The organism is Massilia sp. CT11-137, assembly GCF_047302885.1.
GTDB classification, from domain to species: Bacteria; Pseudomonadota; Gammaproteobacteria; order Burkholderiales; family Burkholderiaceae_D; genus Telluria; species Telluria orientalis.
The window spans coordinates 3,310,164-3,367,482 of the sequence record NZ_JBKYMP010000002.1; the positions used below are offsets into that span (position 1 = coordinate 3,310,164).

Sequence of the window (57,319 nt, forward strand, 5' to 3'; positions counted from 1 at the left end):
GCGCCGGGGCGGCACCACCGGCTTCGATGCCGGCACCCACGGGCCGGCCGGGCTGTCCGCCATTGCGACGCCGATGGCGCTGTCCTTGTCGCAGCCCGCTTCGGGGCTGTGCGCGTCGGCCACGTCGGTCACGGTGAAGTACAGGTAGTAGTGACCGTTGAGGAAGGCCGGCTCCGGCGCCCACAGGCCGGACGTGGGCGCCGCCAGCCCGGCCGGACGGTCGGCGAACGCGTCGCCCACGTAGTTCCACGCGACCAGGTCCGTCGACCGGTAGATGGCGATCATGTGGAAATGCCAGTCGCCCTTCTCGCCGTCCAGCGGACGCTCCTTCTTGCTGACGGGATCGCTCGTGCAATACAGATACCACGTGGGCGTCTTCGCGCGCGGGTCGCGCAGCACGGCCGGGTCGGCGCAGTTCTGGGCGGGTTCGCCGTTCGCCAGGTGGACGGGGAGCGGATTGCGATAGGTGGCGGCGGGCGCCGCCCATGCGGCCGCGGCCAGTGCACATGCCAGTGCGCCGACGTACCGTAGCGACCCCGTGCGTAGCGATCCCATCGTCCCTCCCTGATTTTTGCCGCAGAGCTTACCCCAAGCGGCCCGGGCGGGATGCACGGTTGGCACGCCAATCGTTGTTCATGTGCCCAGCCTGTTGCCGGATGATGAACAACGCCGTCGCATCCTGCCAACTGGAAGGGCCCGGGCCGGGCATTGCGTGACACGCTCTGGTATCATGAGGCTTGTTTCCGCTTCGAGATCCACACGTTGACGCACCACATGAGGATGCCCACCGGCCTGCTGTTTGCGGCTCTGCTGAGCGCCGGCACGGCGGTCGCGAAGGACGCGACCCTGCGCCCCTGGCCCGCGGGCCAGCCGACGCCGGCCCTGCAGGTGACGGGCCTGGATGGACAACCGTGGGACGTGGCGAGCCTGCGCGGGAAGGTCGTCGTCGTGAATTTCTGGGCCAGCTGGTGCGGCCCGTGCGTGGACGAGCTGCCGGTCTTGAAAGGCCTGGCGGGCCGCGGCGGCGTTACGGTCGTGGGCGTGAACTACAAGGAACCGCGCGATACGATCGAACGTTTCACGCAGGACCACCCGCTCGGCTATCCCGTCCTGCGCGACCGCACGGGCGATGCGTTCAAGCGCTGGACGCCGGGCGTGATGCCGACGACGATCCTCGTGGACCGCACGGGCCGCGCGCGCTGGCGCACGGTCGGCGAGATCCCGCCGGACGACACGAAGCTGCGCGCCGCCATCGACGCGCTGCTGACGGAATCGCAACACCGAACGAACCACCAAAAATAGGGAAAAGCCATGCAAGACACCAAACCGTCCACCGCCCGCCGTGCGCTCCTCAGAGCGGCCGGCGGCCTCGCGCTCGCCACCACCCTGCCCCGCGCCGTGCTGGCGGCGGACGCGCAGGAACGCCACTTCGACCCGCGTCCGGGCGACTGGAAGAGCTACGAGGTGGTGACGAAGGTGGCCCTGCAGCGCGCCGCCGGTCCGTCGACCGTGTGGATCCCGCTGCCGGCCATCGACACGGAATGGCAGCGCAGCCTGTCGAACAACTGGTCCGGCAACGCGACCAAGGCCCACGTCGAAAGCGACCCGCACTACGGCGCGCGCTTCCTCGTCGCCGAATTCGACGGGAGCGTCGCGCCGATGCTGGAAGTCGTGTCGCGCATCCAGACCCGCGACCGCGCCGAGAACTGGAAGACCCGCACCCCGGGTACGGAAGCCGCCGAAGACCTGCGCGTGTGGCTGCAGCCGACCGACCTGATGCCGCTCGACGGCATCGTGAAAAAGACGTCGCTGACGATTACGAGGGGCGCGCGCACGGATGGGGAAAAGGTCCAGCGCATCTACGACTGGATCGTGCTGAACACGTTCCGCGAGCCGAAAGTGAAAGGCTGCGGCACGGGCGACATCAAGACGATGCTGGAGACGGGCAACTTCGGCGGCAAGTGCGCCGACCTCAACGGCCTGTTCGTGGGCCTGTGCCGGGCTTCCGGCGTGCCGGCGCGCGACGTCTACGGCATCCGCATCGCGCCGAGCGCCTTCGGCTACCGGGAACTGGGCGGCAAGCCGGCATCGCTGCAGGGCGCCCAGCACTGCCGCGCCGAGGTCTACCTGAAGCAGCACGGCTGGGTCGCGATGGACCCGGCGGACGTGGCCAAGGTCATGCGCCAGGAAACCGCGAACTGGATCAAGGACCCGGACAACCCCGTCGTCGCGCCCGTCAAGCGCGCGCTGTTCGGCGGCTGGGAAGGCAACTGGATGGGCTATAACTTTGCCCACGACGTGCGCCTGCCGGGCTCCGTCGCCGGCAAGGTCGGCTTCCTGATGTACCCGCAGGCGCAGAGCGGCGGCGAAGCGTACGACTCGCTCGCGCCGGACACGTTCAAGTACACCATCACGTCGCGCGCCATCTGACCGACATGTCCACGCTCGCCCGCCAACCCGTCGACGGTACCGAACGCAGGGCCGGCCGCCTGCTCGCCATCGGCATGCTCGCGGCGCTGCTCGCCTCCACGTGCTGCGTGCTGCCGCTCGCGCTCGTGCTCATCGGCGTGACGGGCGCGTGGATGGTCAACCTTCAGGCGCTGAAGCCCGTGACGCCGTATGCCATCGCCCTGACCGTGGGTGCGCTGGCGTGGGCCGGCTGGCTCGTGTTCCGTCCGGCGCGCGCGTGCGACCTGGAGAGCGGCGACTGCGCCACCACACGGCCGCTGATGCGCCGCGTATTCATCGCCTGCGCGCTGTTCGTCGCGCTGTTGCTGGGCTTTCCGCTGATCGCCCCGCTGTTTTACTGAGGATAGCCATCATGAACTTCACCCGATCCCTCGCCATCGCCGCCCTCTTCATCGCGGCGCCGGCCTTCGCCAAGCAGCAGACCGTGTCGCTGAACGTGCCGACCATGGACTGCGCCACCTGCCCCATCACCATCAAGACGGCGCTGTCGAAGGTGCCCGGCGTGTCGAAGGTGAAGGTCAGCTACGAGAAGCGCGAAGCCGTCATCGTCTACGACGACGCCCAGGCCACCGTCGCCGACCTGAAAAAGGCGACGGAAGACGTGGGCTATCCGGCGCTGCTCAAGACCTCGAAGTGATACCACGGGGCTCCGTGAGGAAGACGACGAACACGGCCCCGATCAATCCCATCCCCACGGCGCACGCGGCCTGCCAGCCGCCGTGCGCATAACTCCACGCCCCCAGCGCCGAACCGGTCGCGCCGCCCAGGAAGAACGTCGCCATGTACAGGCCGTTCACGCGCCCGCGCACTTCCGCGCCCAGCGCATAGATCGCGCGCTGCCCGAGCACGAGGTTGCCCGACACGGCGAAGTCCAGCGCGATGGCGGCCGCCACGAGGATCCCGACGCCGAACCGGCCGCCGTCCGCCAGGCCCAGCGTCGGCACGAACGCCAGCAGGCCGAGCAGCATGCAAAACACCGTCGCGGGGCGCGTCCAGCCGCGGTCCGCCACGCGGCCCGAGAGCGGCGCCGCGATGGTGCCCGCGACGCCGGCCAGCGCGAACCACGCGATGTCGCGCTGGTTCATGCCGTAGGCCGGGCTCGCGAGCAGCAGCGGCACCACGGTCCAGAACACGCTGAACGCGCCGAACATGCCGGCCTGGTAGATGGCGCGGCGGCGCAGCACGGGCAGCTCGCGCACGAGTCCCGCCATCGAGGCGAGCAAAGCGCCATAGCCGAGCGTCGCATGCGGACGGCGCGCCGGCAGCAGCACGCGCAGCACGATCCCGAGCACCACCATCAGCACGGCCGACAGCACGTACACACCCTGCCACGACCACGCGTGCGTGACGAAGCTGGCGACGGGACGGGCCAGCATGATCCCGAACATCAGGCCGCTGACGATATTGCCGACGACTCGACCGCGCACGTGTTCGGCCGCCATATGCGACGCGTACGGCACCAGCACCTGCACGGATACGGCGCTGAAGCCGATCACCAGCGAGCACGCGAGGAACGCGGGCACGGGGTGGCCGAGCGCCGGCGCGAGGGGCGCCGCGACGAGCGCCGCCACCAGCAGGGCCACGAGGGCCAGCACGAGCTTGCGGTTTTCGAGCAGGTCGCCGAGCGGCACGACGAGCAGCAGGCCGGCGCAATAGCCGAGCTGTGTCAGCGTGACGAGCAGGCCCGCCGCGCCGGCCGGCAGGCCGATCTCCGCGCGGATCGGGCCGACGAGCGGCTGGACGTAATACAGATTCGCGACGATCAGGCCGCAGGCGGCGGCGATCAGCAGCATCAGCCACGTGGGCATGTCGGGATGGTTTGCGCTGACCTGGCCGGCACGATCATGCCGCGGACGGTCGAGCACCTCGGTGGGCAAAGGCGATGGGGACAACATGCGCTCCGGGTAAAGCGGCAAGTGTAACGCCTGCCTGCGATCCTTGCCGGACGCGTCCTAGATTGGCGCGCGCTCCCACAGGACGTCGAGCGCCCCGTCCACGTGGCCCACGGCGATGCGCGGATAGCGTTTCAGGCGCGCGCCCGCGAAGCCGTCGGCGAGCGCGGCGCGCACGAGGCGCCGCACGAGCAGCACCCCGTCGTCGCCATCGGCGACGTCACCCGGCAGCGCGAGACGCGGGCGCGACGGCAGCCACACCTCGTCCAGCGCCCAGTCGGCGGCGGCCGGGTCGCAATCCGCGGCGCCGATCAATTCCACGGCGTGGTCGCCGGGCGTGATCGGGTGGACGTTGAAGCACAGCGCGCGCACGCCCGCGCGCCAGCTGCCGGCCGGCTCGCCGATCGCGCCCAGCAGCCAACGCCGAAAGGAGTCCTCGAAGCGCGCATCCTCGCAATAGGCATCGGGCGCAGGCTGTGGCATGCCGGCGCCGCCCGCGGCGTCAAGGTTGATCCAGCCAGTCATATTCCCAGCTCCACGGCATGTCGTCGGGCCCGAGCGCCTGCCGGCCCAGTTCCGGGAACAGGCGCTCCGCCCGCACGTCGTTCGACAGCATCACCACGCAGCGCTGGCCCGTCTCCAGGCACAGCACGAAGTCCGCCGTCGATTCGTCGTGGCCGCCGTCGAACCAGCCGGGGCCCGAGCGGTCCTCGAACGTGACGACACCGAGGCCCGCCGCCAGCTTCTGCGTCCACGCGGTCTCGGCGCCGTCGAACGCGGGGTAGCGACGGCGCGATGCAATCGGCAGCCAGCCCGTCGAGAACGCGGCGCGCGTGTCGGGCCGCAATCCGTCGCCGCGCATGATGCCGGCCCACAGCCTGGCCTGGTCGGCGATCGTCGTCTCCATCGAGCCCGCGGCGCGCACGCGGTAGCGGCGCTCGTGCGGCTGCAGGGTGCCGTCGAAGGCGTAGCCGTCCGCCGCGTTTTCCGAATACTCCGCGCGCCAGTACATGCTCGTGCGGCGCATGCCGAAGCGGTCGAACACGCGCCGGCGCATTTCCTGCGCCACGTCCAGGCCGAGGCCTTGCTCGACGATCAGCTGCAGGATCGCATAGCCTTCGCTCGAATACGCATAGCGCTCGCCCGGATCGGTGTGGATGCGCAGCCGGCCGCCCGGCTCCATCCAGCGGTAGTCGGCGAGCCCGCCGCCGTGCGCGAGCAGCATGCGCGGCGTGATCGTCTGCCAGCGCGCGTCGCCGGCGAGGTCGGAAAAATCGTAGGGCCGCACGCGGTACGTGGGCAACGGATGCGGCAGCAGCTTCGTGACGGGCGCGTCGAGGTCGATCCGTCCCTCGTCGGCCAGTTGCAGCAGCATGTACGCGAAGGCCGCCTTCGTGAGGGTGCCGCCCGCCATGATGGTGTCCGGCGTCAGCGGCTGGCCGAGGGACGCGTTGCGCGTGCCCATCGCCTTCACGTTCACGACCTGCCCGTTCTCGATCGTCGCGAAGGCCAGGCCCTGCACCTGCTCGCGCCGCATCGCGCGCTGGATTTCCGGATCGGACAGCGATTGCATGGGGCGTAGCGGACGCGCGCAGCCCGCCACCAACATCGCCGCCATACCCACCGTCAACCACGTCCCGAACCGCATGCGCTCTCCCCAGACCCGCCGGATGCCGCACCGCGCGGCATCCAAGCCCGACATGATGCCATGAGAGCGCTAACTCCGTCATGACGATTCGTCAACGCGCACGCTTGTAGACGCGCACGTAGTCGACCAGCATCTGCTGGGGGAACGCGGTCGTCGCATCCGGATTGCCGGGCCAGGCCCCGCCGACGGCCAGGTTCAGGATCACGAAGAACGGGTGTTCGAACACCCAGTCGCCCGTGATGGTGTCCGGCCGCGCCGTGTGGTACAGGATGCCGTCGCGGTACCAGCGGATCTCGCGCGGTTCCCATTCGACGGCGTAGACGTGGTAGTCGTCCGCATAGGTGCCCTTGTCGAGCCGCTGCGGCTTGCCGATGGCCTTGTCGCCGCTGTAGCCGGGGCCGTGCAGCGTGCCGTGGACGAGATCCGGCTCGCGGCCGATGTTTTCCATGATGTCGATCTCGCCGCAGCGGGGCCAGCCGGCCTGGCCGATGTCGGCCCCGAGCATCCAGAACGCGGGCCAGATGCCCTGCCCGCGCGGTATCTTGATGCGCGCCTCGTAGCGGCCGTACGTGCGCTCGACCTTTCCCGCCGTCTTGATGCGCGCGGAGGTGTAGTGGCGTCCGCCGCGGTCTTCCTTGCGGGCTTCGATGACGAGATTGCCGCCATCGACACGCACGTTGTCGGGCCGGTCCGTATAGAACTGCAGCTCATGGTTGCCCCAGCCGTTGCCGCCCGTCTCCGGGACCCATTTGGTCCGGTCGAGCGTGCGACCGTCGAATTCGTCGTGCCAGTCCAGCACCCAGCCGGGCGGCTGCGTGAGCGTTGTTTGCGCACGGGCCGCAGTCCCCAGCGACAGGAAAACGGCAAGCACGGCGGCAGCGCGAAACATGGGCATGCGACCTCCTCGTGGAAACGTTCCCAGACAGTTTCCAATATAGCACCGCGAATTTTTCGATGTCAAACGCGCCCTGTATTTTCAGTGTGCCGTTTCGGCCACGCACTACTAAATATTCCGTTGACAATTATTTTTTCTGAACATAAGATTCGACCAGCATATGGAAACGTTTCCAGACATTGGAAACGATGTTGAAGCGGTGAAGAGAGATAAAAACAGAGGAGACCCAATGCATTACCCCAAGGCAAACCAAAAACTGATGAGCCTGGCCGTGGCGAGCGCCTGCGCCGCCCTGATCCCCGCCTACGCCCAGACGACCGCGACCGAAGACAGCCGCGGCGGCGACATCCCGACCACGTCGATCCAGCAGGTCACCGTCACGGGCCTGCGCCAGTCGCTGGCCTCGTCGCTGAACCTGAAGCGCCAGTCGGACGGGATCGTCGACGGCATCGTGGCCGAGGATATCGGCAAATTCCCCGACACGAACCTGGCCGAATCGCTGCAGCGCATCTCGGGGGTGTCGATCGACCGCGTGAACGGCGAAGGCCAGAAGATCACCGTGCGCGGCGTGGGTCCCGACTTCAACATGGTGCTGCTGAACGGCCGCCAGATGCCGACGTCGAACCTGGGCGACCTGAATGGCCGCTCGTTCGATTTCTCGAACCTGGCGTCGGAAGCGATCTCGCAGCTGCAGGTCTACAAGACGAGCCGCGCCGAGACGCCGACCGGCGGCATCGGCGCCACCGTCAACGTGATCACGGCGCGTCCGCTCGACAAACTGGGCACGTATTCGAGCATCGGCATCAAGGCCGTGCACGACACGTCGAACAACAACCTGCCGGGCGACGTCAAGGCCAGCACCTCCACCACGCCGGAATTCTCGGGCATCTATTCGACGACGTCGAAGGATGGCCACTGGGGCCTCGGCGTCTCGGCCAGCTACCAGGAACGCAACCTGGGCTTCAACCAGGCGTCCGTGTCGAGCGGCTGGAAGGGTCCGTTCCGCGGCGACGAGAACAACTGGGGCACGATCCCGCAGCCGGGTACCGCCGGCTCGGAAAACATCACGAACCGTCCGAAGCCCGGCGACATCTACCAGGTGCCGCAGAACCTGAACTACAGCATGACGGGCGTGAAGCGCCAGCGCACCAACGGCCAGTTGACCCTGCAGTGGCAGCCGGTCAAGGAGCTGACGACGACCCTCGACTACACGTACTCGGAAAACAAGCTGCAGACGAAGCGCAACGACGTCTCCGCCTGGTTCAACTTCGGCGCGTCGGCATCGTCGTGGACCAATGGCCCGATCGCCGCGCCGCTCCTCTACACGGAATTCATCCCGGCCGGGAACAGCGACATCGCGATGGGCGGCGCCGACTTCGCGACGAAAACGCAGAACAAGTCGATCGGCTTCAATACCCAGTGGCGCGCCAGCAAGGATCTCAAACTCGAGTTCGACGCGCACCGTTCGACCGCGGAATCGAAGGCGGACAGCCCGTTCGGCTCGAACAATACGCTGGGCACCGCGAGCTTCTCGCGCGGCGACACGACGGCCGACTTCTCGCAGGAGTTCCCCGTCCTGTCGATCAAGGGCGCCAACTTCACGGGCGCGCCGCAGCAGGTCACCGGCTCCGTCTTCCAGAACGGCTACATGAAGGGCGAGGTCGACCAGCTCCAGTTCAAGGGCCGCCTGCGCATGCTGGAAGCGTCGAACCTGAACTTCGGCATCGGCACCATCGAGGTCAAGAACCGCTCCGCGTTCTCCACGCAGCAGCGCGACTCGTGGACCGGCGCGACGAAGCCGTCGGACTACCCGAGCAGCCTGTGGCACGCCGACACGATCCGCCAGTACTTCGACCAGCTGGCCGGCAGCCAGAACCCGAACCTGTTCAACACCTTCTACACCTTCAACTTCGCGCAGGTGCGCGACGTGGTGTCGAAGGCATCCGGCCTGCCCGCGCTGTACCTGCCGAAGAACACGTACGACACGGACCAGCGCACCGGCGAAAAATCGAAGAGCCTGTACCTGCAGTTCAATACGGACTGGGATACGGCGCTGCCGATGCACACCGCGATCGGCGTGCGCTACGAGAAGACGGACGTCGTCTCCACCGCGCTCGTGCCGGCGGCCACCGCCATCACGATGGTCTCCGCCAACGAATTCCCGGTCACGTTCGGCGCCCCGACGTTCACGACCTTGACCGGCAAGTACCACCACCTGCTGCCGTCGGTCGACTGGGACATGGACCTGCGCGACGACATGAAGGTGCGCGCGAGCTATGGCGAGACCATCGGCCGTCCGCGCTACGACCAGATCGCCGGCGGCCAGATCCTGAATACGCTGGCGCGCGTGGACGGCGGCACGGGCTCGCAGGGCAATCCGGCGCTGAAGCCGGTCAAGTCGAAGAACTTCGACCTGTCGTGGGAGTGGTATTACGGGAAGGACAGCTTCTTCTCCGTGAACGCGTTCTATAAAGACCTCGAGAACTACGCCGGCCAGTCGAAGATCGACGCCACGCCGTTCAACCTGCACACGCCGGTGGGCGGCGCGCTGTGGAACGAAGCGTCGGCCGCCGGCTGCGGCACGGACCCGGCCTGCATCCGCAACTACATCTTCAAGAATCACCCGACCGCCGCGGGCGTGACGGTGACGGGCGTGGACAGCAGCGGCAACCCGACCGGCAACATCGTCGGCCAACCGGGCGATCCGGTGGCGCACTTCCAGATCACGACGTTCTCGAACCAGAAGAAGGCGAGCCTGAACGGCCTGGAACTCAATCTCCAGCACATGTTCGGCAACACCGGCTTCGGCATCTCGGCGAACTACACGTACGTGCACTCCGGACTGCGGTACGATAACGGCAGCGTGGGCGAACAATTCGCGCTGGTCGGCCTGTCGAACTCCGCCAACCTGGTCGGCATCTACGAGAACGACAAGTGGAACGTGCGCGCGGCCTACAACTGGCGCGGCGAGTTCCTGTCGTCGACGTTCGACGGCGCGGGCCCGAACCCGAACTACGTGGAGCCGTACGGCCAGCTCGACCTGTCGGTCGGCTACAACGTCACGCCGAAGCTGGTCGTGCAGTTCGAAGCCATCAACCTGACGAACGAGACGAGCCGCGTGCACGGCCGGACCACGCAGCAGGCCCTGTACGTGACGCAGACCGGACCGCGTTACATGCTGGGGGCACGCTACAAGTTCTAAGTTATCCGTCGTTCCCGCGCAGGCGGGAACGACGGGAATGTCGCGTACGGTCAGTCTGCCGTAATCGGTTTCAGCGTATAAATAGTTGTTCCAAAAGCAGCATTTTCAGGTAGACTCATGCGGCCCACCGGAAAAAGGAAGCTGTGATGAGTAAACCCATCGAACACGTCGTGGTGGTCGGCGGCGGCTCCGCGGGCTGGCTGACGGCCGGCGTCCTCGCGGCCGAACACCCGCGCCTGACCGTCACGCTCGTCGAATCGCCGGGCGTGCCGCCCATCGGCGTCGGCGAAGGCACGTGGCCGTCCATGCGCGAGACGCTGCAGCGCATCGGCGTCTCCGAAGCCGCGTTCTTCCGCGAATGCGACGCCGCGTTCAAGCAGGGCTCGCGCTTCGACCGCTGGGTCGACGGCAGCGACGGCGACGTCTATTTCCACCCCTTTTCCCTGCCCCAGGGCTACGGCGAGGCGAACCTCGTCGCGGCCTGGCAACGGTCGCATCGCGACGTGCCGTTCGCCGACCTGGTGAGTTACCAGCCGCATTTGTGCAAGCAGGGCCGCGCGCCCAAGCAGCCGCAGACGCCGGAATTCGCCGGCGTCGCCAACTACGGCTACCACCTGGATGCCGGCAAATTCGGCGTCTTCCTGCAGAAGCACTGCGTCGACAGGCTGCGCGTGCGCCACGTGCTGGCCCACGTCGTCGACATCCTGTCCACGGACGACGGCGACATCGCCGCGCTGCGCACGCGCGAGGCGGGCCTGATCGAGGGCGATCTGTTCGTCGACTGCACGGGCATGGCCTCGCTGCTGCTGGGCCGCCACTACGGCGTGCCGCTCGTGTCGCAGCGCGACGTGCTGTTCAACGACCGTGCCCTCGCCGTGCAGGTGCCTTATCCAACGGATGACACGCCCATCGCGTCGCAGACGACGTCCACCGCCCAGCCGCACGGCTGGACCTGGGACATCGGCCTGCCCGCGCGGCGCGGCGTCGGCTACGTGTATTCCAGCGCCCACGTCGACGACAACGCGGCGGAGGCGACGCTGCGCACCTATCTGGCGTCCACGGGCATCGTCGGGGCGGTCCCGCAACCGCGGAACATCGCGTTCGACCCCGGCTACCGCGCCCGCTTCTGGGAACGCAACGTGGTCGCGATCGGCCTGTCCGCCGGGTTCATCGAGCCGCTGGAAGCGTCCGCGCTCGCGCTCGTGGAACTGTCCGCGGCCTGGCTGGCGGACGACATGCCCGCCACGCGTGCACAGATGGATACGATCGCCGCCCGCTTCAACGAAGCCTTCACGTACCGCTGGGAGCGCATCATCGACTTCCTGAAGCTGCACTACGTGCTGTCGAAGCGCACGGATACCGCCTACTGGCTCGATCACCGCGCGCCCGGCACGCAGTCGCCGCGCCTGCGCGAGCTGCTCGCGCTGTGGCGCACGCGCGCGCCGTCGCGGCGCGACTTCCCGCGCATCGAAGAAATCTTCCCGTCCGCGAGCTGGCAGTACGTCCTGTACGGGATGGGCTTCCGGCCCGAATTGACCGAGCGCGCCTCCGACCTGCCGGAGGCTGCCTCCCAGTACTTCCGCGAGGCCGCGCGGCTCACCGCCCGGATGCTGCCGCAGCTGCCCGCGAACCGCGAGATGCTCCACCACATCCGCCAGTACGGCATGCCGCCAGGCTAGCGGAGACACCACCAAAATACCAATAACGAGAGAGACTACCACCGATGGCCAACCATGCACCCCTGAACAACGTCGACCACAAGAACCTGCGCGTGGTCACCACCCGCGGCGCGGCGTACGGCGACGCCGTGATGTCGGCGCTGACCTTCCCCGCCGAATTCCGCGACCTGCAGGCCTGCTACCCGATCGTGTTCGCGCAGGACGGCAACGGCGGCTACGACGCGCTCGCCCTGCTCGGCTTCGAACAGGGCGAAAACCTGTTCCTCGGCCCGAACGGCTGGGACGCGCCGACGATCCCGCTGACGATCGAACGCCAGCCGTTCGTGATCGGCCGCAGCGGCGAGGAACTGTCCGTCCACGTCGACCTGGACAGCCCGCGCGTGCGCGACGGCGGCATCGAGGGCGAGGCGCTGTTCCTCACCTATGGCGGCACGAGCGAATACCTGGAACGCATCAGCTCCGTGCTGCGCACGATCCACGAAGGCCTCGCCGCATCGCGCGCGTTCGTCGCCGCGCTCGTCGAGCTGGAACTGATCGAATCGTTCGTGCTGGACGTGGAACTGGACGATGGCTCGCAGAACCGCCTGGCCGGCTTCTACACGATCAACGAAGACCGCCTCGCGAAGCTGACGGGCGAGCAGCTCGCGCGCCTGCACGACAACGGCTATCTGCAGGCCATCTACATGGCGGTGGCGTCGCTGGCGCAGTTCCGCGGCCTGATCCAACGGAAGAACCGCGCCAATGACCTCCGTTAAGCACGTCCGGGAAGTCTCGTTCGGCGACAACAAGCTGCCGGACGAGATGCTGCGCGCAACGCGGCCCTACATCGTACGCGGCCTCGCGGCCGACTGGCCCCTCGTGCAAAGGGGACGCGCATCCGCCGAAAGCGCAGACGCCTACCTGCGCCGGTTTTATCGTGACGCGACCGTCAACGCCATGCTTGGCCCGCCGCAGATCGGCGGCCGCTTCTTCTACAACGACACGATCACGGGCTTCAACTTCCACAACGTGCGCGGGCGGCTCGACCAGGTGCTGGACGAACTGGCCGAACACCGCAAGCGGCCGGATCCCGGCGCGATCTACGTGGGCTCGACGTCGATCGACGGCGCCCTGCCCGGCCTGCGCGCCGAGAACGACCTGGACCTCGGCGACCGCAATCCGCTGGCCAGCATCTGGATCGGCAACCGCACCGTCGTCGCCACGCACTACGACCTGCCCGACAATATGGCGGTCGTCGCGGTCGGCGAGCGGCGCTTCACGCTGTTCCCGCCGGACCAGCTGAAGAACCTGTACGTCGGCCCGCTCGACTTCAATCCGGCCGGCCAGGCGATCAGCCTCGTCGACGTGCGCAACCCGGACTTCGGGCGCTTCCCGCGCTACGCCGAGGCGCTGCAGCATGCGGAAGTGGCCGAGATGGGCCCCGGCGACGCGCTGTTCATCCCATCGATGTGGTGGCACCACGTGGAAGCGCTGTCCGCGTTCAACGTGCTCGTGAACTACTGGTGGCGCCAGTCCCCGGACTACATGGACACGCCGACGAACGCGTTGATGCTGGCGATCCTGACGATGCGCGACCTGCCGCCCGAGCAGCGGCGCGCGTGGCAGGAAATCTTCCGCCATTACATCTTCGAGCCGGACCCCGCAAACCTCGCGCACATTCCCGAGAATGCGCGCTATGCGCTGTCGCCGCTCGACGAGGACGGCGCCCGCGTGCTGCGCGGCCAGCTGCTGCGCCGCATAAACAGATAAGACTAAAGAAGACAACGCGTACAAGCCAGGAGTAGAGACATGGAGAACAACAACCAACAAGAGCGCGGCCGCCCGATCCGGCGCGTCGTCATCGCCGGCGGCGGCACCGCCGGCTGGATGGCCGCGGCGGCGCTGGCGCGCACCCTCGGCAAGGTCGTCGACATCAAGCTCGTCGAGTCGGACGAGATCGGGACCGTCGGCGTGGGCGAGGCGACGATCCCGAGCCTCGTGCACTTCCACCGCCTGCTCGACATCGGCGAACAGGAATTCATGGCCGCCACGCAGGCCACGTTCAAGCTGGGCATCAGCTTCGAAAGCTGGCGCGCGCGCGGCGAAGACTATATCCACTCGTTCGGTATGACGGGCACGGACCACTGGACGGCCGGCTTCCAGCACTTCTGGCTGAAGGGCCGCGACCGCGGCCTCGCCGGCGACTACGGCGACTACTGCCTGGAACTGGTCGCGTCGCAGGAAAAGCGCTTCGGCCACCTGCCGAACCAGGGCATCAACTATGCCTACCACCTGGACGCGACGCGCTACGCCCGCTACCTGCGCCGCTTTTCCGAACACTTCGGCGCCGAGCGCATCGAAGCGAAGATCGCCAGCGTCGACACCGACCCGGCCACAGGCCACATCACCGCGCTCGTGCTGGATTCGGGCACACGCGTCGAGGGCGACCTGTTCATCGACTGCACGGGCTTCCGCTCGCTGCTGCTGGGCCAGACGATGGGCGCCGAGTACGAAGACTGGTCGCAATGGCTGTTCAACGACTGCGCGATCGCCGTACAGACGGAATCCACCGGCCCGGCCGTGCCGCTGACGCGCTCGATGGCGCACGACTGGGGTTGGCAATGGCGCATCCCGCTGCAGCACCGCACGGGCAACGGCGTCGTGTTCTCCAGCCGCTACACGGACGAAGCCACGGCACGCGCCACGCTGCTCGGCAACATCGAGGGGAAGGTCCTCACGGAGCCGCGCGTGATCCGCTTCACGCCGGGCCAGCGCAAGAAGGTCTGGGTCGGCAACTGCATCGGCCTTGGCCTCGCGAGCGGCTTCCTGGAACCGATCGAATCGACGAGCATCCACCTGATCCAGCGCGGCATCGTGCGCCTGCTGCAGACGTTCCCGACTTACGGCATCCAGCAGGCGGACGTCGACGAATTCAACCTGCAGACCGAGGAAGACATCCGCACGATCCGCGACTTCATCATCCTGCACTACAAGGTCACGAACCGGCGCGACACGCCGTACTGGCACGACGCGGCATTGATGCCGGTGCCGGACAGCCTGCAGCACCGCATCGACCTGTTCCGCGACGGCGCCCGCGTCTTCCGCGAAGGGAACGAACTCTTTGCGGAAAACTCGTGGGTGCAGGTGATGCTGGGCCAGGGCCTCACGCCCGAACGCTGGCATCCGAGCGCGGACCTGATGGGCGACGACGAGCTGCGCGGCTTCCTGGACGGCATCAGGAACGGCGTGCGCCGCACGGCGTCGCAACTGCCGCCGCACCAGCAATACGTGGAGCGCTACTGCCCGGCGGGCAAGCCGTGACGGCGGCGGCCGGCGGCTTCGCCGACACCAGGCGGCACTACCCCGTCCTCGACGGCCTGCGCGGCGTCGCGGCGCTGACGGTCGTCGCGTTCCACCTGTGCGAGGCGCATGCCGTCAACCGCTTCGCGCAGGTGATCAACCACGGCTACCTGGCCGTCGACTTCTTCTTCCTGCTGTCCGGCTTCGTGATCGGCTATGCCTACGACGACCGCTGGCGGCGCATGTCGCTGGGCGAGTTCTTCCAGCGCCGGCTGATCCGCCTGCATCCGATGATCGTCGTCGCGATGGTGATCGGCGCGCTGATGTTCTATTTCCAGGCCGGGCCGCTGTTCCCGATGATCGCGGACACGCCCCTGTGGCGCGTGCTGCTGATCATGGTGATCGGCATGACCCTGCTGCCGGTGCCACCCAGCATGGACCTGCGCGGCTGGGCCGAGATGCATCCCCTGAACGGCCCGGCATGGTCGCTGTTCTTCGAATACGTGGCGAACGTGCTGTACGCGCTGGTGTTGCGGCGGCTGCCGAACCGGATCCTCGGCGTGCTCGCGCTGCTGGCCGGCGCGGTGCTCGTCCATTACCTGCTGACGGGGCCGAACGGCGACGTGATCGGCGGCTGGTCGCTGGACCCCGTCCAGTTCCAGCTCGGGTTCACGCGCCTGGCCTACCCGTTCTGCGCAGGGCTGCTGCTGTCGCGCGTCGTGCGTCCGGGCCGCGTCGCGTACGCGTTCCCGGTCAGCGCCGCGATCCTGTTCGCCACGATGGCGTTGCCGCGCATCGGCGGCCCGGACACACTGTGGATGAACGGGCTGTACGAAGCGGTGTGCATCGTCGCCGTGTTCCCGTTCGTCATCTGGCTCGGCGCCAGTGCGCAGGGAAGCGCCCGTACGGCCCGCGTGTGCGCCGCGCTGGGCGGGCTGTCGTATCCGCTCTACATCGTCCACTATCCGTTCGTCTACACGTACACCGCGTGGACCAACGCGAACCACGTGTCGTTGCGGGACGGCGTGCCCGTCGCCGCGGCCACCTTCGCCGTCTGCGTCGCGCTGGCGTGGCTGCTGCTGAAGTACTACGACGAACCCGTGCGCGCCTGGCTCACGCGGCGCTGGATGGAGCGCAAGCCGGCGGTCGCCGCGCCGGCCGCGAACGGCTGATCAGCCCTGGCCGAGGTGCTCGTACAGGATCAGCGATCCGATCGCGATCAGTACGAGCCCGCCCACGAATTCGGCGCGCTTGCCCACCAGCTTGCCGAGGCCGCGTCCCACCATCACGCCGATCGTCACCATGATGAACGTCGACAGGCCGATCGCGCCGGCCGTCGTGACGATGTTCGCGTCGATGAATGCGAGGCCCACGCCGACGGCCATCGCGTCGATGCTCGTCGCGAAGCCTGCCACGGCCAGCAGCCAGAACGAGTGGCTCGTCGGCTTGTCGTCCCCGGCTTCGTCCGCGCCCGACAGGCCTTCGCGCATCATGCGCAGGCCCAGCACGCCCAGCAGGGTGAACGCGATCCAGTGGTCCCACGCCTGGACGTACGGCGCGGCCCAATGGCCCAGCGCCCAGCCGATGACGGGCGTGAGGCCTTCGATCACGCCGAAGATGGCGCCTGTGCGCAGGGCTTCGCGGAGATGGGGACGTTGCAGCGCGGCGCCCTTGCCGACGGCGACGGCGAATGCGTCGGTGGACATGGCGAGAGCGAGTGCTGCGGTGGCGAGGAGATTCATTGTGGTTCCAGTCGGGCAAACGCGAAGGCATGCCGACGCGGCCCGATGAACGCGCAGGCATACCAAAGGTCTTGCCAACCGAAACGGCTGCCCGTACCACGTCAGCCGGGGCTGTCGAGTATGTTGATACGGGAACTTCCGAAGGGCGGAAGCAGGCTACTCCCCAATGGGATGCCGGCATTTTACTGCAAAAGATGCCGGCATGGCCAGTCTCAGCCGGTGGTGGCCCCCTGGCGATGCAGGTTCGCATACTTCACGCCGAAGAACAGGATGAAGCCATAGCAGGCCGCCGGCACGAAGAACGACGGCTGCACGCCGATGCGGTCGGCCAGCCAGCCTTGCAGGAACGGTACGATGGCGCCGCCCACGATCGCCATGCACAGGATGCCGGAGCCCTGGCCCGTGTGGCGTCCCAGGCCGTGCAGCGCCATGCTGAAGATTGTCGGGAACATGATCGAATTGCACAACCCGACGGCGAGGATCGCCCACATCGCGGCGTGGCCCCGGCCGAAGATCGCGGCCAGCACGAGCGCGATGGCCAGCAGCGCGTTGAACGCGAGCGCCTTGCCGGGACTGACGACGCGCATCACGGCAAAGCCGATGAAGCGCCCGATCAGCGCCCCGCCCCAGTACACGCTGACGTAGCTCGCCGCCTGCGCCGCCGGCAGCCCCGCCACCTGCTGCTCGCCGAGGAAGTTGACGAGGAAGCTGCCGATGCTGACTTCACCGCCGACGTACAGGAAGATGGCGACGGCGCCCAGCACGAGGTGGCGATGATGCAGCGCGGAGCCGACGGCACCCGCTGCGGGCACCTCGGCATCCGCATGGTCGATGCGCGGCAGCCGGGCCAGCGCGAACAGCCCGGCGAGGAGCGCGAGCGCCACGGCGAGCGCGAGATACGGTCCCTGCACGGCCGCCGCCTGGTCGGCCGCGACGGTGCTTGCGCCGGCGAGGATCAGCATGCCGCCCAGCGCCGGGCCCACCGTCGTGCCCAGCGAGTTGAACGCCTGCGTGAGCGTCAGCCGGCTCGATGCCGTCGCGGCCGGGCCGAGCACCGTCACGTACGGGTTCGCGGCCACCTGCAGGATCGTGATGCCGGCCGCCAGCACGAAGAACGCGAACAGGAACAGGCCATAACCGCCCTGCGCGGCCGGATAGAACAGCGCGCAGCCCCCGGCCGCGATCAACAGGCCCGTGACGGCGCCTTTCTGGTAGCCGATGCGGCGGATCAGCGCGCCGGCCGGCAGCGACACGATGAAATAGGCGCCGAAGAAGCAGAACTGCACGAGCATCGCCTGCAGGTAGTTCAGCGTGTAGATCGCCTTCAGGTGCGGGATCAGCACGTCGTTGAGCGACGTGAGCAGGCCCCACATGAAGAACAGGATCGTGACGATGACGAGCGGGCCGGTGTTGGTCGCGCCCGCGGACGATGCCGCGCTCACGGGCACGGACGGGTTGGGGGAAGCTGCCATGGAATCTCCTTTGTTTTGGTTATGGTGTTGCGGCGTCGAGCAGCGCGGCCGCGCCCGCGCCGCGCAGTGCGGGATACGGTTCGGTGACGAGCCGCGTCGGGATGCGCGCCAGGTTAGCCCGCAACCGGCCCTTGCCCTCGAAGCGGGCGCGCCGTGACGTCGGGCGCGGCCAGCAGGCGCAAGCCACTCATCGCAGGTCCTCGCATTTGACGGTGCCGGTGTCCGCGGTGACGTCGACGTTGCCGAAGGCGGCCGTGAAAGCGCCGTCGCTGGCCACGCGGAACGGCGTGTCGACTCTCGCCAGGTCCACGCCGCGCGCGCGGAAGCAGGCCAGCGGGATCGCGACCTCCTGCCGCCCCTTGCCGGCCAGGCCCGTGAACAGCCTGGTCGCATCCAGCGGCGTGCCGCAGGCGGTGTCGCCGCAGGCCATTGCGATCGTCACCTTGCCGGCGGGCGCCTGCCGCACGATCGTGTCGAAGCGCAGCACGCCCTTGTCCGCCAGCGCGGCGGGCAGCGCGATCGGCTTGCCGCCGTGCGCTTCGAACACCGCCGGCGCCGTCCACGAGACGAGCTTCGCATCCTGCTGCGTCTTGATCTGGGCGATGGCGACCGAGATGCCCGGCAGGCTGGTGCCCGCATTGAGGTCGGCGCCCAACGGCTGCACGGCCGTGCCGCTGGCGATCCGCAGCGGGAAGCTCGCGCGGTCCGCCTGGCCGTACACGGGGTACGTGTCGGACGCGCTGCAGCCGCCGGCCGGATACGTCGCATCCAGCGTGCCGATGTGCGAACGCTCGCCGCGTTTGAGGCCGTAGCCGTACGCGAACAGCGGCGCATAGCCGGCGTCTCCCACGTTCAGCGGCGTCTGGCACACGGACTTCGGCCACGAGAACGACAGCTTGCCGCGGAATTCATGGGGCTTCGCGCCCTTGCCCGCGACGAGCAGGTCCGAGACGCCCTTGCCTTCCGTGCCGGGCAGCCAGGCCGCGATGAACGTGTCCGACAGGTTCAGCAAGTCGTTCACCCACAGCGGGCGGCCGGACAGGAACACGGTCACCACGGGCTTGCCCTTGCCGTGTACCTTCTGCAGCACGGCCAGGTCTTCCGGATAGCGGCTCGAATGGCGCAGCGTGCCCGAGGGGACGATGTCGCCGTCGCCTTCCGCATACGGCGCCTCGCCGATCACGGCGATGACGGCGTCGAACCTGGCCGGGTCCACGCCGGCGGCGTCCGCGCTGTACGTGACGTTGCTGCCCGCCGCCTTCAGCCCCGCGAGGATCGTCTCGCCCTTCGGGAAATCGGCATTCGTGTTCGCCGTGCCCTGCCACGTCAGCGCCCAGCCGCCGGTCTGGTTGGCCATGCTGTCGGCGGCCTTGCCGACGACGAGGATGCGCTTGTTCGTGGCCAGCGGCAGCGCCGGTCCTTCGTTCTTCAGCAGCACGAGCGATTCGCGCACGGCGCGGCGGCCCAGGTCCTTCGCGAGCAGCGCGTCGTCCTTGCCGGCCCAGGCGGATTGCGACGGGCGCTTGCCGAACACGCCGGCGCGCAGCTTCACGCGCACGATGCGGCCGACGGCGTCGTCGATGCGCGCCATCGGGATGCGGCCCGCCTCGACGTCCCCGATCGTATTCGAAATAAAAGCCTTCCAGTCGTTCGGCACCATGACCATGTCGATGCCCGCGTTGATGGCCTGGGCGCAGCTGTCGTTGCGGCAGCCCGGCACTTCGCCGTGGCCGTTCCAGTCCGTGACGACGAAGCCGTCGAAGCCCATCCTGTCTTTCAGGATATCGGTAAGCATATAGTGGCTGCCGTGCACCTTGCCGTAGTCCTTGCCGGCCGCGACGTCGTTCCACGAATTGAACGAGGCCATGACGGTCTGCGCGCCCGCCTCGATGCCGGCGTAGTAACCCTGCGCGTGGATATTCATCATGTCGCGCTCGCCGACTTTCGCGACACCCATGTTGATGCCGAACTCCGTGCCGCCGTCGGCCATGTAGTGCTTGATGCTGGCGATGACGTTGGCGTCGTCCTTCAGCGCGCCCTGCAGGCCCGCCACGTACGGGCCGGACAGGCGTCGCACCAGTTGCGGGTCTTCCGAAAAGCTTTCGTAGGTGCGCCCCCAGCGGTCGTCGCGCACGACGGCGACGGTTGGGCCGAACACCCATGCGATGCCGGTCGCGCGCACGGCCTTGCCCGTGGCGGCGCCAATGGCTTGCACCAGTTCCGGGTCACGCGCGGCGCCGAGGCCGATATTGTGGGGGAACATGGTGGCGCCGTAGACGTTGTTGTGACCATGGACGGCGTCCGTGCCCCAGATCATCGGGACCTTGACGGCCATGTCGGTCGCCATCGACGCGTCGTAAAAGGCATCCGCGAGCTTCAGCCACTCGGCCGCGCTCGCGTGCTTGTCGTTGTGCGGCCAGCTGCCGCCGCCGTTCAGCACGGAGCCGAGGTAGTACATGCGCACGTCGTCCGGCGTCACGGCCTTCAGTTCGGCCTGCGTCATCTGGCCGATCTTTTGCGCGAGCGTCATGCGGCCGACGATCTCGCGCACGCGCGCCTCGAGGGCGGCGTCCGGGGCAATGGCGCTCTTCAGGTGCGGCCAGGCCGTGATCTGTGGCGCGGCCGTCGCGCAGAACGCGGCGGCGGCCAGCGCGGACGCGACGGCGAGCCGGATGTGGCTGGGGCGATGGGTGGTCATGCGGGGTCTCCAGGGGTCATTCGTTATCGTGTGTGGCCGATTGGAAACGATTCCAATCGACCCCGCAGATATTGACGGCAAACGCCCGCGCTGTCAATCATCCGCTCGCGTTCACGCCCCGCGCAGGAACCGGCGATACCATTTCGCGCTGTCCTTCAGCCGGCGTTCCTGCGTCGCGTAATCCACATGCACGAGGCCGAAACGGCGCAGATAGCCCTCCGCCCACTCGAAATTGTCCAGCAGGCTCCACGCGAAATAGCCTTTCACGGGCACGCCATCGGCCACGGCCTGGCGCAGCGCGGCCAGGTGGCGCATCAGGTAGCGCCGGCGCTCGACGTCGCGCACGGCGCCGTCTCCCGCCACCACGTCGTCGTAGCACGAGCCGTTTTCCGTCACGTACAGCGGGCCGGGACGGTAGTCGCGGTCGACCCGGGCCAGCAGTTCGGACAGTCCCTGCGGCGCCACGGGCCAGCCCATCGCCGTGATCTCCCCTTGCGCCGGCAGGATACGGGCGCCGAGCGGGCCGTGGTCCGGATCGTGCGCCACCGTCTCCGGGAAGTAGTAGTTCACGCCGAGGAAGTCGGTCGGCACGGCGATGTCGTCCAGGTCGCCCGGGAGCACGACGGGCGCCGCCTTGCCCACTTGCGCGAGCGTCGCTTGCGGGTAGCCGCGGCCGTACAGCGGGTCGAGGAACCAGCGGTAGCGCAGGCCGTCGTGGCGTTCCATCGCCGCGACGTCCTCCGGCGCGGCGCTTGCGGGCCGCAGCGGGTGCAGGCTGAGCGAGATGCCGACCTGCGCGCCCGGCACGTTCGCGCGGATCGCGGGCACCGCCCTGCCGTGCGACAGCAGCACGTGGTGCGCGACCTGCAGCGCCGTGCCGAGGTCGGTCAGGCCCGGCGCATGCCAGCCTTCGTAATTGCCGATGATGGCCGTGCACCAGGGCTCGTTGTGCGTGATCCAGTGGCCCACACGGTCGCCGAGGCGGCGCGTCACCGCGTCGGCCAGGTCGACGAACGCGCCGACCGTGTCGCGCGACGCCCAGCCGCCCCGGTCCTGCAGCCATTGCGGCAGGTCCCAGTGGTACAGCGTGGCCCACGGCTGCAGGCCCCGTTCCAGCATGCCGTCGACGAGGCGGTCGTAGAAATCGAGGCCCTTCGCATTCGGCTTCTCACTCACCCCGTCGCAGATGCGCGGCCAGGCGATCGAGAAGCGGTACGCGTTCAGGCCGAGGTCGCGGCCGATGTCGAGATCAACCGGCCAGCGGTGGTAATGGTCGCACGCGACCTCGCCCGAGGAACCGTCGCGGATCTTGCCCGGCGTCGCGGCGAAGCGGTCCCAGATGGATTCGACCCGGCCGTCGACGCTGCCGGCGCCCTCGATCTGGTACGACGACGTGGCGCAGCCCCACAGGAAATCGGAGCCGAAGTCGGCGCGCTGCGGCGCCTGCGGTTCGGGGCCGTCGGCGCCCGGGAAGAAATCGTAGGTGGTCATCGTAGTCTTTGTCGTTGTGATTGGAAAGCTTTCCAGTGACGCCGCGAAAAAAGGCGCGCATGCGGCGGCGCGCCGGATCGGGAAGTCGGGTCAGGCCGCCTTTCGCTTCGCGCCCGGGGCCTTGGCCAGCGAGGCGCGCAACGTCACGCTGACGGGGAATTCGCGCGTGACGGGACGGCGCATGTCGTAGCACAGGTTCAGCAAGGCGTTGATGCCGTTCTGCGTCATCTCGCGCCACGGCATGTGCACGGACGTGAGGCGTGGCGCCGAGAAGGCGGCGCTCGGCGTGTCGTCGTACCCCAGCACGGACAGGTCGTGCGGCACACGGATGCCCGCTTCCTGGAAGTAGGACAGCGCGCCCACGGCCATCTCGTCGTTCGCGCAGAACAGCGCCGTGCACGGGTAGCCGGAATCGAGCAGCTGCTTGGCCGCGGCCCAACCGCCGGCCGGCGAAAAGTCGCTCTCCAGGCGCCAGATCTTCGCGGGGTCGATGCCGTTGTCGCGCAGCTCGCTCATGAAGCCGTCGATGCGGGCGCGGTTGTCCTCGAGCTGGCGCGGGCCTTCGACGACGGCGATCTTGCGGTGCTTGTGGTCCAGCAGCGCGCGCGCCGCGAGGCGGCCGCCCAGCGTGTGGTCGACGGTGAAGCACTGGTCGGGCATGGAATCGAAGCTGTGGTTCAGCGCAACGAGCTGGCCGGACTTCGCGCCCAGCGCGGCCAGGTCTTCTTCCAGCAGCGCACTGGTCATCACGACGAGGCCGTCGCAGCCCCGTTCGACGAGGAATTCGACGCCCTCGATGGCCTGGCGGCGCTCGTCGCCGAGCCCGACGCCGAACGCGAGCACCATGTGCACGCCGGCCGCGCGCAGTTCCGTGTCGATGATCTGCAGGATCGGCGTGTAGAACGTCCCGCTCAGCACGGGGATGTACACGCCGACCATGCGGCTCGTGCCGGACAGCAGCGCGCGCGCCGCGTGCGAGGGCCGGAAACCCAGCTCGTCGATTGCCTTCTTCACGCGTGCCAGCGTCGCGGGCGACACGGAGCCCTTTCCGCTCACCACGCGCGACGCGGTGCCCAGGCCCACGCCGGCCAGCTTCGCTACGTCCTTGATAGTTGCCACAAACTCTTCCTCAATGCTGTCATTCGTCCGAAGGATACTGCATTTGCCGGGCTCAGAGGCGATTCCCGCTCGCGGGGTCGAACAGCGACACCCGCGCCGGATCGATCGAAAAGGCCACGCGCTCGCCCGGCGCATAGCTGCGCGCGTCGTGCACGAGCGACGCCAGCGTCGCCTTCCCGCGGCGCAGCCACACGACCTGGTGGTTGCCCATCGGTTCCACCAGCGTCACTTCGCCGACGCAATCGCCGTCCGGCCGGATCGCCACGTGTTCGGGGCGGATGCCCAGCACCGCGGATCGTCCGGCGGGACGCGCCGCGTCATCCTGCAGATAGCGCATGCCGTCCGCCTCGAAACGTCCGTGCGCATCCAGCGTGCCTTCCACGAACGCCATCGCCGGCGCGCCGAGGAAGCCCGCGACGAAGCGGTTCGCGGGGCGCTCGTACACGTCCAGCGGCGTACCGATCTGCTGGATCTCTCCACCCTGCATGACGACGATGCGGGTCGCGAGCGTCATCGCTTCCACCTGGTCGTGCGTCACGTAGATCATCGTCGAGCCGAGCGTCTGGTGCAGCAGTTTCAGTTCGCGCCGCAGTTCCGCGCGCAGCTTCGCGTCCAGGTTCGACAGCGGTTCGTCGAACAGGAACACCTGCGCCTCGCGCACGAGCGCGCGCCCGATCGCGACACGTTGCCGCTGCCCGCCCGACAGCTGCGCGGGCTTGCGGCGCAGCAGCGCATCGAGTTGCAGCATGGCGGCGGCGCGGTCCACGCGGCGCCGGATCTCGGCCTTCGGCGTGCCGGCGATGCGCAGGCCGAACGACATATTGTCCTCGACGGTCATCGTCGGGTACAGCGCATACGACTGGAACACCATGCCGATGCCGCGTTCGCTCGGATCGGCGTCCGTCATGTCGCGCCCGCCGATCTCGATCGCGCCGGAAGCGCTGTCGACGAGGCCCGCGATACTGTGCAGCAGCGTCGACTTGCCGCAGCCTGAGGGCCCCAGCAGCACGAGGAATTCGCCGGGTTCCACGCACAGGTCGAGGTCGCGGATGATGGGCTTGCCGCCCAGGACGATGTTCAGTTTGCGCAGCGAGACGTTCGCCATTCCCTATCCTTTCACGGCGCCGGCGGCGATGCCGCGCACGAACCAGCGGCCCGAGAAAAAGTACAGCGCGAGCGGCACGAGCGCCGTGAGGATCGTCGCCGCCATGTTCACGTTGTACTGCCGCACGCCGGTCGTCGTGTTGATCACGTTGTTCAGCTGGACCATCATCGGCATGTTGTCGCGCCCCGCGAACACCAGGCCGAGGATGTAGTCGTTCCACACGCCCGTCACCTGCATGATCGCCGCGACGACGACGACCGGCAGCGACATCGGCAGCATCACCTGCAGGAAGATGCGCCAGAACCCGCCGCCATCGATGCGCGCGGCCTGGAACAGCTCGTGCGGCACGTTGCAGTAGTAATTCCGGAACAACAAGGTCATCACGGGCATGCCGAAGACCAGGTGCACGAGCACGATCGCCGGCAGCGAGCCGAAGATGCCTGCCAGCGCCAGCACGCGCACGAGCGGATAGATCATCACCTGCACGGGCACGAACGCGCCCGCCATCAGGATGCCGAACAGGAGGTTCGCGCCGCGCGGCCGCCAGAACGACAGCGCGTAGCCGTTCACGGCGCCCAGCAAGATTGGCAGGATTGTCGACGGCACGGTGATGGCGACGGAATTCCAGAACCCGGTGCGCACGCCGTCGCAAGCGGCGCCCGTGCACACGCCGCTCCACGCGAGGCGCCACGGCTCCAGCGTGAGCGCGTGCGGCAGCGCGAAGATGCCGCCCTGGCGGATCTCGTCCATCGACTTCAGCGACGTCACGATCATCACGTACAGCGGCAGCAGGAAGAACAGCGCGGCGCCCAGCAGGAACACATACAGGCCGATGCGGGCCGGTGTCCAGCGGCGGCGCGCGCGCCGGACCACCTTCCGTGGCGCGGCGACGGGTGTCGTCGCCGGCAGCGGCGGGACGATCGATTCCATTTTCATGCGGCCTCCTTGCGGCTGCGGGCATAGGCATAGGGCGCGAGCAGCGCGAGCACCGGCACGAGCAGCACGATCGCGCCGGCCGACGCGAGGCCCACGTTCGAGCGCAGGAACAGGTGGTCCATGATGAATTTCGCAGGCACTTCGCTGGCGATGCCGGGGCCGCCCTGCGTCATCGCGACGACGGCATCGTACAGCTTCGCCACCGCGGTCGCCAGCAACAGCAGGACGGTGGCGATGGTGGGCCACAGCATCGGCAGGATGATCTGGGCGTAGACGCGCCACGCGGGGATGCCGTCCAGGCGTGCCGCCTTCCAGATTTCCGGGTCGACGCCGCGCAGGCCCGCCAGCATCAGCGCCATCACGAGGCCGGACATCTGCCACACGGTGGCGATGACGACGGTATGGATGGCGAAGTCCTGCGACACGATCCAGTCGAAGCGGAGGTCGTGGAACCCGAGCGCGCGCAGGCTGCCGTCGATGCCGTCGCCCGGCGTCAGCAGCCATTGCCACACGAGGCCCGTCGCCACGAACGACATGGCGTACGGGTACAGGAAGATCGTGCGGAACACGCCCTCGCCCCTCATTTTCCACATCGCGTTCTGGTCGATGACTACCGCGAGCAAAAAGCCGATGACCAAGCAGGCCAGCACGAACAGCACGCCGTACGCGGCCAGGTTGTGCAGCGAGAGCATCCAACGCTCGTTGTCGAACAGCCGGTGGTATTGGGCGAGGCCGATGAAGTGCCCGGACGGGAACGTGCGCGAGCCGGTCAGCGAAATATAAAACGTCCACAGGCCGGCGCCGAGATAGCCGAGTGCGGCCACGAGGGCCATCGGCAGCAGCGCGGTGTACGGCGTGACGCGCGTGAGTCGTAAGGTCGCCATGTCAGTAGCGCAGCGCCGACGCGATGCTGTTCTGGGCCCGTTCGACGGGCATGTTGGTATTCCAGTAGGCGGTCAGCACATCCTGCAGCGCGCCATTCTGGTCCGGCGTCAGGTACACCTCGGCGACGCCGACGGGCCGCTTCGGATCGCGCAGGATCGCCATGCCCTTGCGCGCGCACGCGTCGAACTGGCTGTCGTCCGCATCCAGGCGCACGGGCACCGAACCTTTCAGCTTGTTGAACGCGAGCTGCACGTCCGGCTTGTCGACCACGCTCGCGAGCAGCTTCTGCGCGCGCAGCGCGCCGGCGTCGTCCGTTTTCGGGAACACGAACACGTCGCCCTGGATCAGGTAGGGGCTGTCCGCGCCCAGGCCCGGCAGGCAGCCGAACTGGCGGCCCGGCGCCTGGCCGGCGGCGATGAATTCTCCCTTCGCCCAGTCGCCCATGATCTGCATGCCCGCCTTGCCGCCGATGACGAGCGCCGTCGCGTCGTTCCAGTTCCGGCCCGGCGACGCCGGATCGACGTAAGCCTGCAGGCGCTTGTAGGCGACGAGCACCTTGCGGAATTCGGCGGAACGGATCGCCGCCTGGTCACGGTCCCGGATCACCTTCAGGTACAGGTCGCGCCCGCCCATGTTCGACAGGACCATCGAGAACAGCAGGATGTCCTGCCACGCCTGGCCGCCATGCGCGAGCGGGATCACGCCGGCGGCCTTCAGCTTGTCGAGTGCGGCGAACAGCTCGTCCATCGTCGCGGGCTCGCGCGCGATGCCGGCCTTTGCGAATGCGGCCCTGGAGTACCAGATCCACGTCTGCATGTGGATGTTCATCGGCACGGCGTACCAATGGCCGCGCACCTTGATCACGTCGACGATGGGCGCGGGCAGCACCTGGTCCCAGCGGTCGCGCCGGGCGAGGTCGTCGACGGGATTCAGCAGGTCTTCCTCGATGATGTCGAGGAACTGCTTCGACGTGTTGAACTGGGCGGCGGTCGGCGGATTGCCGCCGATGATGCGGTTGATGGTGACCGCGCGCGACTGGTCGCCGCCCGCGATCGCGGTGTCGACCCACGTGCCCCCGGCGTCGCGGTAGGCCTGTTCGACCTGCTTCACGGCTGCCGATTCGCCGCCGGACGTCCACCAGTGGATCACCTCGGCCCGTGGACCGGCATGCGCCGCAACCGTAGTCGCGCACAGCCAGGCGCACAACATCGCCCTGCGGGTTCCGTACATGCTGTCTCCGTTATGGCATCCTGGCGAGGCCGGCGCCTTTTTTATACGTTTGCGGCATGCCATGGAAACGTTCCCATGGGCATGGTCCGACTATAACATCCCAAAAAAATCAGTGTCAAACAAAACAACGCGCTAGCCTGCCGCCTGCGCGCACACGGCCCGGACGTGGCGCCGCAGCCACGCGTGGACGGGGTCCGCATGCTGGCGCTGGTGCCAGCACTGTTCCACGTCCACGGCCGGCAGCGCGAACGGAAGTGCAAACGTCTGCAACGGCATCGTCGCCATCGCCCATTGCACGAACGGCGCCGGCATCACGGCGACGAAGTCGGACGCCAGTGCCATCGCCAGCGCGGCCTGGAAGCCCGGCGCGACGAGGGCGACGGTGCGGCGCAGGCCGCGCTCGGCGAGGGCCGCGTCGACGGCCGCGCACGAGCGCCGGCCGGGCGACGTGGCGATGTGCTGCCACGCGACGAATCCCTCCGGCGTGATTCTGGCGCGGCGGCGCCCGGCGCACAAGGGGTGGCCGCGCCGGACGACGCCCACGAACGGCGCCGTGAACAGCCGCTCCGTGAGGATGCCCGGCTCCGGCCCCTTCACGACGAGGATGTCGAGGTCGACCTCGCCGCTGCGCAGCGCGTCCGGATCCCGGCTCGCACGCGGCAGGAACTGCAGCGCGGTGCCCGGCGCCTCGGCGCGCATCGCCGCCGCCAGCCTTGCGGCCCACGCGCCGGCGAACCCGTCGTTGGCGCGGATCGTGAACGTCCGCTCCAGGGTCGCAAAATCCACGCGCGGCGGCTGCAGCACGCCGCGCACCTGGTCGATGGCGTGGGCGACCGCCTCGCGCAGCGCCAGCGCACGCGACGTCGGCACGAGGCCGCGCCCGGCCGGCACGAACAGCGGGTCGCCGAACGCGTCGCGCAGGCGCGCGAGGCGGCGGCTCATCGCCGGCGCGCTCACGTGCAGGCGTTGTGCCGCGCCCGCCACGCTGCCCGCCTGCAGCAGGGCGTCGAGGTCGACGAGGAGATTGAGGTCGAGGGTCTGGAGAGTCATCGCGAATGCTGCATACGGTGCACGGGTTGCCTGCAAGGATATCACTTTACGCACGCCCGCGGTCCGCCGATGATGGCGGCATGAACACACTCTTTCCCCTGCTGGCCGTGTGCATCTGGACCGGCAACACGCTGGTCACCAAATCCGCGGCCACCGCCATCGCACCGGCCGCCATCGCCTTCTATCGCTGGGTGCTCGCCGGCGCGATCCTCACGCCGTTCGTCGCGCGCGCCGTGTGGCGCAAGCGCGCCGTCGTGGCGCGGCACTGGCCGAAACTCGCGCTGCTGGGCGCCCTCGGCATGGCGACGTACCAGGGCCTGGCGTACGAGGCGGCGCGGACGACGACCGCGATCAACATGGGCGTGATCGTCGCCACGATGCCGCTGATGTCCGCGCTGCTGGCCGCGCTGGCCGTGCGCGAGCGTCCGACGCGGGCAACGATCGGCGGCGCCCTGCTGTCGCTGGCCGGCGTGATCGTCCTCGCGGCGCAGGGCGCGCCGGGCCGACTGCTCCACGGCGGACTGCATCCCGGCGATGCGTTGATGGTCGTCGCCGTCGCGTCGAACGCCGTGTATGGCGTCCTGCTCAAGCGCTGGGCGCTGCCGCTGTCGACGTGGGAACAGCTCTATGTGCAGATCGGCTTCGGCGTGCTCTGCCTCGCGCCGTTCTGGTGGTGTGCGCCCGCTGCGCCGGTCACGGCCGCCAACCTGCCGCTGGTCCTGTATGCCGGCACCGCCGCGTCGATCGGGGCGCCGTTCTCCTGGATGAACGGCATCAAGCGGATCGGGCCCGCACGCGCCGCCGTCTTCATGAATCTGCTGCCGCTGCTGGTCGCGCTGGGCGCGTGGGGGCTGCTGGGCGAACGGCTGCACGGCTACCACGCGGCTGGCGGCGCGCTCGTGCTGGCGGGGCTGCTGTGGAGCCAGCGCCGCCCACGCCTTCACTAAGATGGCTGCACTATGACGGCTGCACTAAGACGCCTGCACCAAGGCTTCCCTCAGCATGTCGAACAGTGTGCGCGCCGCCGGCGCCATCGCGTGGTTGCGCTTGGCGATCAGGCCCAGCGTCCGGTGGATCGCCGGGTTCACGAGCGGGATGCCGACGATCGTGTCCGGCCGCCCCGGCAGCACGGACAGGCCGGGCACCGCGGCCACGCCCATCCCCGCCTCGACGAGGGCCAGCACGCCGGACACGTGGTTCACCTCGCACAGGATCACCGGGTGCTTTTCGACGCCGGCCAGCGCCGCGTCGATGACGGTCCGGTTGCCGCTCGATTTCGCGACCGAGATGTAGCGCTCGTCGACCGTCTCCTTCCAGCCGAGTTCCTTGCGGCCCGCGAGCGGATGGTCGCGGCGCATCGCCAGCACGTAGCTCTCCACGTAGATCGGCTCGAACTCGATCTCCGGATTTTCCGCGCCGGTGAAGTTGATGCCGAAATCCGCCTCTCCCGCCAGCACGAGGTTCAGCACGTCCTGCGCGCTCTCGTCGTGCACGCGCACGCGGATGCGCGGGAAGCGCTCGCTGAAGCGCGTCAGCACGTCCGGCAGGAAGTGCCACACGGCGGACGGCACGCACGCGAGCGTGACGGAACCGGTGCGGTGGGCCGCCAGGTCGGCGACGCCGAGCACCGCGTCTTCCAGGCCGTCCAGCGCCGTGCGCACGTTGACGAGGAAAGTCTGGCCGACGTTCGTCAGGTGCACGCGGCGCGTGGTCCGTTCGAACAGCTTCACACCGAGGCTGTCCTCGAGCTTGTCGATGCGCCGGCTCAGCGCCGACTGGGACAGGAACAGGTCGGCCGCCGCCTGCCGGAAGCTGGCCCGCTCGGCGACGGCAACGAATGCCTGCAAGTCGTGAAGATCGTAATTGATGCGCATGGCGCAAGAATACGCTGGAAATTTGCAATTATCAAATCATTCGTTTTGTCGGATGATCTAGCGACTCACCCATCAGCCTCGCCAAGAAGGCATCACAAGGAGACAACGTGCGCCATTCCTGCGCCCTCACCGTATTGCTTGCCGCCACCGGCAGCTGCTTCGCCCAGACGGGCGTCAATCTCTACGGCATCGTCGACGTCGGCCTGCGCGCCGTCGACGGCCTCCCCGGCAGCACGACATCCGTCGCGAGCGGCGTGAACCAGACCAGCCGCTGGGGCATCCGCGGCCAGGAAGACCTGGGCGGCGGCTGGAAGGCCGTGTTCCGGCTCGAAGGCGGCATGAACGCCGACACCGGCACGCAGGCCAAGAGCGACCGCCTGTTCGACCGCCAGGCCTGGGCCGGCCTCGATTCCCCCTACGGCCAGCTCGCCGTCGGACGCCAGGCCAACCTGATCTCCGACGCCCTGCTCCCCGTCGACCCGCTCGGCAAGCGCGACGCGTCGTTCAACCCGAACATCAACGTGGCGGGCCTCTCGAACACGGCGTTCGGCACGCATGCCTTCGGACGCCAGTATGGTCCGAGCGGCTACGCGGACAACTTCTACCGCCTGGACAACACGGTCAAGTACACGGCGACCGTGGGGCCGTGGCAGGCGCGCGCCGCGTATTCGGCCGGCGAAGTGGCCGGCGACGCGGGCGCGTCGGGCAGCCATGGCGTCGCGCTCGCGTACCAGCGCCCGGACTGGGTCGTCTCCGGCGCGGCGATGCAGTTCCGCAGCCGCGACGGCCTGCCGCTCGATGCGTGGAGCCTCGGCGCCGCCGTGCGGTTCGGCGCCTGGCAGCTGAAGGCCAACGCGGCGCGCAACGACGCGGACACCGGACCGGCCAAACGCGTCGCCCAGCGCGTGCTGTCCGCCGGCGTGAGCCGCCCGCTGGCCCGCGACCTGCTCGTCACGACGGCCTGGTACGGCGTGCGGCGCGAGGCCACCGGCTACGTCGACGACGGCTTCGACCGCGGCTTCCTGTTCGTCGAAAAGACACTCGCGCCGCGCACCACGGCCTACGTGGAAGCCGACTACACGGCCTGGCGCGGCGATGCCGCGTCCAGGGACCGCCACGGCACGGGCGTCACGCTCGGCCTCATGCAGAAATTCTGACAAGGAGACCCTTATGCACATCAAGACCACCCTCGCCGCCCTCGCCTTCGCCACCGCCGGCGTCGCCCACGCCACCGACGTGCACGTCGTCAGCTCGGGCGGTTTCGCCCAGGCCTACAAGGACTTGTCCGGGCCGTACGAGCGCGCGAGCGGCGACAAGCTCGTGTCCGAGTGGGGCCCGTCGATGGGCGCGACGAAGAACGCGATTCCCGCGCGCCTCGCCCGCGGCGAACATGTCGACGTCGTCATCATGGTCGGCGACGCACTGGACAAGCTGATGACCGAAGGGAAGCTCGAACCGGGCAGCAAGGTCGTCCTCGCCGATTCCCCGATCGCGTGCGCCGTGCGCCATGGCGTGCCCAAGCCCGACATCGGCACCGTCGACGGCCTGCGCCGGGCTTTCCTGCAGGCGTCGAAGGTGGCGTATTCGGACAGCGCGAGCGGCGAATACATCAAACGCGAACTGCTGGACAAACTGGGCATCCAGCAGCAGATGCAGGGCAAGGCCGCGCAGATCCCGGCCACGCCGGTGGGCGAGATCATCGCGCACGGCGAGGCGGATTTCGGCTGCCAGCAAAGGAGCGAGCTGAAACCCGTGCAGGGCATCGACATCGTCGGCGTGCTGCCGGCCGAAGTCCAGCTGAAGACGCAGTTCGCCGGCGCCATCGTGCGCGGCGCTGCCCATGCGGACGCGGGCCGCGCCCTGCTCCGCTTCCTCGCGGCGCCCGCGAACGCGCCCGCCATCGAGGCCACCGGGCTCGAACCCGCCGCGGCCCCGCACTGAACCCACTCCGGAGACACATCATGACCAGTCAATCGACCGTCGCGGCGCGCGCCGCGACAGCAGCACCCGCGCGCGGGCCATCGAAGCTCGGCGCCGTCATCCGCGTCACGAGCGGCAATTTCATCGAGATGTACGATTTCTTCCTGTTCGGCTTCTACGCGAACCAGATCGCGGCCGCGTTCTTCCCGGCGACCAGCGAGTACGCCGCGCTGATGATGACGTTCGCCACGTTCGGCGCCGGCTTCTTCATGCGCCCGCTGGGCGCCATCTTCCTGGGCAGCTACGTCGACCGCATCGGCCGCCGCAAGGGTCTCGTGCTCACGCTCGGCATCATGGCATCGGGCACCGCGCTGATCGCGTTCGTGCCCGGCTACGCGACCATCGGCCTCATGGCGCCGCTGCTCGTGCTGGCCGGCCGCCTGCTGCAGGGCTTTTCGGCGGGCGTGGAACTGGGCGGCGTGTCGGTCTACCTGTCCGAGATGGCGACGCCGGGCAACAAGGGCTATTACGTGAGCTGGCAGTCGGCCAGCCAGCAGGTGGCCGTCGTGTTTTCCGCCGCACTGGGCTATGGCCTGAACCACGCGATGCCGAAGGACGTCATCGCCGACTGGGGCTGGCGCATCCCGTTCTTCATCGGCTGCTCGATCATCCCCGTCGTGTTCTACATCCGCCGCTCGCTGCAGGAGACGCAGGCGTATCTCGCGCAGAAATCGCACCCGACGTTTGCGCAGGTGATGCGCACGCTGACGCTGAACTGGCCCATCGTGACGGCCGGCGCCATGCTGGTCGTGATGACGACCGTCGCGTTCTACCTGATCACCGTGTACACGCCCACGTTCGGCAAGAGCGTGCTGAAACTCTCCACCGAGGAAAGCCTGCTCGTGACGCTGTGCGTCGGCGTGTCGAACTTCATCTGGCTGCCCGTGATGGGCGCCCTGTCGGACCGCATCGGCCGCTGGCCCGTGATGGCCGTCTGTTCGGCGCTGGCCGCCGTCACGGCGTATCCCGCGCTGTCGTGGCTGATCGCGCATCCCAGCTTCGGCAACATGGTGATGATCGAGCTGTGGCTGTCGTTCCTGTATGGCAGCTATAACGGCGCCACCATCGTCGCCCTCACGGAAATCATCCCGCTGCAGGTACGCACGACCGGCTTCTCGCTGGCGTACAGCCTCGCGACCGCGCTGTTCGGCGGCATGACGCCGCTGTTCTCGACGTGGCTGATCGACGCCACGGGCGACAAGGCCGCCCCCGGCTGGTGGATGGCGGGTGCCGCCGCGATCAGCCTGTTCGCGACCTTCCTCGTCTACCGCGGCATCGTGAAGGAGCGCGTGGCCGTCAATTGAAGCGGCCCGTCAGGCCGCCGACGCTGTAGCGCCCTGCACCCAGCAGGGCGATGGCGACGGCGGCGCCGAGATACATCCCCTGCAGTTCGAGCGCCCAGCCGCCCGTGTCGTTCAGGGTGAAGAACTGGCTCGTGTGGACCAGCAGCAGCGCGACGATCATGTTCACGGCCACGACGAGCGCCGCGGCGCGCGTGAACACGCCGAACAGGATCAGCAGCGGCGCGATCACTTCGCCGATGTACACGAGGTAGCCCAGGGCGCCCGGCAGGCCCGCCTTGACCAGCATGCCACTGATGAAGCCGACGCCGCCGATCAGCTTCGACACGCCGTGAAACAGGATCGACACGGCCAGCACGGCACGCAGGACCAGCCTGCCGCCATCGTCCATCCGGTTTTCCATATCCCCTCCTAGTGTGAACACGACTGTATACTTCCATGGTACGCCACCTGAAGAGAACCAGCCGTTGATTCCTGATCCCGACAAGAATGCCCGCGTGCGCGGCGTGACGTCGATCGCCGCCATGCGCGACGCCATCCGTGACGCATCACGCAAACTCCCACCCCTGACCGCCGTCCCCCGTTTCAGGACGCTCGATCGCGCCGCCTTCCTCGCGCAGGCCGAACGCGGCCTGCCGTTCATGATCACGGGCCTCGTCGGCCGCTGGCCTTTGTGCGCCTTCACGCCGGCGGCATTGCGCGCAAGGTTCGGCGACGTGCCCGTGCGCGCCCGCGTGGGCGACTACATCGGCACGGCGTTCGCGCCGGACCGCGCGATGCGGGACCTGGCGATGGGCGAGTACCTGGATCTCGTCGCGGACTGGAGGGACGGCTTACCGCCGTATGTCGGCAACCTGGAAATCAATGCATTGAATGCGATGTGCCACTGGCCCGGCTACTTCGGCAAGATGGGTCCGCCCCGCTTCTGGCTCGGCCCCGCCGGCACGGTGACGCCGCTGCATTGCGACTACGACGACAATATCTTCGCGCAGATCTGGGGCACGAAAAGGATCTTCCTCGTTCCGCCCCACCACGACGAGTTCCTGTACGTGCGCGAGGCGAATCCGGTGCTGTTCGGGTCCCCGTTCGATCCGGAGCGGCCCGATTTCGATGCGTATCCGCTCGCGCGCCGGGCGGCGCCGGTCGAATGCATCGTCGAGCCCGGGGAGATGCTGTACGTGCCCGCCGGCTGGTATCACCAGGTGCGGGCATTGACGTTCGCCTTGTCCGTCAACCGCTGGGCCAGGGCGATGCCGCTCGCGCTGAAGGACGAGCCTTCGCTGCGGCGGGCAACGCCCTGAGCGGCGCTTACGCCTTGTGCTTGCGGCGGCGCGCGGCGCCCAGCAGGCCCAGGCCGCCGCAGATCAGCGCCAGGCTGGCCGGTTCCGGCAGGTCCGTCGACGGCGCGGTGTACGTGTAGGTGACCTTCGCGACGCCCGATGCGGCCGTGCTGAATTGCGTGATGAGGTTGCCCGAACCGTTGCCGCTCGACGCGCCGACGGCGTTCAGGCCCAGGTTGATCGTGCCGCCGCCCAGCGCCGAGAACAGGGCGAAATCGCTCGCGCTGCTGCTGACGAAGAAGTTCGCGCCCGACGCCGATACGGAACCGGTCGAGCCGCCCGACGTGCCGTCGAAGTTGATGCTGCCGTCGAACGCGCTGAAATCGAAGGTCTGGCTGAACACCGGGTTCGTCACGACCAGCGTGCTGTTGTCCGGACGGGTCAGGCCCAGCAGCGAACCCAGCGACAGGGTCACGGTGGAGGCCGTCGCATCCAGGCTTTCCGCATTGCCGTTGCCCTGCACGACGCCGGACAGGTCGAAGCGGATCGAGGTCAGGTTACCGAGGCTGGTGTCGAATTTCGAAAACGACAAGGTGTTCGACCAGTTGGTCGTGGCCAGGGCGACACTGTCGGAATAGCTCAGCGTGCTCGCTTGCGCGGATGCGAACGGGAGGAATGCGGCGGTTGCCGCCAGGGCTGCAAGTGTCTTTTTCATGTGTGCTGGTTCAAATTAAATGTTTGGTTATTAACGGGTGATACGGATTTCCATTATAACCATAATAATGAACAAATTTCACACGTGCATGTTTTCTTTTACACAATTTAAGTGTCAAGATTGCAATCTATAGCCGACGGCGGTTTCGGTCAACAGGTGCCGGGGCTGCGCCGGATCGTCTTCCAGCTTCTGGCGCAGATGTCCCATGTAGATGCGCACGTAATGTCCATTGTCCGCGTTCGACGGCCCCCACACCTCGCGCAGGAGCTGGGGCGCCGTGACGACGCGGCCCAGGTTCGCGATCAGCACGGACAGGAGCTTGTACTCGGTCGGCGTCAGGTGCACGGGCTGGCCGTCGCGCTGGACCGTGCGCTTGTTCAGGTCCACCTCGACCCGGCCGAACACGATGCGTGCGGAGGCGTCGCCGCCCGCCTTGTGCTGGCGGCGCAGCGCGGCGCGCACGCGTGCGAGCAGTTCGCCGATGCCGAAGGGCTTCGTCAGGTAGTCGTCCGCGCCGGCATCCAGCGCCGCGATCTTGTCCGCCTCGTCGATGCGCGCGGACAGCACGATGATCGGCACGGGGCTCCAGGTGCGCACGTCGCGGATCAGTTGCATGCCGTCGCCGTCGGGCAGGCCCAGGTCGAGGACGATGAGGTCGGGCGTGCGGCTGCCGGCGTCGATCCGGCCGCGCTTCAGCGTCTCGGACTGGTGCACTTGCCAGCCCTCGCCTTCGAGGGCCATGCGGACGAAGCGGCGGATCTGCGGTTCGTCCTCGACGATGAGGGCGACGGGTGCGGCGGATTCAATGCTCATGCTGGTCGGTGAAATGGTGATGGTGTTCGGGGTCCGGCAGCGGCGGCGGCTCGCCCAGGGGCAGGCGCAATTCGAAGCACGCGCCGGCGTCCGGCAAGTTGAACGCGCGCATGCGGCCGCCGTGGGCCTCCACGATGGCGCGGCAGATCGCCAGGCCCAGGCCGACGCCGGCAATCGACGATTCCTGCCTGCCGCGCACGAATTTCTCGAACAGCGCGTCCGCGCGGCCCGCCGGCAGGCCCGGGCCGTCGTCGCACACGGCGACGACCAGCATGCCCTCTTCCGCGCGCGCCGCGATCGTCACATGGGCGTCCGGCGGCGTGTACTTGCCGGCGTTTTCCAGCAGGTTGCACAGCACGCGCTCGAGCAGCGCCGCGTCGAAGCGCACGAGCGGCAGGCCGCGCGGGATCCGCGTGTCGACCGCTCGTCCGCCCAACTGCCAGCGGCAGGCCCGCAGCGCGCTGCCGATCGTCTCCTCGACCAGTTGCCACTCCAGGTTGAGCTTCACGCCGCCGCTCTGGATGCGCGCCATGTCGAGCAGGTTGGCGACGAGGGTACTCATGCGCCGGGCCTCGTCGCGCAACGCGGTCGCCAGCTCCATCTGCGCGGCGGCCAGCGTCGGACGCGACAAGGTCAGCGATTCGGACAGGCCGACGAGGCTCGTGAGCGGCGTACGCAGATCGTGCGACAGCGCCGCCAGCAGCGAGTTGCGCAGGCGCTCGCCCTCCATGCGCACGACGGCGTCCTGGGCCACGTCCACGTAGTGCACGCGCTCGAGCGCGATGGCGGCCAGGGCTGCGAAGGCGTCCAGCAGTTCGCGCCGTTCCGGCACGAGCAGCGCGGCGACGTCCCGCACGCGCACCGCGAGCACGCCGCGCGAGCGCATCGGCGCCAGCAGCGGCAGGTACAGGTAAGGATTGCTGGGCAGCGTGGCCGTCCCGGCGCCGGCCGGCGCGGCATGGTCGAACGCCCACTGCGCCGCGGCCATGTCCAGCACGCTGAGTAGCGGCGCGCGTTCCGCGCTGGCGGGGGCCGCGACCGGCCAGCGCAGGCGGCCCGTATCGTCCGGCAACAGGATCGCGGCGCGGGCATCGAAGGTGCGCGCGAGGAAGCGGCGGGTGATCTCGAAGACTTGCTCCGTCTGCAGCGCGACGGACAGCGCCCGCGCGAATTCGTACAGCGCGCGGGTGCGGGCTTCGCGCCCGGTCGCGCTTTCCGCCTGCTCGCGCAGGTCGGACGTCAGCCGCGCCGTGATCCAGCCGACGGCCAGCATCACGGCCAGCGCGACGGCGTACTTGAATTCGCTGACGTCGTACTGGCGGCGCGGCGCGGCGGCGACGAGCGCGCAAAAGCCGACCAGGGTCGCGAGGATCGCGGGGCCGCGGCCGAGGCGGATCGCGACGAGCACCACCGTCAGCAGGAACAGCATGGCGACGTTGGCCACGTCCAGCAACGGCAGCAGCGGCAGCGCGACGATGGCCGTGCCCAGGCTGGCCGCGATCGCAGCGAGATAGCGGCGCGGCGCCGGCTTGCCCGCGGCGTGGGCGCCGTGCAGCGGCTCCGCGCGAGGCGGAGCGGGAGCGGGCGCCGCGACTTCGACGAGATCGAGTTCCGGCGCCGCCTGTGCGAGCCGGCGCAGGAAAGGTGCGCGCCACGCGGCGGCCGCAGGCCCGCGCGCCGTCACGGCCGTCGCGCAGCCGTGACGGCGCGCGTAGCTGGCGGCGACGGCGGCCGCGTCCGGTCCGTCCAGCACGGCGGTGACGGCGCCCCGGGCCTGCGCCTGGCGCAGGAGTTCGAGCGTGCGCAGGCGCGCCGCCTCGCCCTGCCTGCGCGTCCCGGCGTTCTCGACGAGGATGGCGTGCCACGGCGCACCGTCCGCCGCGGCGAGACGTGCGGCCGCGGCGACGGTACGCTCGTCGCCGCTGTCGGCGCGCAGCACGGCCAGCACGCCGCGCGCGGCGGCCGTGGAGGATGATGTCGTCGATCCGGAACTCTGCATGCGTGGATGGTAAGCGATCGCACGTAAAAGCGGCATAAAAATGCACGGCGTTTACTGACCGCGGCAGGACGAGCGTCTGCGCCAATTTTCGAGGCGCCGGGCTGTCGCGGCAACCGGGTCCACTCCCCCCGGGCTTCATGCCGGTCGTGGCGCCCACAGCCAAGATCGCTGGCGCCGCCACCCTGCACAGCCTGCACTTGTTGGATAAAGGGGGCCATCTCGTTCACGGCCCCGTGTTCCGGGGCCGTGATTGCCGTCACGCCAGGCATGGCGTGCGGCACGGCGTTACGGGTCAGAACACGTAGTTCGCCGACATCCGGAAGCTGCGGCCCGGATCATACCAGGCCCGCCCCATGTCGCCAGGGGTCTGCTGGTACACCTGCCGCGTCACGGTACGCGTCAGGTTGCTGACGTTGAAGCTGGCCGTAATGTGGTCGCTGAAGCGGTAGTTGATGCCGCCGTCCCACTGACCCACAGGCATCTGCCAGACCGGAAGCCCGTAGCCCGCATCATGCGGCGCGTTGCCGTTGGCGTCGACGCGCTGCGGATCCGCGCTGGTACCATTGCTGCCGCTGGTGCCATAGACACCGGTCGCCTGCAGGGTACGGTCACGCCAGGAATACGCCAGGCGCGCCGACAGCGGGCCGTGGTCGTACATGAACATGAAGTTGAAGGCGCGCTTCGACAGGTACGGCACCGGCAGATCCTTGTACGGGATACCGTTCGTGTCGCAACCATACAGCGCCGCGGCACCGACCAGCGAGCCGGACGGGCAGAAATTCGCCGGGTTCGGGTGATACAGTTGCTGCTTGCTGTCGATGTACGTGAAGTTCGAGGACACGCCGAAACCCTTCACCCAGTCAGGCAGTTTCTCGCTCAAGCTGCCCAGGTGATCGAAGTAGGTGCTGCCCGCCAGCTCGATACCCTTCACCCAGGCCTTGGCCGCATTGGCCGGTCCGGTGACCGTGAACTCCTGGTCCGTGCCGGCCAGATCCTTGAAGGTCCTGGTATAGGATTCCTGCATGACGATGTCCTTGACCTGCTTGTAGAAGAACGCGGAGGTCAGGGATTGTCCCGGATGCGGATACCATTCCAGCGTCACGTCGAAATTGTTCGCCTTCAGCGGCTTCAGTTTCACGTTGCCGGAGTTACTGCCGGTATATTCGATGTTGGTGATCGCCTTGTTGTTGTTGGGGTCGGTGACGACCTTCTGGCTCAGGGTAATGTACTCCTGCAGCTGATCGAAGCCAGGACGGTAAATGCCGCGGGACAGCGCGATCCGCGACTGCAGCTTGTCCGTCAGGCGCGCCTTCAGGTTCAGGCTCGGAATCACGTCGACATGGCTGGACGTGAGATCGAGCGGCGTATTGATCTCTCCGAAGCGGGGAATGTTCGGATTGTCGTTCACGCTGTATTTCGGCTGGAAGACCGTGTAGCCATGCGCCACCGTCTTGGTCCTGACCACGCGTACGCCCGCCACACCCTCCACCGGATATTTCCAGTCGTCGAAGCCGAAGCGCAGGTTGCCGTACACGCTCTGGGTGCCTTCGTTGTGCTTGCTGACGTGCTGCGGATCGTTGTCGTAGCCCGCCGGCTTCCAATCCTTGGCGTACGTCGTGCAATCGGTGTTGCCGCCCTTGTACTTGTTGGCATCCTCGCAGTTATATTTCAGAGCGAGCAACAAGTTCTGGTACGCGGCCGGATCCTTGACCATCGCCACGGTGGGCACCACGAACGTCGGCGGTGCGGAAATCCTGCCATTGAAGAAGTTGGCGAACGCGTAGCCCTCGACGCTGCCCAGGGCCGCGTATTTCGGGTCGCTCAAGTAACCGAAGTTAGGGCGCTGCCAGTCCCAGCTCTGCAACGTCGGCAGTTGCCCCGGTACCGTGGTCTGCGCCACGCCCCATTCCTCGCTATACGATTTCCAACCCGTTCCGGCATTCTTGTCTTTGCGCGAAGAACGTTCCGTCACCCGTACGCCAAAGCGGACGTCGCGCAGCACCGGGTGGTCGAAACTGTATTTGGCATCCGCTTTCCACGCATACAGGTCCGCCTTGGCCCTGTTGACCTCAGGCTGCGAAATGCCCCAGAAGTAGTTCTTGGGATCGGCCAGGAATGCGGTCGTCTTGTCGTCGAACTGGAACACGGGCGTCTTGCCGGAGACGTCGACGGTTTCGCTCGGCAAATAGCTGCCGAGGTTCAGCATGCCGTAACTGGCGGAGTTGGTGGCATGCACCCACTGCAGGTCGTTCTGGAACGACCAGCTCTCATTGAGCCGCCACTTGAGGTTCCAGGCCAGCTCGCGCGTGCGTCCATGCACATTGCTGAAATTGCGCGTAGTGCCCATCGCGATGCCGCCGTCCACGAACTGGTTCAAGCCCAGGCCGAACGGATAGTTGATCGTGCCCGACTGGAACACGCCTCTGCCGTCGAATTTGGCGTCGGTATAGACGGCCTTGTAGGGATCGGCAGGCCCCATGAAGGTGTTGATGTTATTGTTCAGCTGATGGAAACCGGAATCGAAATACGTCAGCGACGTTTCCACGTTGGCGTTCTTCCACTGTAACGCCCCATAGAAGCCCACGCGCTTCGTATCCTCCTCGTTGCGGCCCCAGCTCACGCCGCCCGGCACCCATACCGTCTGGTCCTTGACGATATCGTTCCGCGGGAAGTAGTTGTTCTGGTTGATGCTGTCGTAGTTGCCTTTGGATCGGGTGGTGGACAAATCCACCAGCGCGCCAAATTCACCCATCGAGGTTTTCCAGCGGTTGGAGTACAGGCCGGAGAAGCTCGGCGTCTTGGACTTGCCCATTTCGGCGTAATTGCCCGACGCGCTCAGCGCACCATACTGGCCAGGGGCATCGAACGGCAACCGCGTGCGCAGGTTGATCTGGCCGCTGACGCCGCCTTCGATCAGGTCGGCGGACGGATTCTTGTAGACCTCCACGCCCGCCATCAGTTCCGGCGGCACGTCGCCCCAGCTCAATTCACGTCCGGGCCAGCCGGCCGAGAACGATTCGCGGCCATTCAGGGTGGAAGAACCCCAGGAAAGGCCGCGAATCTGGACGCCCGAGCCTTCCACGTTGAATTCCAGGCCATTCGCGGCAAGGGAAGCACCCGTACGCGACTGGTTACGGTCCATCGTGACGCCCACGACCCGCTGTAGCACTTCGGTGATCGATTTGTCCGGCAGCTTGCCGGCCTCGTCGGCCACGACGGCATCGACGATCTGCTCGGCGTCGCGCTTGATCGCCGTCGCGGTTTCCAATTGCTTGCGCTGGCCGGTCACCACGACGGTGGTCGTACTATCCTTCGAATCCTCTGCGGACGTCGATGGCGTCGTCTGCGCTTGCGCAGCGTTGCCGCACAACAGCGCGAACTGCGCCGCGGCTACCGCCAGCGCCGTCATCTTGATCGGTTTGCTCACGATCTTCGTCTCAATTCTTGTCATTATCTGTATCCTCTTGTATATGCCTTTATTGTCACCGCGCCGTACGGTGACCATAAATATCAGTCCGTTATCACTGGAAGTAGACGGGGCCGGTCAGCTTGAACTGGCTGACGTACTTCGACGACGCATTCGCCACCTGTCCGTTCGGCTGCACCGCGGAGAACCTCAGCTCGACGACCGGCTGGGTCTGCACCAGGACCGCGACGTCCGGCGCACTCATGCCGCACGCCTGGCTGAACGTGAAGTTGTCCTTGAAACCGAGGCGGTAGTCCGTGGCGGCAGCGGCGGTTGGCTGCACCGTGGACTGCAGAGCCAATCGGCATACGGTTCCGTCCGTCTTCTTGAAGGGCGCGAGGAACATTTCGACTTTGACCTGGTTATTTGCCGAGCCGAACCATTCGGCGTTTTCCGCCAGATTGAAATGCAGCGCGGTCTGGATGTCGAGCCGCGCGCCCTTGGGCGAAGCGGGGTCGGGCGTAAGGAAAGGGTCGTCCTTGACCGTGGCTCTGTACACGCTGTCCGTATTCGCAACATCGTTGTCGACAATGCCGGTGGCGAACAGCTGCAAGGACGCCTTGTAATACTCCGATGCCTGCGGAGCCTTATCGAACGTCGAGGTAAAGGTGAAGCTCTTGCCGTCGCTGGAAACGGCACGATCGCAACTGTCGCACCACCATTGGTTGCCCGCGTGGCCGATCAGGCCTTCGACGGTGTGATCGGTGTCCTTGTAACCGGAAAGGAAATTCACCATGGCCGGCTTTTCGGTGCCGATCGGAATGCTCTTCGACATCGCCTTCGCCATCGCCTTGCCCAACGTTGTTTCATCCGTCAGCAACGCCGGCATGAAGTAGTCATTGCCCTCCTGCTCGGCGGTGACGATGCACATCCCGTTGGCGAGCTTGGTCATCGTGTTCCCGCTGACCGAGCAGATGCTGGGCGTCGTGCTCGAAAACCTGGGCGGAAGACCCGAGGTAAAGGTGGCGGTCAACTGCACCGGCGTCGAATCGAGGGGCTGCCAACCCGGATTGATGAACGAGCTGATCATCTGCGGGTTCTTGGGAACCACGAACGTCTGGCGTTTCGAGACCGGAGCGAAACCGTCTGCACCGGGCTGGGTCGCGATCACCGAGCACTCACCCAGTTTCAGCAGCGTCAGCTGATCCCCGCTGACGCTGCAAGTGTCCGGCGTGGCCGAACTGTAGGTCACGGTCCCGCCGGAACTCGCCGTCGCCTTCAGCGTGGTGTGCGCCGAATTGGGTGGCACACCGATCGTCGCTTGACCCAGGAACGGCATCTGGAAGTCGATGGTTTGCTCTTTGGCGCCGTCGGTGCCGCCGCCACCGCCGCCGCAACCGCTCAGCAGTGCGATGCAGCCAAGCGCGATCGCTGACACTTGGAATTTCATCCCTTGTCCCCTCATGGTGGTGTCCTTTTCTGATGTGTTTATCTAATTGCATATCGCGTCCCGGCTGCACCGATGACGCGTCAAGACGCGTCCAGGCCCGCTCGCTGATTTGCGGCGGGTCGATCGTCTTGTTTCAAGCGTTGGTTCGCGGTGGCACCTGCCACGGCCGCTTCTTGCGAAATGCTCCCGCCACGCTCCGTCCATGTCTGGATGGACGCAGCTGGGCGATGGCAAGGGCGAGTTCGACAGTAGGAAGACCGGGCAGGAGGCGCGGGTGGCGTAAACCCTTGCGGACCAACCAGGTGTTATGGTGAGCCCAGCAACGATCGGCAGCAATTACGACAATCATCAAAACCACGAGGAAATCCCGCAATGCGTGGTTCGCGCGTGGCCGATTGCACGGGAGTGCTTAACAACGCGACTCCGGCAGGCCGCGGCGACACGGACGGACGCCGCGTGAAGGGTCAGTACCGGTGTCGTCGGCCGGGATTGGCGCCGGTCCCGTCGACGCGGCTGCCATGATGATGGAATGTTGTGGCGAAGTGCATCCGGGGATGGATGCGGCCGGTGAGTGCTTCTGCCCGGTCAGCCGAACAGCTTGTTGGCCGTCTTCGCCACGAGCTCGCCCTGGTGGCGCGCGCCGTCGAGCTCATTGGCGCTCGGCTGGCGCTGGCCCTGGCCGCCCGCGATCGTGCTGGCGCCGTACGGGCTGCAGCCGGTGATCTCGTCCAGCGTCATCTGGCCCGCGAAGCTGTACGGCAGGCCGACGACCACCATCCCGAAGTGCAGCAGGTTCGTGATGATCGAGAACAGCGTCGTTTCCTGGCCGCCGTGCTGGGTCGCCGTCGACGTGAATGCGGCGCCGACCTTGCCGTGCAATGCGCCCTTCGCCCACAATCCGCCCGTCTGGTCCAGGAACGCGGCCATCTGCGACGGCATGCGGCCGTAGCGCGTGGGCGCGCCTATCACGATGGCGTCGTAGTCGGGCAGTTCGTTCACGGTCGCGATCGGGGCCGGCTGGTCCAGCTTGAAATGGCCGTTGCGGGCGACGTCGTCCGGCACCGTCTCGGGCACCCGCTTCACGTCCACGGTCGCGCCCGCCGCGCGCGCCCCTTCCGCCAGCGCGTTCGCCATCTGTTCGATGTGTCCATACGTCGAGTAATACAGCACCAGTACCTTCGCCATGGCCGTTCCTTTCCCGTCATCCCGGCGCCACCGGCGGCGCCCTGCCTCGCTTGCCCGATTGGCAACGATCCGCACATGCTACCCCATCATGCACTCTTCCGGCGTCCGTATTAATGCAAGTACAATGGTGCCCTGATGAAAGCCCGCCACTACCTGATCCTCATGGCCGTCGCCATCCTTGTGCCGGTCACCGTCATCGCCGGCGCGGGCCTGTCCATGCTCCTCGACTGGGAGCGCGAATCGCGCATCCGCAGCGTCGAGTCGAATGCGCGCGCCACCGCGCTGCTCGTCGACCGCGAGGTCGCGGCCGCCCAGGCGGCGCTGCGCGCCCTCGGCAATTCCGACGCCATACGCCGCGGCGATTTCGCCGAAATCCACCGCGAGGCGGCCGCGATGAACGCATCCACGCCGTGGACGTGGACCCTGTTGATCGACTACGACGGCAGCCCGCTCCTGAATACCCTCGCGCCGTACGGCACGACACTGCCGGGCCGTGCAGGCCCCTGGGTCGCGCAGGCGTGGGACAGCCGGGAGCCGCACGTGTCCGGCTACTTCGTCGGCGCCCTGTCGCGCAAGCCGACCGTCTCCGTCGACGTGCCCGTGCCGCGCACCGCCGGCGGGCGCTGGGTGCTGAGCCAGATCTTCGACGCCGGCCATTTCGCCACCGCGTTCGCGGACAAGGGCATCGGGCCGGACTGGGTCGTCGGAATCATCGACCGCGACGGCGTCTCGATCGCGCGCAACGTCAACGACACGCTCGTCGGCACCAAGGCGCGGCCCGAACTGATCGCGGCGGCCCGCGCCGCGAAAAGCGGCATGGCGCGCCACCAGACGCGCGACGGGATCGAGGTCTACGATATCTTCACGCACAGCGACGCCACCGGCTGGACCATCGCGATCGGCGTTCCCGTCGCCGAGATCGAGAAGGCGGCGCGGGCCGCGACCTTGTACGCGGGCCTCGCGCTGCTCGCGCTGATGGGACTCGCATTCGGCATCGCGTCGTTCCTCGCCCAGCGCCTGAGCGTGGCGCTCGACCGCGCGCGCCGCACCGCCGAGGCCTTGCCGCTGGGCGCGCCCGCCCGGCCCGCGCCGACCCGGGTGCACGAAGTCGACGTGCTGCAGGACGCGCTGTACCACACGAGCGAAAACCTGGCACGCGAGCGCGCCGCGCGCGCGGCGCGCGAATCGGAACGCGCAGCGCTGCTCCAGAGCGAACGCGATGCGCGCCGCCTGGCCGAAACGCAGAGCGCCGCCAAGGACAACTTCCTCGCCATGCTGGGCCACGAACTGCGCAATCCGCTGGCCGCCATCGCGGGCGCGCTGAAGGTGCTCGACATGCCGGCCGCGAACGCGCAGATGACGGCCCACGCGCGCGAGATCGGCCGGCGCCAGACGCGCCACCTGACCCGCATCGTCGACGACCTGCTCGACGTGCGCCGCATCCTGTCCGGCAAGGTGGAACTGAGAAAGACGCCTATCGACGCGGGCGCGCTGCTGCTGCACTGCTGCGCGACGCGGCAGGTGGTGGACGCGGGCGTGCACGCGTGGACCGTGTCCGTGCCGGCGCTGTGGGTCGACGGCGATGCCACGCGGCTCGAACAGGTGTTCGACAACCTCCTGCACAACGCGATCAAGTACACGCCGGCCGGCGGCGCGATCGCCGTGCGCGGCCATGCCGAGGATGGCGTCGCCGTGTTCGAGGTGAGCGACACCGGCATCGGGATCGAGCCGGCCACGTTGCCGCTGATCTTCGAGGCGCTCGTGCAGGGCCCCGTCGGCATCGACCGCGCGCAGGGCGGCCTCGGTCTCGGTCTCGCCCTCGTGCGCGAACTGGCGGCGCTGCACGGCGGCGGCGTGACGGCCGCGAGCGGCGGCGACGGTCAGGGCAGCACGTTCACCCTGCGCCTGCCGCTGGCGGCCGCACCCGCGCGCGCGGCGGATCCCGAACCGGACGCCGCGGCCAGCGCCGCGTGAACGGCGCCTACGCGCACACGGGTTCGTCCTGCAGGCGGTATGGCGACCCGCGGGCCCAGTCCAGCAGCAGCGCGGCCGGCATCGGCGCGGCGACGAAATAACCCTGGGCCTCGTCGCAACCGAGGGTGTGCAGCGCATCCCAGATGCGCGCATTGCTGACGCCTTCCGCGACGACGCCCATGCCGAGATCGTGCGCCAGGTGCACGGTGGATTTCACGATCGAGGCGGCACGCCGGTCCTCGATCATCTGCATCGTGAAACCGTGGTCGATCTTGATGACGTCGACGGGCAGGCGGCTCAGGTAGCTCAGCGACGAATATCCCGTGCCGAAATCGTCGATGTACAGCCGGAAGCCCATCGCCGACAGGCGTTCCAGCTCGGCGATGCTCTCCGCCGGGTTCTGCATCAGGCTGCTCTCCGTCATCTCCAGCCCGATCAGGCCCGCGCACGAGCCATGCCGTTCCAGCAGCTCGCGCAGGTGCTCGGACAGCGACAGCGCGGCGATGTCGCGCGCGGACAGGTTCACGGCGATCGGGAGGCGCACGCCCTGCGTGCGCCATGCCTCGCTCTGGGCGACGGCGCTGGCCAGCATGTGCTGCGTGAGCACGTGGATCAGGTCCGTGGATTCGATCAGCGGCATGAACGTCTCCGGACCGATGCAGCCCTTCTCCGGATGGACCCAGCGCACGAGGGCTTCCGCGCCGACGATCTCGCGGCCATCCATCGTCACCTTCGGCTGGCAAAAGAGCTGGATCTGGCCGGCCTCGATGGCCGCGCGGAAGTCGCCGATCAGCGACAGGCGGTCGGGCGTGTGCGGGTCGTCCTCGGCCGCGTAGACGGCGACGTTGCGCCCGAGGTGCGCGGCCTGGTACAGCGCGATGTCGGCTTTCCTCAGCAGCGTGTGGTAGTCGAGGCCTTGCAGCGGCGCGAGCGCGATGCCGACGCGCGCGCCGATCTCGTACGAGATGCCGGCGACCGCGAACGGGGCCTCCAGCGCGCGGTGGATGTGCTGGGCCCAGCGCCGCGCTTCTTCCTCGTCGGCGCCGTCCAGCACGATCGGAAAGCGCGCATCGCAACGCGCCACGACGCCGGCCTGGCCGACGACGGCCGCGAGGCGGTCGGCCACGAGCGCGAGCAGCACGTCGCCGTACAGGTGCGTGAGCGCGTAGTTCACGTCGCGGAAGCGCACCAGGTCGACGATCAGGCACGCCAGCCGCGCCGGGCCGCGTCCCCGGCCCGCGCCGCGGCGCAGCTGGATCAACCGGTCGTCGACCTCGTTCTCGAACCGGTTCATGTTCGGCAGGCCCGTCACCGTGTCGTAGTATGCGAGGCGGCGCACGTTTTCCTCGGCGCGGCGGCGCTCCGTGACGTCCTGCACGAGGCCCAGCATCTTGACGACGCGGCCCGTCGCGTCGCGCCGGACCTCGGCCACGGAATGCAGCCAGCGGACCTCGCCGTCCGGCCGGATCAGGCGGAACTCGACGTCGTACTTGTAATCGGGGTCGAGCAGCGCCCGCTCGCGCGCGCGCTCCGCCATGGGCCGGTCGTCCGGGTGGATGCGGGCGTAGATCTCCGCCGTCGACACGGGCCTCTCGTCCGGGCGGAAGCCCATGATCCGGTAACCTTCCGGCGACGACGTCACGTGCGAATCGCTGGCCGCGTCCCAGATCCAGTTGCCGATCAGCGCGAGCGCCTGCGCGCGCAGCAACTCGTCCTGCGTGTCGCGCAGCTGGACTTCGGCTTCGACGTGGCGCGTCACGTCCTGCAGGACGACGAGCACGGCGTCGCGTCCGCCGTATTCGATGGCGCAACGCTGCAGGATGGCGTGGTGGATCTCGCCGCGCGCGCCCGCGATGTGGCGCACGTGCGAATGCAGGCGGCAGGTATCCGGACGCAGGGCATCGGCGTCGTCCGCATCGCGCGCGTACAGCTCGGGCAAATGCATGCCCAGCAACCTGTCGCGGGTAAAGCCGAGCAGGACCAGCGTCGCGTCGTTGGCGTCGAGGATTTCCTGCGACACGGGGTCGCAGACCAGCATGGACAGCTGCGTCCCGTCGAACAGGGGCCGGCACCATGCGCTCGCATCCGCGCGCGGGGACTGTGCAGCCATGGCTTTCCTTTCCAGTCGATGAGGGACCACAATCCAGTATAACGCAATCATCGATAACAAAATGTCATCAAAGACCTGTCAAGATAGACAGGTAGCCCGCTTTTAGGCCATCCTCCAGAATGGCCCGCCCCGCTTTTTCCACCCCTCTCAGATGGAGCACACATGACGAACAACGTACGCTGGGGGATCCTCGGCACCGGCCGGATCGCCCGCGATTTCGCCACGGCCCTGCGCGACACGCCGGGCGCCACGCTCGCCGCCGTCGCCTCGCGCGACCCCGCGACGGCCGCCGGATTCGCGGACGAATTCCATATTCCCCTGCGTCTGAAAGGCTACGACAGCCTCGCCGCCTGCGCCGACGTGGACCTCGTCTACATCGGCACGCCGCACGCCATGCATGCCGAGAACGCGCTGTCGATGCTCGCCGGCGGCAAGGGTGTGCTGTGCGAAAAACCGTTCGCGCTGAACCGCGCGCAGGCCGGGCAGGTCGTCGCCCTCGCGCGCAGTCGCAAGGTATTCCTGATGGAAGCCATGTGGACGCGCTTCATGCCCGCGCTGGACGAAGTCAAACGCATCCTCGCCTCCGGCGTGCTGGGCGAGGTGTCGCAGGCCAGCGCCGATTTCGGCTTCGTCGCGTCGGGCGGTCCGGAAGCGCGCCTGTTCAATCCGGCCCTCGGCGGCGGCGCGCTGCTCGACGTCGGCATCTATCCGCTGTCGATCACGGCCTACCTGCTCGGCGCCGTGGAATCCGTGCGCGCCCAGGCGGAACTGGGGCCGACCGGCGTCGACCTGCAAACCGTGTTCACCCTGCGCCACGCGGGCGGCGCGCTGTCCACGTGCGCCTGCTCGCTGAAGGCGCGCACGCCGGGTCTCCTCACATTGTCCGGCCGCCACGGCCAGCTGCGCCTGGACGCGCCGTTCCACCGTCCGCCCACCCTCACCCTCATGCTGGCCGGCGAGCCGGCGCGCATCATCCCGACGCCGTATCTCGGCAACGGCTACGTGCACGAGGCGATCGAGGCGCAGCGCTGCTGGACCGGAGGCCTGATCGAAAGCCCGGCCATGACGCACGAGCAGACCCTGCACCTGATGGGCGTGCTGGACGAGATCCGTGCCCAGACCGGCGTGAAGTATCCGGGCGATTGACATGACTCCCGGCGCGCGGCATACTCGCCGGTGTTAGCGCTATCAATACAATGACTGGAGACACAGATGGCCGCATTCCTTCATCCCGCCGGAGCAGTCCGATGACGGCCGCCCTGCCCCGGGCCGCCGCCGCAGTCACACCCGCGGCGGCGGCGCCGCTGCCCTGGCGCGAAAAGCTGGCCTACGGCGTGGCCGACATGGGTTTCAATTTTTACTGGACCAATGTCGCCACCTTCCTGCTGATCTTCTACACGGACACGTTCGGGATCTCGGCCGCCGCGGCCGCGACGATGATGTCGACGATTAAGATCATCAACGCGTTCACCGACCCGATGATCGGCGCCGCCGCCGACCGCACGGACAGCCGCTTCGGCAAGTTCCGTCCGTGGCTCGTGTGGATGTGCGTCCCGCTGGCCGGCGCCGCCGTCCTCACGTACACGACGCCCGGCCTGGAAGGCGACGCCAAGCTCGCGTGGGCCTACGGGACGTACCTGCTGATGATGGTCTGCTACACCTGCGTGAACATCCCATACAACGCGCTGTCCGGCGTGATGTCGGCCGATCCGCAGCAGCGCTCGACCATCAACGGCCTGCGTTTCATCTTCGCGTTCGCCGGCAGCACGCTCGTGACGGCCGCGACGCCCGACCTCGTGCGCTGGCTCGGCGCCGGCAACGACCAGCGCGGCTGGCAGCTGACGATGCTGCTGTGGGGCGTCGCCGCGTCGCTGCTGTTCGTGCTCACCTTCTTCAATACGCGCGAGCGCATCGCGCCGCCGCCGGGCCAGAAGAACGCCGTGTGGCGCGACGTGCGCGACCTCGCGGGCAACCGGCCGTGGGTGGTGCTGTTCTTCCTCGCCCTGATCATCATGGTGACGATCACGCTGCGCACCGCCAGCGCCGCCTATTACTTCAAATACGTCGTCGAGCGCCCGGACCTGATGCGCACCTTCGTGCCGACCTACATGGTGACGGCCGCGATCGGCGCAGCCCTCACGCCGCTGCTCACCCGCTTCATCGACAAGAAGACCCTGATGATCGTGCTGATGAGCGCGACCGCCGTACTGTCCGCCGCGTTCTACGTCGTGCCGCCGGACCAGGTGTGGCTGATGTTCTTGCTGCAGGGCGCGATGGGTCTCGTGCTGGGGCCGAAGTCGCCGCTGGCGTTCTCGATGTATGCCGATACGGCCGACTACAACGAGTGGCGCACGGGCCGCCGCGCCACCGCCATGACGTTCGCCGCCGCCACGTTCTCGCAAAAGCTGGGCACGGCGGTCGCCGTCGCCGTGATCGGGTCCGTGTTCACGGCGCTCGGCTACGTCCCCAACGCCGTGCAGGCCACCGGGTCGCGCGAAGGGATCGTGTGGCTTATGTCCTTCATCCCGGCGGCGTTCGCCGTCGCCGCCGTCGCCGTGATGTGCTTCTATAACCTGAATGCCAGGCAGCTCGCGGCAATCCAGGCCGACCTGGCCGCCCGCAAACCGCTCATCGAATAAACAACGCGAATAACAACGACAAGGAAAGACCATGCTGCAACCGACCGAGAACGGCGCACGCTACGACCTCGCGAGCCCGACCGCCATGCCGAACGCCGGCGGCTTCCTGTGGAACCGCCGGATGATGATCCAGGTGACGTGCCGCGGCTACGCCACCGCCCAGTTCATGCAGCCGGAACCCGCCAAGTACTCGCACGCGCCGAACCTCGAGGCGAAGACCTTCATGCAGCCGGAGCAGGCCTATTACGCGCACCACCCGGGCCGCTTCTTCTATGTGAAGGACGAAGAGACGGGCGAGATCTTCTCGGCGCCGCACGAACCCGTGCGCGCGGCGCCCGACCGTTTCAGCTTTTCGGTCGGCCGCGACGACCTCGCGTGGACCGTCGAAAAGCTGGGCATCCGCATCGACCTGCGCCTGGGCGTCCCGGTCGACGACGTGGCCGAGCTGTGGACCCTCACCGTGACGAACGTCAGCGGCCGGCCGCGCAAGGTCAGCGTCTACCCCTACTTCACGATCGGCTACATGTCGTGGATGAACCAGTCGGCCGAGTACCGCGCCGACCTCGGTGGCATCGTCGCCTCCAGCGTGACGCCGTACCAGAAGCTGCAGGACTATTTCAAGAACAAGGATTTCAAGGACAGGACCTACTTCCTGTGCGAGACGGCGCCGGACGCGTGGGAAACGAACCAGGGCCAGTTCGAAGGCGAAGGCGGCCTGCATGCGCCGGATGCGCTGCGCAACGAACGCCTTGCCGGCGGCGACGCCCGTTACGAAACGCCCGTCGCGGTCGTCCAGTATCGCCTCGCGCTGGATGCCGGCGCCGCCGTGACGCGCCGCTTCCTGTTCGGCCCCGCGTTCGACGACGCCGAGATCGCGTCCATGCAACGGCGCTACCTCGGCGCCGAGCAGTTTGCCGCCGCGGCCCGCGACTATGCGGCGTATGCGGACCAGGGCGCCGGCTGCGTCCAGGTCGAGACGCCGGACGCGGCATTCGACAACTTCGTCAACCGCTGGCTCGCGCGCCAGGTGTTCTATCACGGCGACGTCAATCGCCTCAGCACGGACCCGCAGACGCGGAACTACCTGCAGGACAACATGGGGATGGCGTTCATCAAGCCCGCCGTCGCGCGCGGCGCGTTCCTGCACGCGCTGTCGCAACAGGGTACGAACGGTGCGATGCCGGACGGGATCCTGCTGTTCGAAGGCGCGGAGCTCAAGTACATCAACCAGGTGCCGCACACGGACCACTGCGTGTGGCTGCCCGTGTGCCTGCAGGCCTACCTCGACGAGACGGGCGACTATGCGATCCTCGACGAACCGGTCACGGGCCACGACGGCATGGCGCTCACGGCGTACGAACGGATCTCGATGGCGATGGACTGGCTGCTGCACAAGCGCGACCACCGCGGTCTCTCGTACATCGAACAGGGCGACTGGTGCGATCCGATGAACATGGTCGGGTACAAGGGCCGCGGCGTGTCCGGCTGGCTGACGGTGGCCGCCGCGTACGCGCTGAACCTGTGGGCCGACGTGTGCGAGGCGCGCGGCGACGACTGGCGCACCGAGCACTTCCGCGGGGGCGCGCTCGACATGAACACGGCGGCGAACCTGCACCTGTGGGACGGCGCGTGGTACGCCCGCGGCATCACGGACGACGACGTGATCTTCGGCGTCAGCGCCGACAAGGAAGGCCGCATCTATTTGAATCCGCAGAGCTGGGCGTTCCTCAGCGGCGCGCCGGACGAGAAGCAGCGCGCGACGATGCTGGCGGAGATCGACGGCCAGCTCGACACGCCGTACGGCGTGCAGATGTTCGCCCCGCCCTATTCCGCGATGCGCGAGGACGTTGGCCGCGTCACGCAGAAGCACCCGGGATCGGCGGAGAACGGCGCCGTGTACAACCACGCGTCCGTGTTCTACATCTACAGCCTGTACACGATCGCGCAGCCGGACCGCGCATGGGACGCGCTGCGCAAGATGATTCCGGGCCCGGGCGAGGACGACTACCTGCGGCGCGGGCAGCTTCCCGTGTTCATCCCGAATTACTACCGCGGCGCGTGGAAGGAATACCCGCGCACGGCCGGCCGTTCGAGCCAGTTGTTCAACACGGGCACCGTATCCTGGGTCTACCGGTCCATCGTCGAAGGCCTGTGCGGTTTGAAGGGCGATGCGGCAGGCCTCGTCGTGAATCCGCAGTTGCCGTCGCACTGGCCGTCCATGCGCGTCCGCCGCGTGTTCCGCGGCGCCACGTTCGACGTCAGCGTGACGCGTGGCGCGGTCGAGCGGACGACGGTCGTGTGCGACGGGCAGACGCTGCCGGAAGCGCGCATCGGCGGCATCGAAGCGGGTCGCACGTATCGCGTCGAGGTGACCGTGCCCTGAAGGCCGGCGCCAGGCGGCACGGACCGGGCGTGCACCTGTCCGTGTAACGATTTGCGTCGCGCGTGATCGCAAGCGTATCCGTCCCGGCCGGGACGCGATTCGTTTCCTGGAGGTCGCCATGCGCATCCGAATCTGCCTCGTCGTTCCGTGCTTCGCCGCCCTGACGGCAGGCGCCGAACCGCTGTACACGCTGACCATCCTGCCGGAGTGGCTGCAAGCCAGCGCCATCAACAATGCCGGACAGATGACCGGCGTGATGCCGGTTCCCGGCGGCTCGCATGCGTTTCTCTTCACGAACGGCGGCGCGCGACTCGACGTTCAATGATGACATCAATTCCCGCCACGGTTTCCTGTACACGGACGGCAGGCTTCTGGACCTCAATGCGCTCGTCGATCCGGCACTGGGCTGGGCCGTGGCGACGGCGCTCGGCATCAACGATTCCCGGCAAATCCCCGGTTACGCCTGTCGTACGAGCGACGTGTGCCGGCCGGTGCGGCTGGATCCGGTCACGCCGCCGCCCGTGCCGGAGCCAGGCGCACCGACGCTGTTGCTGGCGGGGGTGATCTTGGGTGTTGGCGCGGTTACGGCCAAAAAAAACAGGACCGGAAGCGACAAGCAACCAGTCCCTAAGAGGAGATATTTGAAGAGTGCGCAGCCCCCCGCGCACCCGCACCGCCTGCCGGCGCCACCGTCTGGTAGCGCTAACAAGCAATGCTGACAGTGTAACGTTTCCACGGAAAATGTAAAGCTCAACCGGATGATTTTTTTTGGCTGTGTTCGCGCTAGTTATGTGAACTGTAATTCGTTGCAGAGGTCATACGCATCGTCGAGTTAACTCATGAGGAGTGGCGATGCGCGGCCTGACGTTCGACGAATTGTTCGCCATGTTGCTGGCGGTGCAGTTGTCGCCAGACGACCTGGCCCGGCTAAGGGAATGGATCGGCGGCATCGCGGATCCGGCCGAGTGCATCGCCCTGATCGAGCAGGCGGCGGCGGGCCGGCCGTGTCCGCACTGCGGCTGCGCCCGTAAGCACCGCTGCGGCCAGGCGAGTGGACTGCAGCGCTTCCGTTGCCTCACATGTGGGCGCAGCCACAACGCATTGACCGGTACGCCGCTGGCGCGGCTGCGCAAGAAGGAGCTCTGGCTGCCGTATCTGCAATGCGTGCTCGAATCGCGCACGGTGCGTAATGCCGCGCAGGTCGTCGGGGTGCATCGTACGACCAGTTTTCGATGGCGCCACCGGTTCGTACCCGGTGCGATGAGCGACCGGCCGGCGACGTTGTCGGCCATCGTCGAGGCCGACGAAACCTACCGGCTGGAATCGCAGAAGGGCGCGCGCAACCTGACGCGGCCGCCGCGAAAGCGGGGTGGCGTGGCCAAGCGGCGGGGTATCAATCGAGAACACGATTGCCTGCTCATCGCGCGCGACCGCAGCGGCCGTACGCTCGATTTTCATACGGGGCGCGGCCAGGTGACGGTGGCGCAATTACATGAGTGCCTCAAACCCGTGCTGCAGGACGACGTCCTCTTGATCACCGACGGCGCCATCGTCTATCGGCATTTCGCGGAGCAGGCCGGCATCACGCATGAAGCGGTGAACGTGAAAGCGGGCATCCGGGCGCGCGGCGCGATTCACATTCAAAACGTGAATAGCTGGCACAGCCGCTTCAAGAGCTGGCTGGTGCGGTTCCGCGGCGTGGCGAGCCGTTACCTGATCCACTACTCGGGATGGCAGCGCATGCTGGACGATCGTCGGCTCACGAAGCCGGCTCATCTGCTGTGCGCTGCGGTCCAGCTCGGCTAGGCAAGCGGGTTACCGAATTACCGCGAACACAGCCTTTTTTTTCGCGGCCGCCGCCCGGATCAGGTGCTTTCCCGCTCGCGCAACGTGAAGCCGAGATCGATCCGCCGCTCGCGCGGCTCCTTCCCGCCGATCACGTCGAGCAGCAGCGACGCCGCCTCATACCCGATGCGGTAACGCGGCGTGTCGATGGTCGTCAGCGACGGCACCATCCAGGCGGACGCCGGCAGGTCGTTGAAACCGGCGATGGCGACGTCCTGCGGCACGCGGATGTCGTGGCGCTGGCAATAATAGATGGCGCCGTGCGCAAGGTCGTCGTTGCAGAAGAACACGGCATCGCAATCCGGCAGCGTGTCCAGTGCCTGGCGCATCAGCTCGGCGCCGAGGGCGATGGTCGACGGGTCCGCCACCATGATCTCCAGCGTCGGATCGGCCAGGCCGGCCGCCTGCATCGCCTGCCGGTAGCCGTCCGCGCGGCGCAGCGTGCGCTCGTCGAGCTGCGCGCCCACGAAGACGATACGCTTGTAGCCGCGCTCGATCAGGTGGCGCGTGATGGCGTTGCCGGCGTCGTGCTGCGAGAAGCCGACCGAGAGTGCACCCGGTTCGTCGGCGAGATCCATCATCGACACGACCGGCATGCGCGAGGCGGCCAGCATGCGCTCGACCTGCGGGCTGTGCGTGAGGCCGGAGAGCAGGATGCCGTCCGGATTCGACTGCAGGTAGGTGAGCAGCAGCTTTTCTTCCTCGGCATCCGAATAGCGTGTATTGCCGATCAGCAGCTGGTACTGCCCATGTTCGATGGCATCATGGATACCGTCGAGCACGGCCGTGAACACGACGTTCGACAGCGACGGCACGAGCGCCACGATCACGCGCGACTGCGACGACGCGAGCGCCCGCGCGGCGCGGTTGGGCACATAGCCCAGTTCCACGACCGCCTGCTCCACCTTGGTCCGTGTCGCCTCGGACACCAGTTGGGGCTGGCTGAGGGCGCGCGATGCCGTCATCGTCGATACGCCCGCGTGCGCCGCCACCTCTTCCAGTGTAGTCCGCCCCGTTCCCCTTACCTTGCCTGTACTGCTTCTGCTCATTGTTTTTTTCGTAAATACTGACCACACTGCGGGCCGACCATGGATTCCGCCACGGATTGAACATTTTGTCAATGTTTGACATGCAATCGTTCCCAATCCGCGACGCGCAGAACCACTGTCGAGTGCTGTCCGACTGGTCCTACAATCGCCTGACGCCTCCGCCGATTGTCGGCCCCGACAGGCGGCCTACCATGGCGTTTCACGTACCGATCAAGGAGACGATTATGCCGAGCAACCAGGAGTACAAAGGCAAGGGCATGAAGGGCCGGAACTATGACGAGCTGAGCGGTGTAGGCACCAGCAGTGCCGGAAAGACGGGCACGACGGGCAACCTGAACGATGGCGGCCGCGACGGCGGCATCGGCACGCCCGACCTGGGGGATTCGGGCAACCTGCAGTCGGCCGGCGGCCAGCCGGGCGGCACGCCGGCACAGGGCCGGTCGCGGCGCAGCCAGGGCAACCAGCAGAACTCCGACCTGGCCAGCGGGCCGGGCGACAACGCGCAGCGCGGTGACCAGGGCAAC

The 57,319-nt window shown here is 67.6% G+C and carries 49 protein-coding genes (2 of these 49 only partly in view); 23 read left to right on the plus strand and 26 right to left on the minus strand.

Translation table 11 applies throughout. The features are described from left to right. On the minus strand, positions 1–555 hold the 5' portion of the coding sequence (locus ACEN98_RS31565) for a family 43 glycosylhydrolase (RefSeq protein ID WP_413388781.1). It extends 1,257 nt beyond the left edge of the window; only the first 555 of its 1,812 coding nucleotides appear in the window; the start codon lies at positions 553–555; its stop codon lies off the left edge, out of view. Positions 556–774: 219 nt separating this feature from the next. On the opposite strand from ACEN98_RS31565, the gene ACEN98_RS31570 reads away from it, so the two are divergent. From ACEN98_RS31570 to merP, 4 genes are read left to right on the plus strand one after another with little or no spacing between them, the layout of a single operon-like run. Continuing rightward, positions 775–1,302, plus strand: a complete 528-nt coding sequence (locus ACEN98_RS31570) for a TlpA family protein disulfide reductase (RefSeq protein WP_413388782.1) — start codon at positions 775–777, stop codon at positions 1,300–1,302. A gap of 9 nt (positions 1,303–1,311) precedes the next feature. Next, entirely contained in the window at positions 1,312–2,430 is a 1,119-nt protein-coding gene (locus tag ACEN98_RS31575; RefSeq protein WP_413388783.1) for a transglutaminase-like domain-containing protein, read from the plus strand. A 5-nt stretch (positions 2,431–2,435) separates the two neighbouring features. Next, on the plus strand, positions 2,436–2,810 hold the full coding sequence (locus tag ACEN98_RS31580) for a mercuric transporter MerT family protein (RefSeq protein WP_413388784.1): 375 nt from the start codon (positions 2,436–2,438) through the stop codon (positions 2,808–2,810). Between the two features lie 11 nt (positions 2,811–2,821). Continuing rightward, positions 2,822–3,106, plus strand: coding sequence for a mercury resistance system periplasmic binding protein MerP (merP, locus tag ACEN98_RS31585; protein WP_413388785.1), 285 nt, complete (start codon positions 2,822–2,824; stop codon positions 3,104–3,106). On the opposite strand, the gene ACEN98_RS31590 is transcribed toward merP, so the two are convergent. The 4 genes from ACEN98_RS31590 to ACEN98_RS31605 all read right to left on the minus strand — a co-directional run bounded on the left by ACEN98_RS31590 (position 3,090) and on the right by ACEN98_RS31605 (position 6,904). Further along, positions 3,090–4,364, minus strand: a complete 1,275-nt coding sequence (locus ACEN98_RS31590) for an MFS transporter (RefSeq protein ID WP_413388786.1) — start codon at positions 4,362–4,364, stop codon at positions 3,090–3,092. The genes merP and ACEN98_RS31590 overlap by 17 nt on opposite strands. Positions 4,365–4,421: 57 nt before the next feature. Further along, entirely contained in the window at positions 4,422–4,886 is a 465-nt protein-coding gene (locus tag ACEN98_RS31595) for a hypothetical protein (RefSeq protein WP_413388787.1), read from the minus strand. After that, positions 4,864–6,009, minus strand: coding sequence for a serine hydrolase domain-containing protein (locus ACEN98_RS31600; RefSeq protein WP_413388788.1), 1,146 nt, complete (start codon positions 6,007–6,009; stop codon positions 4,864–4,866). Before ACEN98_RS31600 ends, ACEN98_RS31595 begins: the two co-directional genes overlap by 23 nt. Positions 6,010–6,100: 91 nt before the next feature. Continuing rightward, positions 6,101–6,904, minus strand: coding sequence for a family 16 glycosylhydrolase (locus tag ACEN98_RS31605; RefSeq protein WP_413388789.1), 804 nt, complete (start codon positions 6,902–6,904; stop codon positions 6,101–6,103). A 229-nt stretch (positions 6,905–7,133) separates the two neighbouring features. On the opposite strand from ACEN98_RS31605, the gene ACEN98_RS31610 reads away from it, so the two are divergent. From ACEN98_RS31610 to ACEN98_RS31635, 6 genes are all read left to right on the plus strand, one after another. Continuing rightward, on the plus strand, positions 7,134–10,106 hold the full coding sequence (locus tag ACEN98_RS31610; protein WP_413388790.1) for a TonB-dependent receptor: 2,973 nt from the start codon (positions 7,134–7,136) through the stop codon (positions 10,104–10,106). 146 nt (positions 10,107–10,252) lie between these two features. Then, a complete protein-coding gene (locus tag ACEN98_RS31615; protein WP_413388791.1) occupies positions 10,253–11,785 on the plus strand; it encodes a tryptophan halogenase family protein in 1,533 nt (510 codons plus the stop codon). A gap of 44 nt (positions 11,786–11,829) precedes the next feature. Then, positions 11,830–12,540, plus strand: coding sequence for a SapC family protein (locus ACEN98_RS31620; protein WP_413388792.1), 711 nt, complete (start codon positions 11,830–11,832; stop codon positions 12,538–12,540). Continuing rightward, the gene (locus tag ACEN98_RS31625; protein ID WP_413388793.1) at positions 12,527–13,534 is read left to right on the plus strand and encodes a cupin-like domain-containing protein; all 1,008 of its coding nucleotides are present in this window, start codon (positions 12,527–12,529) and stop codon (positions 13,532–13,534) included. The genes ACEN98_RS31620 and ACEN98_RS31625 overlap by 14 nt, the downstream gene beginning before the upstream one ends. Positions 13,535–13,573: 39 nt before the next feature. After that, positions 13,574–15,085 carry a tryptophan halogenase family protein gene (locus ACEN98_RS31630; protein ID WP_413388794.1) on the plus strand — a complete coding sequence of 504 codons (1,512 nt, stop codon included), beginning with the start codon at positions 13,574–13,576 and terminating at the stop codon, positions 15,083–15,085. After that, complete coding sequence (locus ACEN98_RS31635; RefSeq protein ID WP_413388795.1) at positions 15,082–16,236, plus strand: acyltransferase family protein; 1,155 nt, start codon at positions 15,082–15,084, stop codon at positions 16,234–16,236. Before ACEN98_RS31630 ends, ACEN98_RS31635 begins: the two co-directional genes overlap by 4 nt. Here the strand turns inward: ACEN98_RS31635 and mntP are convergent, their stop codons facing one another. The 11 genes from mntP to ACEN98_RS31690 all read right to left on the minus strand — a co-directional run bounded on the left by mntP (position 16,237) and on the right by ACEN98_RS31690 (position 28,792). Further along, positions 16,237–16,806 (minus strand): manganese efflux pump MntP, encoded by a 570-nt coding sequence (mntP, locus tag ACEN98_RS31640; RefSeq protein WP_413388796.1) that lies wholly within the window; start codon positions 16,804–16,806, stop codon positions 16,237–16,239. A 212-nt stretch (positions 16,807–17,018) separates the two neighbouring features. Next, entirely contained in the window at positions 17,019–18,278 is a 1,260-nt protein-coding gene (locus ACEN98_RS31645) for a sugar MFS transporter (RefSeq protein WP_413388797.1), read from the minus strand. 19 nt (positions 18,279–18,297) lie between these two features. Beyond that, positions 18,298–18,465 carry a glucokinase gene (locus ACEN98_RS31650; protein ID WP_413388798.1) on the minus strand — a complete coding sequence of 56 codons (168 nt, stop codon included), beginning with the start codon at positions 18,463–18,465 and terminating at the stop codon, positions 18,298–18,300. After that, positions 18,466–20,976 (minus strand): glycoside hydrolase family 3 N-terminal domain-containing protein, encoded by a 2,511-nt coding sequence (locus ACEN98_RS31655; protein WP_413388799.1) that lies wholly within the window; start codon positions 20,974–20,976, stop codon positions 18,466–18,468. Positions 20,977–21,087: 111 nt separating this feature from the next. Continuing rightward, the gene (locus ACEN98_RS31660; RefSeq protein ID WP_413388800.1) at positions 21,088–22,467 is read right to left on the minus strand and encodes a GH1 family beta-glucosidase; all 1,380 of its coding nucleotides are present in this window, start codon (positions 22,465–22,467) and stop codon (positions 21,088–21,090) included. A 90-nt stretch (positions 22,468–22,557) separates the two neighbouring features. Then, positions 22,558–23,586 carry a LacI family DNA-binding transcriptional regulator gene (locus ACEN98_RS31665; protein ID WP_413388801.1) on the minus strand — a complete coding sequence of 343 codons (1,029 nt, stop codon included), beginning with the start codon at positions 23,584–23,586 and terminating at the stop codon, positions 22,558–22,560. Positions 23,587–23,638: 52 nt separating this feature from the next. Further along, a complete protein-coding gene (locus tag ACEN98_RS31670; protein ID WP_413388802.1) occupies positions 23,639–24,691 on the minus strand; it encodes an ABC transporter ATP-binding protein in 1,053 nt (350 codons plus the stop codon). Between the two features lie 3 nt (positions 24,692–24,694). After that, positions 24,695–25,621: a carbohydrate ABC transporter permease gene (locus ACEN98_RS31675; RefSeq protein WP_413389121.1), complete on the minus strand. Its 927-nt coding sequence runs from the start codon at positions 25,619–25,621 to the stop codon at positions 24,695–24,697. Positions 25,622–25,623: 2 nt separating this feature from the next. Continuing rightward, entirely contained in the window at positions 25,624–26,511 is an 888-nt protein-coding gene (locus ACEN98_RS31680; protein WP_413388803.1) for a carbohydrate ABC transporter permease, read from the minus strand. Position 26,512: 1 nt separating this feature from the next. After that, on the minus strand, positions 26,513–27,742 hold the full coding sequence (locus ACEN98_RS31685) for an ABC transporter substrate-binding protein (protein WP_413388804.1): 1,230 nt from the start codon (positions 27,740–27,742) through the stop codon (positions 26,513–26,515). Between the two features lie 132 nt (positions 27,743–27,874). Next, positions 27,875–28,792, minus strand: coding sequence for a LysR family transcriptional regulator (locus ACEN98_RS31690; RefSeq protein WP_413388805.1), 918 nt, complete (start codon positions 28,790–28,792; stop codon positions 27,875–27,877). Positions 28,793–28,872: 80 nt separating this feature from the next. Between ACEN98_RS31690 and ACEN98_RS31695 the strand changes: the two genes are divergently transcribed. Continuing rightward, entirely contained in the window at positions 28,873–29,739 is an 867-nt protein-coding gene (locus ACEN98_RS31695) for a DMT family transporter (RefSeq protein WP_413388806.1), read from the plus strand. A 24-nt stretch (positions 29,740–29,763) separates the two neighbouring features. Here ACEN98_RS31695 and ACEN98_RS31700 read toward each other — a convergent pair whose 3' ends face one another. Beyond that, positions 29,764–30,666 carry a LysR substrate-binding domain-containing protein gene (locus tag ACEN98_RS31700; RefSeq protein ID WP_413388807.1) on the minus strand — a complete coding sequence of 301 codons (903 nt, stop codon included), beginning with the start codon at positions 30,664–30,666 and terminating at the stop codon, positions 29,764–29,766. A 107-nt stretch (positions 30,667–30,773) separates the two neighbouring features. Here ACEN98_RS31700 and ACEN98_RS31705 point away from each other — a divergent pair, with 107 nt between their 5' ends. The 3 genes from ACEN98_RS31705 to ACEN98_RS31715 are packed head-to-tail and all read left to right on the plus strand — an operon-like array spanning position 30,774 to position 33,950. After that, positions 30,774–31,823 (plus strand): porin, encoded by a 1,050-nt coding sequence (locus ACEN98_RS31705; protein WP_413388808.1) that lies wholly within the window; start codon positions 30,774–30,776, stop codon positions 31,821–31,823. Between the two features lie 13 nt (positions 31,824–31,836). Continuing rightward, positions 31,837–32,607 carry a substrate-binding domain-containing protein gene (locus ACEN98_RS31710; RefSeq protein WP_413388809.1) on the plus strand — a complete coding sequence of 257 codons (771 nt, stop codon included), beginning with the start codon at positions 31,837–31,839 and terminating at the stop codon, positions 32,605–32,607. 20 nt (positions 32,608–32,627) lie between these two features. Continuing rightward, on the plus strand, positions 32,628–33,950 hold the full coding sequence (locus ACEN98_RS31715) for an MFS transporter (RefSeq protein ID WP_413388810.1): 1,323 nt from the start codon (positions 32,628–32,630) through the stop codon (positions 33,948–33,950). Here ACEN98_RS31715 and ACEN98_RS31720 read toward each other — a convergent pair. Further along, positions 33,943–34,350 carry a DoxX family protein gene (locus tag ACEN98_RS31720; RefSeq protein ID WP_413388811.1) on the minus strand — a complete coding sequence of 136 codons (408 nt, stop codon included), beginning with the start codon at positions 34,348–34,350 and terminating at the stop codon, positions 33,943–33,945. The two genes, ACEN98_RS31715 and ACEN98_RS31720, sit on opposite strands and share 8 nt — an antisense overlap. Before the next feature lie 121 nt (positions 34,351–34,471). Here ACEN98_RS31720 and ACEN98_RS31725 point away from each other — a divergent pair, with 121 nt between their 5' ends. Further along, complete coding sequence (locus ACEN98_RS31725) at positions 34,472–35,248, plus strand: cupin-like domain-containing protein (RefSeq protein ID WP_413389122.1); 777 nt, start codon at positions 34,472–34,474, stop codon at positions 35,246–35,248. 7 nt (positions 35,249–35,255) lie between these two features. Here ACEN98_RS31725 and ACEN98_RS31730 read toward each other — a convergent pair whose 3' ends face one another. The 6 genes from ACEN98_RS31730 to wrbA all read right to left on the minus strand — a co-directional run bounded on the left by ACEN98_RS31730 (position 35,256) and on the right by wrbA (position 44,795). Further along, positions 35,256–35,942, minus strand: coding sequence for a choice-of-anchor E domain-containing protein (locus tag ACEN98_RS31730; RefSeq protein ID WP_413388812.1), 687 nt, complete (start codon positions 35,940–35,942; stop codon positions 35,256–35,258). Between the two features lie 114 nt (positions 35,943–36,056). Then, positions 36,057–36,755, minus strand: coding sequence for a two-component system response regulator KdpE (gene kdpE / locus ACEN98_RS31735; protein WP_413388813.1), 699 nt, complete (start codon positions 36,753–36,755; stop codon positions 36,057–36,059). Further along, positions 36,745–38,754, minus strand: coding sequence for an ATP-binding protein (locus ACEN98_RS31740; protein ID WP_413388814.1), 2,010 nt, complete (start codon positions 38,752–38,754; stop codon positions 36,745–36,747). Before ACEN98_RS31740 ends, kdpE begins: the two co-directional genes overlap by 11 nt. 292 nt (positions 38,755–39,046) lie before the next feature. Continuing rightward, a complete protein-coding gene (locus ACEN98_RS31745; RefSeq protein ID WP_413388815.1) occupies positions 39,047–42,205 on the minus strand; it encodes a TonB-dependent receptor in 3,159 nt (1,052 codons plus the stop codon). A gap of 70 nt (positions 42,206–42,275) precedes the next feature. Further along, entirely contained in the window at positions 42,276–43,610 is a 1,335-nt protein-coding gene (locus ACEN98_RS31750) for a hypothetical protein (RefSeq protein ID WP_413388816.1), read from the minus strand. A gap of 585 nt (positions 43,611–44,195) precedes the next feature. After that, positions 44,196–44,795 carry an NAD(P)H:quinone oxidoreductase gene (gene wrbA / locus ACEN98_RS31755; protein WP_413342548.1) on the minus strand — a complete coding sequence of 200 codons (600 nt, stop codon included), beginning with the start codon at positions 44,793–44,795 and terminating at the stop codon, positions 44,196–44,198. Between the two features lie 135 nt (positions 44,796–44,930). Between wrbA and ACEN98_RS31760 the strand changes: the two genes are divergently transcribed. Further along, the gene (locus tag ACEN98_RS31760; protein WP_413388817.1) at positions 44,931–46,769 is read left to right on the plus strand and encodes an ATP-binding protein; all 1,839 of its coding nucleotides are present in this window, start codon (positions 44,931–44,933) and stop codon (positions 46,767–46,769) included. Between the two features lie 7 nt (positions 46,770–46,776). Here ACEN98_RS31760 and ACEN98_RS31765 read toward each other — a convergent pair whose 3' ends face one another. Further along, complete coding sequence (locus ACEN98_RS31765) at positions 46,777–48,879, minus strand: putative bifunctional diguanylate cyclase/phosphodiesterase (protein ID WP_413388818.1); 2,103 nt, start codon at positions 48,877–48,879, stop codon at positions 46,777–46,779. A 162-nt stretch (positions 48,880–49,041) separates the two neighbouring features. Between ACEN98_RS31765 and ACEN98_RS31770 the strand changes: the two genes are divergently transcribed. The 6 genes from ACEN98_RS31770 (at position 49,042) to ACEN98_RS31795 (ending at position 55,707) form a co-directional block, all read left to right on the plus strand. Continuing rightward, positions 49,042–50,025 (plus strand): Gfo/Idh/MocA family protein, encoded by a 984-nt coding sequence (locus ACEN98_RS31770; protein ID WP_413388819.1) that lies wholly within the window; start codon positions 49,042–49,044, stop codon positions 50,023–50,025. Between the two features lie 101 nt (positions 50,026–50,126). Then, positions 50,127–51,518 (plus strand): MFS transporter, encoded by a 1,392-nt coding sequence (locus tag ACEN98_RS31775; RefSeq protein ID WP_413388820.1) that lies wholly within the window; start codon positions 50,127–50,129, stop codon positions 51,516–51,518. Positions 51,519–51,549: 31 nt separating this feature from the next. Continuing rightward, entirely contained in the window at positions 51,550–53,901 is a 2,352-nt protein-coding gene (locus tag ACEN98_RS31780; RefSeq protein ID WP_413388821.1) for a GH36-type glycosyl hydrolase domain-containing protein, read from the plus strand. A 118-nt stretch (positions 53,902–54,019) separates the two neighbouring features. Then, complete coding sequence (locus ACEN98_RS31785) at positions 54,020–54,226, plus strand: hypothetical protein (protein WP_413388822.1); 207 nt, start codon at positions 54,020–54,022, stop codon at positions 54,224–54,226. Further along, entirely contained in the window at positions 54,180–54,620 is a 441-nt protein-coding gene (locus ACEN98_RS31790; protein ID WP_413388823.1) for a hypothetical protein, read from the plus strand. Before ACEN98_RS31785 ends, ACEN98_RS31790 begins: the two co-directional genes overlap by 47 nt. 133 nt (positions 54,621–54,753) lie before the next feature. Continuing rightward, complete coding sequence (locus ACEN98_RS31795; RefSeq protein ID WP_413388824.1) at positions 54,754–55,707, plus strand: IS1595 family transposase; 954 nt, start codon at positions 54,754–54,756, stop codon at positions 55,705–55,707. Between the two features lie 59 nt (positions 55,708–55,766). Here ACEN98_RS31795 and ACEN98_RS31800 read toward each other — a convergent pair whose 3' ends face one another. Next, entirely contained in the window at positions 55,767–56,795 is a 1,029-nt protein-coding gene (locus ACEN98_RS31800; protein ID WP_413388825.1) for a LacI family DNA-binding transcriptional regulator, read from the minus strand. Positions 56,796–57,019: 224 nt separating this feature from the next. On the opposite strand from ACEN98_RS31800, the gene ACEN98_RS31805 reads away from it, so the two are divergent. Further along, positions 57,020–57,319: the 5' portion of a hypothetical protein gene (locus ACEN98_RS31805; RefSeq protein ID WP_413388826.1), read on the plus strand. Its footprint extends 180 nt past the window's final position; the window shows 300 of its 480 coding nt (coding positions 1–300); it begins with the start codon at positions 57,020–57,022; the stop codon falls past the right edge of the window.

Excerpts from the sequence above, each read along its gene's own strand:
- ACEN98_RS31610 (WP_413388790.1), top strand. The coding sequence starts at position 7,134 with ATGCATTACCCCAAGGCAAACCAAAAACTGATGAGCCTGGCCGTGGCG.
- ACEN98_RS31740 (WP_413388814.1), bottom strand. The coding sequence starts at position 38,754 with ATGCAGAGTTCCGGATCGACGACATCATCCTCCACGGCCGCCGCGCGC.
- ACEN98_RS31790 (WP_413388823.1), top strand. The coding sequence starts at position 54,180 with ATGCGTTTCTCTTCACGAACGGCGGCGCGCGACTCGACGTTCAATGAT.
- merP (WP_413388785.1), top strand. The coding sequence starts at position 2,822 with ATGAACTTCACCCGATCCCTCGCCATCGCCGCCCTCTTCATCGCGGCG.
- ACEN98_RS31590 (WP_413388786.1), bottom strand. The coding sequence starts at position 4,364 with ATGTTGTCCCCATCGCCTTTGCCCACCGAGGTGCTCGACCGTCCGCGG.
- wrbA (WP_413342548.1), bottom strand. The coding sequence starts at position 44,795 with ATGGCGAAGGTACTGGTGCTGTATTACTCGACGTATGGACACATCGAA.
- ACEN98_RS31670 (WP_413388802.1), bottom strand. The coding sequence starts at position 24,691 with ATGGCGAACGTCTCGCTGCGCAAACTGAACATCGTCCTGGGCGGCAAG.
- ACEN98_RS31625 (WP_413388793.1), top strand. The coding sequence starts at position 12,527 with ATGACCTCCGTTAAGCACGTCCGGGAAGTCTCGTTCGGCGACAACAAG.
- ACEN98_RS31605 (WP_413388789.1), bottom strand. The coding sequence starts at position 6,904 with ATGCCCATGTTTCGCGCTGCCGCCGTGCTTGCCGTTTTCCTGTCGCTG.
- ACEN98_RS31745 (WP_413388815.1), bottom strand. The coding sequence starts at position 42,205 with ATGACAAGAATTGAGACGAAGATCGTGAGCAAACCGATCAAGATGACG.
- ACEN98_RS31710 (WP_413388809.1), top strand. The coding sequence starts at position 31,837 with ATGCACATCAAGACCACCCTCGCCGCCCTCGCCTTCGCCACCGCCGGC.
- ACEN98_RS31685 (WP_413388804.1), bottom strand. The coding sequence starts at position 27,742 with ATGTACGGAACCCGCAGGGCGATGTTGTGCGCCTGGCTGTGCGCGACT.
- ACEN98_RS31800 (WP_413388825.1), bottom strand. The coding sequence starts at position 56,795 with ATGAGCAGAAGCAGTACAGGCAAGGTAAGGGGAACGGGGCGGACTACA.
- mntP (WP_413388796.1), bottom strand. The coding sequence starts at position 16,806 with ATGAATCTCCTCGCCACCGCAGCACTCGCTCTCGCCATGTCCACCGAC.
- kdpE (WP_413388813.1), bottom strand. The coding sequence starts at position 36,755 with ATGAGCATTGAATCCGCCGCACCCGTCGCCCTCATCGTCGAGGACGAA.
- ACEN98_RS31795 (WP_413388824.1), top strand. The coding sequence starts at position 54,754 with ATGCGCGGCCTGACGTTCGACGAATTGTTCGCCATGTTGCTGGCGGTG.
- ACEN98_RS31785 (WP_413388822.1), top strand. The coding sequence starts at position 54,020 with ATGCGCATCCGAATCTGCCTCGTCGTTCCGTGCTTCGCCGCCCTGACG.
- ACEN98_RS31660 (WP_413388800.1), bottom strand. The coding sequence starts at position 22,467 with ATGACCACCTACGATTTCTTCCCGGGCGCCGACGGCCCCGAACCGCAG.
- ACEN98_RS31575 (WP_413388783.1), top strand. The coding sequence starts at position 1,312 with ATGCAAGACACCAAACCGTCCACCGCCCGCCGTGCGCTCCTCAGAGCG.
- ACEN98_RS31620 (WP_413388792.1), top strand. The coding sequence starts at position 11,830 with ATGGCCAACCATGCACCCCTGAACAACGTCGACCACAAGAACCTGCGC.
- ACEN98_RS31750 (WP_413388816.1), bottom strand. The coding sequence starts at position 43,610 with ATGAAATTCCAAGTGTCAGCGATCGCGCTTGGCTGCATCGCACTGCTG.
- ACEN98_RS31595 (WP_413388787.1), bottom strand. The coding sequence starts at position 4,886 with ATGACTGGCTGGATCAACCTTGACGCCGCGGGCGGCGCCGGCATGCCA.
- ACEN98_RS31765 (WP_413388818.1), bottom strand. The coding sequence starts at position 48,879 with ATGGCTGCACAGTCCCCGCGCGCGGATGCGAGCGCATGGTGCCGGCCC.
- ACEN98_RS31655 (WP_413388799.1), bottom strand. The coding sequence starts at position 20,976 with ATGACCACCCATCGCCCCAGCCACATCCGGCTCGCCGTCGCGTCCGCG.
- ACEN98_RS31770 (WP_413388819.1), top strand. The coding sequence starts at position 49,042 with ATGACGAACAACGTACGCTGGGGGATCCTCGGCACCGGCCGGATCGCC.
- ACEN98_RS31630 (WP_413388794.1), top strand. The coding sequence starts at position 13,574 with ATGGAGAACAACAACCAACAAGAGCGCGGCCGCCCGATCCGGCGCGTC.
- ACEN98_RS31570 (WP_413388782.1), top strand. The coding sequence starts at position 775 with ATGAGGATGCCCACCGGCCTGCTGTTTGCGGCTCTGCTGAGCGCCGGC.
- ACEN98_RS31715 (WP_413388810.1), top strand. The coding sequence starts at position 32,628 with ATGACCAGTCAATCGACCGTCGCGGCGCGCGCCGCGACAGCAGCACCC.
- ACEN98_RS31730 (WP_413388812.1), bottom strand. The coding sequence starts at position 35,942 with ATGAAAAAGACACTTGCAGCCCTGGCGGCAACCGCCGCATTCCTCCCG.
- ACEN98_RS31600 (WP_413388788.1), bottom strand. The coding sequence starts at position 6,009 with ATGCGGTTCGGGACGTGGTTGACGGTGGGTATGGCGGCGATGTTGGTG.
- ACEN98_RS31700 (WP_413388807.1), bottom strand. The coding sequence starts at position 30,666 with ATGCGCATCAATTACGATCTTCACGACTTGCAGGCATTCGTTGCCGTC.
- ACEN98_RS31690 (WP_413388805.1), bottom strand. The coding sequence starts at position 28,792 with ATGACTCTCCAGACCCTCGACCTCAATCTCCTCGTCGACCTCGACGCC.
- ACEN98_RS31760 (WP_413388817.1), top strand. The coding sequence starts at position 44,931 with ATGAAAGCCCGCCACTACCTGATCCTCATGGCCGTCGCCATCCTTGTG.
- ACEN98_RS31725 (WP_413389122.1), top strand. The coding sequence starts at position 34,472 with ATGCGCGACGCCATCCGTGACGCATCACGCAAACTCCCACCCCTGACC.
- ACEN98_RS31780 (WP_413388821.1), top strand. The coding sequence starts at position 51,550 with ATGCTGCAACCGACCGAGAACGGCGCACGCTACGACCTCGCGAGCCCG.
- ACEN98_RS31675 (WP_413389121.1), bottom strand. The coding sequence starts at position 25,621 with ATGGAATCGATCGTCCCGCCGCTGCCGGCGACGACACCCGTCGCCGCG.
- ACEN98_RS31580 (WP_413388784.1), top strand. The coding sequence starts at position 2,436 with ATGTCCACGCTCGCCCGCCAACCCGTCGACGGTACCGAACGCAGGGCC.
- ACEN98_RS31775 (WP_413388820.1), top strand. The coding sequence starts at position 50,127 with ATGACGGCCGCCCTGCCCCGGGCCGCCGCCGCAGTCACACCCGCGGCG.
- ACEN98_RS31695 (WP_413388806.1), top strand. The coding sequence starts at position 28,873 with ATGAACACACTCTTTCCCCTGCTGGCCGTGTGCATCTGGACCGGCAAC.
- ACEN98_RS31615 (WP_413388791.1), top strand. The coding sequence starts at position 10,253 with ATGAGTAAACCCATCGAACACGTCGTGGTGGTCGGCGGCGGCTCCGCG.
- ACEN98_RS31680 (WP_413388803.1), bottom strand. The coding sequence starts at position 26,511 with ATGGCGACCTTACGACTCACGCGCGTCACGCCGTACACCGCGCTGCTG.
- ACEN98_RS31645 (WP_413388797.1), bottom strand. The coding sequence starts at position 18,278 with ATGGCAGCTTCCCCCAACCCGTCCGTGCCCGTGAGCGCGGCATCGTCC.
- ACEN98_RS31720 (WP_413388811.1), bottom strand. The coding sequence starts at position 34,350 with ATGGAAAACCGGATGGACGATGGCGGCAGGCTGGTCCTGCGTGCCGTG.